The 57,671-nt window shown below is 71.6% G+C and carries 47 protein-coding genes, 10 tRNA genes and 1 other RNA gene (2 of these 58 only partly in view); 34 read left to right on the top strand and 24 right to left on the bottom strand.

What is annotated here, in order from left to right:
- A protein-coding gene (locus ACIA5F_RS01885; RefSeq protein WP_399348038.1) for a hypothetical protein crosses the window boundary here: on the bottom strand, nt 1-1,520 show its start. It extends 2,323 nt beyond the left edge of the window; the window shows 1,520 of its 3,843 coding nt (coding positions 1-1,520); its start codon is at nt 1,518-1,520; its stop codon lies beyond the left edge, outside the window.
- A gap of 137 nt (nt 1,521-1,657) precedes the next feature.
- Entirely contained in the window at nt 1,658-2,119 is a 462-nt protein-coding gene (locus ACIA5F_RS01890; RefSeq protein WP_399348040.1) for a hypothetical protein, read from the bottom strand.
- A gap of 347 nt (nt 2,120-2,466) precedes the next feature.
- On the opposite strand from ACIA5F_RS01890, the gene ACIA5F_RS01895 reads away from it, so the two are divergent.
- The 6 genes from ACIA5F_RS01895 (at nt 2,467) to ACIA5F_RS01920 (ending at nt 9,039) form a co-directional block, all read left to right on the top strand.
- Nucleotides 2,467-3,690: a helix-turn-helix domain-containing protein gene (locus tag ACIA5F_RS01895; RefSeq protein ID WP_399348168.1), complete on the top strand. Its 1,224-nt coding sequence runs from the start codon at nt 2,467-2,469 to the stop codon at nt 3,688-3,690.
- 212 nt (nt 3,691-3,902) lie between these two features.
- Nucleotides 3,903-4,703 carry a toll/interleukin-1 receptor domain-containing protein gene (locus ACIA5F_RS01900; RefSeq protein WP_399348042.1) on the top strand — a complete coding sequence of 267 codons (801 nt, stop codon included), beginning with the start codon at nt 3,903-3,905 and terminating at the stop codon, nt 4,701-4,703.
- Nucleotides 4,700-6,691: a hypothetical protein gene (locus ACIA5F_RS01905; RefSeq protein WP_399348044.1), complete on the top strand. Its 1,992-nt coding sequence runs from the start codon at nt 4,700-4,702 to the stop codon at nt 6,689-6,691. Before ACIA5F_RS01900 ends, ACIA5F_RS01905 begins: the two co-directional genes overlap by 4 nt.
- On the top strand, nt 6,688-8,001 hold the full coding sequence (locus ACIA5F_RS01910; RefSeq protein ID WP_399348046.1) for a hypothetical protein: 1,314 nt from the start codon (nt 6,688-6,690) through the stop codon (nt 7,999-8,001). Before ACIA5F_RS01905 ends, ACIA5F_RS01910 begins: the two co-directional genes overlap by 4 nt.
- Nucleotides 7,998-8,774, top strand: coding sequence for a hypothetical protein (locus ACIA5F_RS01915; RefSeq protein WP_399348047.1), 777 nt, complete (start codon nt 7,998-8,000; stop codon nt 8,772-8,774). Before ACIA5F_RS01910 ends, ACIA5F_RS01915 begins: the two co-directional genes overlap by 4 nt.
- The gene (locus ACIA5F_RS01920; protein WP_399348048.1) at nt 8,758-9,039 is read left to right on the top strand and encodes a hypothetical protein; all 282 of its coding nucleotides are present in this window, start codon (nt 8,758-8,760) and stop codon (nt 9,037-9,039) included. Before ACIA5F_RS01915 ends, ACIA5F_RS01920 begins: the two co-directional genes overlap by 17 nt.
- A 214-nt stretch (nt 9,040-9,253) precedes the next feature.
- On the opposite strand, the gene ACIA5F_RS01925 is transcribed toward ACIA5F_RS01920, so the two are convergent.
- Nucleotides 9,254-9,901 (bottom strand): hypothetical protein, encoded by a 648-nt coding sequence (locus ACIA5F_RS01925; protein WP_399348049.1) that lies wholly within the window; start codon nt 9,899-9,901, stop codon nt 9,254-9,256.
- Entirely contained in the window at nt 9,864-10,223 is a 360-nt protein-coding gene (locus ACIA5F_RS01930; RefSeq protein WP_399348174.1) for a hypothetical protein, read from the bottom strand. The genes ACIA5F_RS01925 and ACIA5F_RS01930 overlap by 38 nt, the downstream gene beginning before the upstream one ends.
- 304 nt (nt 10,224-10,527) lie before the next feature.
- Between ACIA5F_RS01930 and ACIA5F_RS01935 the strand changes: the two genes are divergently transcribed.
- Together ACIA5F_RS01935 and ACIA5F_RS01940 are read left to right on the top strand one after the other, a co-directional pair.
- On the top strand, nt 10,528-10,815 hold the full coding sequence (locus ACIA5F_RS01935) for a hypothetical protein (RefSeq protein ID WP_399348051.1): 288 nt from the start codon (nt 10,528-10,530) through the stop codon (nt 10,813-10,815).
- A complete protein-coding gene (locus ACIA5F_RS01940) occupies nt 10,812-11,240 on the top strand; it encodes a type II toxin-antitoxin system VapC family toxin (protein ID WP_399348053.1) in 429 nt (142 codons plus the stop codon). The genes ACIA5F_RS01935 and ACIA5F_RS01940 overlap by 4 nt, the downstream gene beginning before the upstream one ends.
- A gap of 203 nt (nt 11,241-11,443) precedes the next feature.
- Here ACIA5F_RS01940 and ACIA5F_RS01945 read toward each other — a convergent pair.
- Nucleotides 11,444-11,531, bottom strand: a tRNA-Ser gene (locus tag ACIA5F_RS01945).
- A gap of 108 nt (nt 11,532-11,639) precedes the next feature.
- Here ACIA5F_RS01945 and ffs point away from each other — a divergent pair.
- The 6 genes from ffs to ACIA5F_RS01975 all read left to right on the top strand — a co-directional run bounded on the left by ffs (nt 11,640) and on the right by ACIA5F_RS01975 (nt 20,417).
- An RNA gene (gene ffs / locus ACIA5F_RS01950) (signal recognition particle sRNA small type) lies at nt 11,640-11,738 on the top strand.
- A gap of 66 nt (nt 11,739-11,804) precedes the next feature.
- Nucleotides 11,805-13,943, top strand: coding sequence for a DNA polymerase III subunit gamma and tau (locus tag ACIA5F_RS01955; RefSeq protein ID WP_399348055.1), 2,139 nt, complete (start codon nt 11,805-11,807; stop codon nt 13,941-13,943).
- Between the two features lie 60 nt (nt 13,944-14,003).
- The gene (gene purD, locus ACIA5F_RS01960) at nt 14,004-15,260 is read left to right on the top strand and encodes a phosphoribosylamine--glycine ligase (protein ID WP_399348057.1); all 1,257 of its coding nucleotides are present in this window, start codon (nt 14,004-14,006) and stop codon (nt 15,258-15,260) included.
- A gap of 366 nt (nt 15,261-15,626) precedes the next feature.
- Complete coding sequence (locus tag ACIA5F_RS01965) at nt 15,627-17,420, top strand: hypothetical protein (protein WP_399348059.1); 1,794 nt, start codon at nt 15,627-15,629, stop codon at nt 17,418-17,420.
- A 414-nt stretch (nt 17,421-17,834) separates the two neighbouring features.
- Nucleotides 17,835-19,322 carry a N,N-dimethylformamidase beta subunit family domain-containing protein gene (locus ACIA5F_RS01970; protein WP_399348061.1) on the top strand — a complete coding sequence of 496 codons (1,488 nt, stop codon included), beginning with the start codon at nt 17,835-17,837 and terminating at the stop codon, nt 19,320-19,322.
- 180 nt (nt 19,323-19,502) lie between these two features.
- Nucleotides 19,503-20,417 carry a phosphoribosylaminoimidazolesuccinocarboxamide synthase gene (locus ACIA5F_RS01975; protein WP_399348063.1) on the top strand — a complete coding sequence of 305 codons (915 nt, stop codon included), beginning with the start codon at nt 19,503-19,505 and terminating at the stop codon, nt 20,415-20,417.
- A gap of 104 nt (nt 20,418-20,521) precedes the next feature.
- On the opposite strand, the gene ACIA5F_RS01980 is transcribed toward ACIA5F_RS01975, so the two are convergent.
- The 8 genes from ACIA5F_RS01980 to ACIA5F_RS02015 form a co-directional block, all read right to left on the bottom strand.
- Nucleotides 20,522-20,594: transfer RNA gene (locus tag ACIA5F_RS01980), tRNA-Gly, on the bottom strand.
- Between the two features lie 22 nt (nt 20,595-20,616).
- Nucleotides 20,617-21,228 carry a response regulator gene (locus tag ACIA5F_RS01985; RefSeq protein WP_399348065.1) on the bottom strand — a complete coding sequence of 204 codons (612 nt, stop codon included), beginning with the start codon at nt 21,226-21,228 and terminating at the stop codon, nt 20,617-20,619.
- Nucleotides 21,225-22,613, bottom strand: a complete 1,389-nt coding sequence (locus tag ACIA5F_RS01990; RefSeq protein ID WP_399348067.1) for a sensor histidine kinase — start codon at nt 22,611-22,613, stop codon at nt 21,225-21,227. Before ACIA5F_RS01990 ends, ACIA5F_RS01985 begins: the two co-directional genes overlap by 4 nt.
- Before the next feature lie 101 nt (nt 22,614-22,714).
- Nucleotides 22,715-23,494 carry an ABC transporter permease gene (locus tag ACIA5F_RS01995; RefSeq protein WP_399348068.1) on the bottom strand — a complete coding sequence of 260 codons (780 nt, stop codon included), beginning with the start codon at nt 23,492-23,494 and terminating at the stop codon, nt 22,715-22,717.
- The gene (locus tag ACIA5F_RS02000; protein ID WP_399348070.1) at nt 23,491-24,432 is read right to left on the bottom strand and encodes an ABC transporter ATP-binding protein; all 942 of its coding nucleotides are present in this window, start codon (nt 24,430-24,432) and stop codon (nt 23,491-23,493) included. The genes ACIA5F_RS01995 and ACIA5F_RS02000 overlap by 4 nt, the downstream gene beginning before the upstream one ends.
- A 149-nt stretch (nt 24,433-24,581) precedes the next feature.
- Nucleotides 24,582-24,654: transfer RNA gene (locus tag ACIA5F_RS02005), tRNA-Gly, on the bottom strand.
- Between the two features lie 92 nt (nt 24,655-24,746).
- Nucleotides 24,747-24,818 (bottom strand) — tRNA-Gly (locus ACIA5F_RS02010).
- Nucleotides 24,819-24,906: 88 nt separating this feature from the next.
- On the bottom strand, nt 24,907-25,224 hold the full coding sequence (locus ACIA5F_RS02015) for an Lsr2 family protein (RefSeq protein WP_399348072.1): 318 nt from the start codon (nt 25,222-25,224) through the stop codon (nt 24,907-24,909).
- A 321-nt stretch (nt 25,225-25,545) separates the two neighbouring features.
- On the opposite strand from ACIA5F_RS02015, the gene purS reads away from it, so the two are divergent.
- From purS to purM, 7 genes are all read left to right on the top strand, one after another.
- Complete coding sequence (gene purS, locus ACIA5F_RS02020; protein ID WP_399348074.1) at nt 25,546-25,797, top strand: phosphoribosylformylglycinamidine synthase subunit PurS; 252 nt, start codon at nt 25,546-25,548, stop codon at nt 25,795-25,797.
- 2 nt (nt 25,798-25,799) lie between these two features.
- Nucleotides 25,800-26,480 carry a phosphoribosylformylglycinamidine synthase subunit PurQ gene (gene purQ, locus ACIA5F_RS02025; RefSeq protein WP_399348076.1) on the top strand — a complete coding sequence of 227 codons (681 nt, stop codon included), beginning with the start codon at nt 25,800-25,802 and terminating at the stop codon, nt 26,478-26,480.
- 85 nt (nt 26,481-26,565) lie between these two features.
- Nucleotides 26,566-28,839, top strand: a complete 2,274-nt coding sequence (purL, locus tag ACIA5F_RS02030; RefSeq protein ID WP_399348078.1) for a phosphoribosylformylglycinamidine synthase subunit PurL — start codon at nt 26,566-26,568, stop codon at nt 28,837-28,839.
- 224 nt (nt 28,840-29,063) lie between these two features.
- Entirely contained in the window at nt 29,064-29,855 is a 792-nt protein-coding gene (locus ACIA5F_RS02035) for a sterol carrier family protein (protein ID WP_399348080.1), read from the top strand.
- An 85-nt stretch (nt 29,856-29,940) separates the two neighbouring features.
- Nucleotides 29,941-30,456: an META domain-containing protein gene (locus ACIA5F_RS02040; protein WP_399348082.1), complete on the top strand. Its 516-nt coding sequence runs from the start codon at nt 29,941-29,943 to the stop codon at nt 30,454-30,456.
- Between the two features lie 382 nt (nt 30,457-30,838).
- Nucleotides 30,839-32,356: an amidophosphoribosyltransferase gene (purF, locus tag ACIA5F_RS02045; protein ID WP_399348084.1), complete on the top strand. Its 1,518-nt coding sequence runs from the start codon at nt 30,839-30,841 to the stop codon at nt 32,354-32,356.
- A gap of 54 nt (nt 32,357-32,410) precedes the next feature.
- A complete protein-coding gene (gene purM / locus ACIA5F_RS02050; RefSeq protein ID WP_399348086.1) occupies nt 32,411-33,481 on the top strand; it encodes a phosphoribosylformylglycinamidine cyclo-ligase in 1,071 nt (356 codons plus the stop codon).
- An 84-nt stretch (nt 33,482-33,565) separates the two neighbouring features.
- Here the strand turns inward: purM and ACIA5F_RS02055 are convergent, their stop codons facing one another.
- Both ACIA5F_RS02055 and ACIA5F_RS02060 read right to left on the bottom strand, forming a co-directional pair.
- Entirely contained in the window at nt 33,566-33,829 is a 264-nt protein-coding gene (locus ACIA5F_RS02055) for a DUF3073 domain-containing protein (RefSeq protein WP_399348088.1), read from the bottom strand.
- A gap of 324 nt (nt 33,830-34,153) precedes the next feature.
- Complete coding sequence (locus ACIA5F_RS02060; RefSeq protein ID WP_399348090.1) at nt 34,154-35,263, bottom strand: Leu/Phe/Val dehydrogenase; 1,110 nt, start codon at nt 35,261-35,263, stop codon at nt 34,154-34,156.
- Between the two features lie 341 nt (nt 35,264-35,604).
- Between ACIA5F_RS02060 and ACIA5F_RS02065 the strand changes: the two genes are divergently transcribed.
- Both ACIA5F_RS02065 and bldC read left to right on the top strand, forming a co-directional pair.
- Nucleotides 35,605-36,459, top strand: coding sequence for a hypothetical protein (locus tag ACIA5F_RS02065; RefSeq protein ID WP_399348092.1), 855 nt, complete (start codon nt 35,605-35,607; stop codon nt 36,457-36,459).
- 610 nt (nt 36,460-37,069) lie between these two features.
- The gene (gene bldC / locus ACIA5F_RS02070) at nt 37,070-37,276 is read left to right on the top strand and encodes a developmental transcriptional regulator BldC (RefSeq protein ID WP_020869672.1); all 207 of its coding nucleotides are present in this window, start codon (nt 37,070-37,072) and stop codon (nt 37,274-37,276) included.
- Between the two features lie 614 nt (nt 37,277-37,890).
- Here bldC and ACIA5F_RS02075 read toward each other — a convergent pair.
- Nucleotides 37,891-37,964: transfer RNA gene (locus ACIA5F_RS02075), tRNA-Asp, on the bottom strand.
- Nucleotides 37,965-38,044: 80 nt separating this feature from the next.
- A complete protein-coding gene (gene hrpA / locus ACIA5F_RS02080; RefSeq protein ID WP_399348094.1) occupies nt 38,045-41,983 on the bottom strand; it encodes an ATP-dependent RNA helicase HrpA in 3,939 nt (1,312 codons plus the stop codon).
- 111 nt (nt 41,984-42,094) lie between these two features.
- On the opposite strand from hrpA, the gene ACIA5F_RS02085 reads away from it, so the two are divergent.
- Genes ACIA5F_RS02085 through ACIA5F_RS02095 form a run of 3 tightly spaced genes read left to right on the top strand, consistent with a single transcriptional unit; the run spans nt 42,095 to nt 44,217 of the window.
- A complete protein-coding gene (locus ACIA5F_RS02085) occupies nt 42,095-42,565 on the top strand; it encodes a hypothetical protein (RefSeq protein WP_399348096.1) in 471 nt (156 codons plus the stop codon).
- A 51-nt stretch (nt 42,566-42,616) separates the two neighbouring features.
- Complete coding sequence (locus ACIA5F_RS02090; protein ID WP_399348098.1) at nt 42,617-43,354, top strand: DsbA family protein; 738 nt, start codon at nt 42,617-42,619, stop codon at nt 43,352-43,354.
- Complete coding sequence (locus tag ACIA5F_RS02095; protein WP_399348100.1) at nt 43,351-44,217, top strand: cytochrome c biogenesis CcdA family protein; 867 nt, start codon at nt 43,351-43,353, stop codon at nt 44,215-44,217. Before ACIA5F_RS02090 ends, ACIA5F_RS02095 begins: the two co-directional genes overlap by 4 nt.
- An 80-nt stretch (nt 44,218-44,297) precedes the next feature.
- On the opposite strand, the gene ACIA5F_RS02100 is transcribed toward ACIA5F_RS02095, so the two are convergent.
- The 4 genes from ACIA5F_RS02100 to ACIA5F_RS02115 form a co-directional block, all read right to left on the bottom strand.
- Nucleotides 44,298-44,374: transfer RNA gene (locus tag ACIA5F_RS02100), tRNA-Phe, on the bottom strand.
- Nucleotides 44,375-44,396: 22 nt separating this feature from the next.
- Nucleotides 44,397-44,470: transfer RNA gene (locus ACIA5F_RS02105), tRNA-Asp, on the bottom strand.
- 40 nt (nt 44,471-44,510) lie between these two features.
- A tRNA-Glu gene (locus ACIA5F_RS02110) sits at nt 44,511-44,583 on the bottom strand.
- A 157-nt stretch (nt 44,584-44,740) separates the two neighbouring features.
- Nucleotides 44,741-45,091, bottom strand: coding sequence for a metallopeptidase family protein (locus tag ACIA5F_RS02115; protein WP_399348102.1), 351 nt, complete (start codon nt 45,089-45,091; stop codon nt 44,741-44,743).
- Between the two features lie 188 nt (nt 45,092-45,279).
- Here ACIA5F_RS02115 and ACIA5F_RS02120 point away from each other — a divergent pair, with 188 nt between their 5' ends.
- The 8 genes from ACIA5F_RS02120 to ACIA5F_RS02155 all read left to right on the top strand — a co-directional run bounded on the left by ACIA5F_RS02120 (nt 45,280) and on the right by ACIA5F_RS02155 (nt 53,693).
- A complete protein-coding gene (locus tag ACIA5F_RS02120; protein ID WP_399348103.1) occupies nt 45,280-45,816 on the top strand; it encodes a CrcB family protein in 537 nt (178 codons plus the stop codon).
- Nucleotides 45,813-46,187 (top strand): fluoride efflux transporter CrcB, encoded by a 375-nt coding sequence (crcB, locus tag ACIA5F_RS02125; RefSeq protein WP_399348105.1) that lies wholly within the window; start codon nt 45,813-45,815, stop codon nt 46,185-46,187. The genes ACIA5F_RS02120 and crcB overlap by 4 nt, the downstream gene beginning before the upstream one ends.
- A 133-nt stretch (nt 46,188-46,320) precedes the next feature.
- A complete protein-coding gene (locus ACIA5F_RS02130; RefSeq protein ID WP_399348107.1) occupies nt 46,321-46,848 on the top strand; it encodes a hypothetical protein in 528 nt (175 codons plus the stop codon).
- Between the two features lie 261 nt (nt 46,849-47,109).
- Nucleotides 47,110-49,569, top strand: coding sequence for a DEAD/DEAH box helicase (locus ACIA5F_RS02135; RefSeq protein WP_399348109.1), 2,460 nt, complete (start codon nt 47,110-47,112; stop codon nt 49,567-49,569).
- A 332-nt stretch (nt 49,570-49,901) separates the two neighbouring features.
- A tRNA-Lys gene (locus tag ACIA5F_RS02140) sits at nt 49,902-49,974 on the top strand.
- An 820-nt stretch (nt 49,975-50,794) separates the two neighbouring features.
- A tRNA-Met gene (locus tag ACIA5F_RS02145) sits at nt 50,795-50,868 on the top strand.
- Between the two features lie 171 nt (nt 50,869-51,039).
- Nucleotides 51,040-52,251, top strand: a complete 1,212-nt coding sequence (locus ACIA5F_RS02150) for a PP2C family protein-serine/threonine phosphatase (RefSeq protein WP_399348111.1) — start codon at nt 51,040-51,042, stop codon at nt 52,249-52,251.
- A gap of 377 nt (nt 52,252-52,628) precedes the next feature.
- Entirely contained in the window at nt 52,629-53,693 is a 1,065-nt protein-coding gene (locus ACIA5F_RS02155; RefSeq protein ID WP_399348113.1) for a M23 family metallopeptidase, read from the top strand.
- On the opposite strand, the gene ACIA5F_RS02160 is transcribed toward ACIA5F_RS02155, so the two are convergent.
- The 3 genes from ACIA5F_RS02160 to lhgO form a co-directional block, all read right to left on the bottom strand.
- Complete coding sequence (locus ACIA5F_RS02160; RefSeq protein WP_399348115.1) at nt 53,602-55,122, bottom strand: PrsW family intramembrane metalloprotease; 1,521 nt, start codon at nt 55,120-55,122, stop codon at nt 53,602-53,604. The genes ACIA5F_RS02155 and ACIA5F_RS02160 overlap by 92 nt on opposite strands.
- Before the next feature lie 173 nt (nt 55,123-55,295).
- Nucleotides 55,296-56,105, bottom strand: coding sequence for a tRNA (guanosine(46)-N7)-methyltransferase TrmB (gene trmB / locus ACIA5F_RS02165; protein WP_399348117.1), 810 nt, complete (start codon nt 56,103-56,105; stop codon nt 55,296-55,298).
- Nucleotides 56,106-56,496: 391 nt separating this feature from the next.
- Nucleotides 56,497-57,671, bottom strand: the 3' portion of a protein-coding gene (gene lhgO / locus ACIA5F_RS02170; protein ID WP_399348119.1) for an L-2-hydroxyglutarate oxidase. The gene runs 37 nt beyond the window's last position; only the last 1,175 of its 1,212 coding nucleotides appear in the window; its start codon lies beyond the right edge, outside the window — the gene reads right to left on this strand; its stop codon occupies nt 56,497-56,499.

Below are 57,671 nucleotides of genomic sequence, written 5' to 3' on the forward strand. Positions count from 1 at the left end.
CGCTGACGCCATGGTCCGTCGGCGTCCGAGTACGGCTCGACGAGTTCCAGCACACGCGCGGGACGATGAGCGGTGCACCATTCCAGTTGTGGGAAGGCCAGAGAAGCCAGTTGGGGAGTGACGAGCCACTGTTCCCACCTCCCGGTGTCGGCGGCATCGAACCACGCGGGCAGGGCCAGCAGGCCACGCAGCTTGCCTGCGGTGACCCCCTCGCCCCACGCGAGGGGCTCCAAGACAGCCCAGTCCACGCTCGTGGCATCGAGTTGTTCGAGTACGGCGAGGACGACGAACCGCAGATGAGGCCGGACCAGGTCCGACGTGAGCAGGCGGACTACCGTGCGTCTGAACTCCGCCCGGTCCGTGTCGCGCAGATGTTCCAGCACCTGTCGGGTCTGGGCCCGGCGGAACAGCGCCTGACCGCTCGTCGCGAGGAAGTCGTGGAGATCTTTACCTGACAGGACGAAGGTCCTGGCGAAGAGGTAGTCGAAGTACGTCTCGTGGAAGAATCCGATGCGGTCGTTGTCCGCATGGAGCAGGACCCCCGCCGAGACGAGTACGGCCAAGTCGGTCCTGGCGAAACGGTCCAGAAGCGCATACGGGACAGTGACGGTCTCGCGCCGGCTCATCTCATCGACCAGCTGGCCGGTGATGTCCGGCCACGCATCAGGGGGGAGAGACCGCTCGATCTCTCGTCGGGACTCGTCTGTGTACTGGGCGTAGAGCTCTTGCAGGCTCCGATACGACGTCGTCCGTGCCTTCTCCGAAAGTCTACTGAAGACCGCGAGATGCAGGGGGGTGCGGAGGAGGCCCAGGGTGTTCCTGTCGAGTGTCTGCGGAGATGTACCACCCGCTTCGAGGACGGTCCGTACAGCCTGATCGTCGAGAAGTCCCAGCCGGAACCGCTCGGCCGTTCCCTCCTGACCGACCAGGCTCGTCAGGCGTGGGTCCTTCTCGACGTCGATGGTCCGGGCTACCAGGACGACCCTGATGTTCGGCGAGGCGCCAAGCGCCTCCAGCATGTCGTCCACGGCCTCGAAGACATCAGGCATCCGGCCGCTGTAGCTGCTCGCGGCATCGAGCTGGTCCACGAGGAGCAGCGCAGGAGCACCGTTCGCCACCCGGGCGATCAGCATGGCGGGAGAAGCGGGGAGCCCCAGCCGCCGCCCCACAGCCTCGGCAGTCCGGTCGTCCGCCTCCACCTCGTCCATCCGGAAGGGGAGGACGGGCCACCCCCGGTCTTCCGCCATGGTGATGACCTCTCCCACCACCGTGGATTTCCCCATGCCCGCGGGCCCCTCACACACGATGGTCGTCGGACTGTCCACCGCGATCAGACGTTCGAACAACTCTTGCGCATGGGGGCGAACGGCCAGGCCGAACGGTGGCCGCACCCGGACTGCGCGCCGCAGGAAACGCCGTTGTGCCGCGTGAACGGCTCGCCGATCGGCGTCGGTGGTGTCCGGGCGGTGAGGAGTCTCCTCTCCGGGCTGATGCGGGCCGACGTACACGTACTGGGTCAAGGAGCCCACGGCAACGCTGTGGTCGGATGCCTGAGCGGTACCTGACAGGCCAGCTGCCGCAGTGCCTCCCGCGACGGAGGGAAGAACACCGTGATCGGCGTGATGAGTAGGGAGTGGGCCCGAACGCCCCGGTCCGCTCAGCCCTGTGGCGGAGCCGGGACGGAAGGGAAACCGACGTGTACGTCTCCGTTCACCATGCCTGCCGCGACCGAACTGCGGTCGGCCTGGATACGTACGTTCTGACCGGCGATGACGCTGGGGCCAGTGGTCGCTCCGGTGTTTCCGGTGGAGTGATCACGTATGAGACGCCGCAGGTGCGCTGCGGCCGGATCGCGCTCAGCGGTACCGAGCCGCTCCAGCCGGGCGATGAAGCGTTCCTGCCAGACCACCGCGTGGCGGGCGGCGACGGTCCGGGCTTCCGCGTCGCCGACCGCCCGCAGAGCAGCAGCGGTTTCCGTCAGGTGGGCCAGCTCCGACCGTTCGGCCTGCTCGCCGTCCCGGGCGAGCCAGGAAGCCACCTGCTGCCGAAAAGGCGGCCAGAGATCGGTGCCCGCCATATCCACGACGGCAACGCCCGCCTCTGCCGCGATCGTGCGCAAGGCTTCTGACAACACATGTCCCCCCTGGTCGGTTCGTGGCCACGATAGCCAGTCCGTTCGCTCGGGCGGGGGTATTTCGCGGGAATCGGCGGATGTGGAACGGTGCCCTGTCCTCCGGGAGTGCCGCTGCACCGTTGCGACCTCAACGGATTCCCACAGCCCGACGGCCGGTGCCCACAGACAACACGGACACGGACGCGTGCATCGGCTCGCACAGCTGTGAAGAAAGAGGAAACATGAAACTTCGATTTACCCGGCAGAACAACGCCTGGTCGTGCCAGAATCTTCGGCAGAGGCGGCCGTTGGGTGGTTTGGTGACCCATCAGGAGAGTGCGGAAAGGCAGGTTATGGACATCCCGTTACGTTTTGGTGCGGAGCTTCGTCGGCTGCGTGAGGGTGCGGGCATGACGCTTGAGCAGTTGGGTGAGGTCACGAGCTACAGCAGAGGGCATCTCTCGAAGATCGAGCGAGGGTCCAATCCCCCTACCATGATTCTTGTCCAGCGCTGCGATGCCTATTTCAATGCCGGTGGACGACTGCGGAAGACGTTCGCGTCCGAGGTGGAGTCCGCGGCGAAGAAGTCGAAGCCGGCGCGTCGGCAGGTGATTGCCACAGGGGTCGGCTCGTTGCTCGCTACTCGTCTTCCGGAGGGCGGGCGGCCCGACCATGTCAATGACAGGGAGTTGCCTCCGGGCGTTCTCTACCAGGACCAGCTGCACCAGATGAAGCAGTTGGGGCAGAGCCTGACACCCTCCGCGATACTGCCCGTTCTCCACTCGCAGGCATCTACCGTGATCACGCTGGCTTCTCGTGCCACCGGCCCTTTCCGGGCCGGTCTGCTCGTCACGGCGTCCCGGTTTGCCGAATACATCGGGTGGATGGCTCAGGAGGACGGTGACGAGGAGAGGGCGCTGAACGCCACCGCAGAGGCGGTCGAACTGGCCCGCGCCGGCGGTGACGAACACTTGGCGGACTACGCGCTGGTGCGTCGCGCGCTCGTCACGTACTACAACGGGGACGCGGCCCGGACCATTGTGCTCGCGCAACAGGCGCAGCGCAGTGGCGCACCTCCCCGGATCAGGGGTCTGGCAGCCCAGCGGGAGGCTCAGGGACATGCGCTCGCGGGCGACGAGAAGGCTTGCGGGCAAGCGCTGGACCGGGCACGTGATCTCCTGGCCGTGGAGGAGGACGAGCCGGGCAACCCGGTTCTCGGCACCACGCAGGTGGCGGACCCCGTCTCCATGGTGACGGGATGGTGTCTGTACGACCTGGGCCGCCCCGGGCAGGCAGCCGCCGTTCTGGAACGGGAATGCCGGCGCATCGCGCCGCACGCCCTGAACACCCGGACGCGGTACGGACTCCGGCATGCCTTGGCGCTGGCAGCCTCGGGCGAGGTCGAGAGATCCTGCGAAACCGCTCGGGAACTGCTGGCTTTCATGAGCGTCATGCACTCCGCGACTGTGCGAACGGACGCACGTCGGCTGGACCGTGAATGGTCACGGTTCCAGGGAAACCCTGCGGTGCGCAGACTTCGGCCCGCACTGGCTAATGTGCTGACCGCCGCCGGCTGACCGCCGCCGGTTGGCCGCTGACTCCCCAGCGATGTGAAGTCAGCTGAATATCGCACCATTTTTTTACGCCGGGCCGGGATCAATTCTCGCCCGGTGGTGATCCTTCATGCCTTCTGTAAGCGGAATGGCGACCGGCATTTCGATGCGGGAGGCAACGGCTCACGATGCACTGTTCACCTGGCCGAACGCGTCACACAGGACGGAATCCCTGCATGCCTTTGATTTTTGTTAATTACCGGACCAACGACGAAGAAGCAACCGCCACGCTCGTGGACAGGGAGCTTTCGCGAGTATTCGGTAACGAGAGCGTATTCCGGGCGAGCAAGTCCATTGGTCCGGGGAGCCGCTTTCCTCAGGAACTGCTCACCGCCGTCCGGCGCAGCAGCGTTCTGCTGGCCGTGATCGGTCCCCGATGGCTGGAGGCCGGGAGCTCCGGCGGGCAGAGCCCCCTGGAGGACGAGGAGGACTGGACCCGTCGGGAGATCTCCGAGGCGCTCGAAACCGGGGCAGTCGTCATCCCCCTGCTGGTCGGGGGAGCGAAGCGGCTTCGCCACGAGGACCTTCCCGCGGAGATTGGAGACCTCGCCGACTGCCAGTACCGCAGGCTCAGCCACCGCAACGCGGATGCCGACCTGATGGGGCTGGCCGACGACCTCGTAAAGCTGTTGCCCGAACTCGCCGCCGCCGCAAGGAGCAACGGGTACCGGTCCCCCTCGGTCCCGCCGGAGGAAGCCACGGACGGGGCCACAGGCGCGCGGGTGAGGGCCAATGTGATCAAGCACCGTCAGCGCGGGGGGATCGGCAACCTCAACGGTGACTTCTCCGGAACTTTCGTCAGCGAGCCCCAGGGACCGGTCCACACGGGGAGCGGTCCCCTCTACCAGGCGCGCGAACAGCACCTGGGCCCGCGTATCTCCAGCGACGGAGGCACCGTGAACTACGTGGCCGACAACCACGGGAGCCTGAACCAGGGTACGGACCGGAACGGACGGCCCGTGGACGGGAAGCGTTGACCGGTCCAGGCGGCACCTCGATCAGTGATCCACGGGGGCCCCTGCACAGCGGCGCCGGGGCTCAGTACAACTACAACCACAACTACAACTGGTCGATCGGTGTCGAAGAACAGCTGGTGAGGCGCGGCGCCGCGAGGCTGGAAATCGTACGGGAGCACCGGCTCCGGCTCACCAGATGCTTTATCCGGCCACGCGGCTACAGCCGAGCCGCCGACCGGCTGACGCAACCGGGCACCGTGGTGATCCTGGACGGGCTGCCGGGGTCGGGCCGACGCGCGGCGGCGACGATGCTGCTGGAGGAGACATCGGTACCCGGCGGCCGGATCGAGGAACTGCCGGTGAACCGGGAGGAAGGCGTCCCGGACCCGTCGCCCGACGACCGCTACCTGCTGGACCTCTCCCGTGTGGGCGACGGCGACTACCCGGCTGCGCAGCGGACCCTCATGCTGTACCGGTCGATCGTCGAGAAATGCGGTGCGCGCATGGTCGCCGTGGCTCCGGCCGGTCTGGAATGGATGCTCGACGCGGACCTCGCTCCGCTGGCCGTGGGCCTCGGACGACCACGTGGACGGGCCGTCCTCAGCAGGCATCTGCGGGTGCGGGGCGTGCGGTTCGCGTACGAGCACCTGGCCACCGATGAGCTGACCCACCTGTTCGCCGCGGCCCCGATGAGGGAGCTCGACCGCTTGGCGGAACTGGTGGTCCAGGCACGGGACAGTGCCCGGTACGGTACGGACTTCGCGGACTGGCGGAACGAGGCGGTGGCTGCTGCGACCAACTGGTCGCAGCAGGTCGCAGGGCAGCTGCGGGAGCACTCCGGGGGCCGGGAGCGTGCTCTGCTGCTCGCTGCCGCCATGACGCACGGCGCGGCGGCGGACACGGTTCTGGGCGCCGCGCACAGCCTCCTGGAAGTGCTGCGGTACCCGAAGGACGAGACGCCGAGATTGGTGCAGGAAGGACTCGGCGAACAGTTCGAGAAGCTCTCCCTGGTCCGGGAGGACGACGGCCGTGTGAGATTTGCCAGACTCGCTTATGACAGCGCGGTCAGAAGGCACTTCTGGGAGAACTTTCCCGAACTCCGCCGGGGTTTCCGGGACTGGGTCATGCAGTGCATGGCACTCCCCGAACTAGGCTCGGAGGACCGGGCGCGGCTCGCCGACCGATTCGCGGAGCAGGCGCTCTCGGTCGGCAGGGCGGATGACCTGTACCTGCTCATCGAGAAATGGACAGATCCTTCCGCAGGGGGGCGGCTGCGCGCCGAGGCCGCTGCGGTACTCGAACTGGGTCTCAGCCACGAGCAGTACGGTTCACGGTTCCGTTCCCGTGTCTACCAATGGGTGACAGCATCGCGGCTCCCACCGGATCTCGCCCGTGTGCTGACGGACGTCTGCCGCCATGTCATAGCGGTCACCCACCCCGAACAGGCCATGGTCAGACTCCGCCATCTCGCGCTGAGACGGGACAACCCCGAGGTCACCGCGCTGGCAGCCCGTACAGCTCTGCTGAAACTGGCCCGGGGCAACCGTCGGATGTACACACGGTTGGTGCACCCCCTCCTCCAGAAGGCGAGGTCGGACGAGCGGTGCATGGACGTACTTGTGGCTCTGCTGGACCCGTCCGGAATGGGCATCGCCCCTCCCTGGCAGGAGTTCGCGCTGGCCTGGCGGACCGTCATGGCAGGCCGGCCACCGGCCGTCTGGACCCCAGCCGTACGGAGATGGCTCACCTTGGTCGCGCGACGGCAGGCGAGTGACCAGGTTCTCACCGCGCTACTGCTCGCCGCTTCGGGCGACCGGGCTCTGCTGGACCAGCTCTATGTGACGACCTGCGACTGGTCCGACGAGCGGCCTGCCGAAGCCGGGCAGCAGACGCTGGGCGAGAGCGGGACGCACACGGCCGACAGGTTCTGCCGTGAAATCGACCTCGCACAAGGAATCGGGAGCGCCCCGTCCGGTCCGGGCGCACGAGTGACCAGGGATAGCACATGAATGTCCATCACCTCACACGCCTTGTGTCCGCCGTCATCATTGCCGCCGTGCTGATCGTGGGGGCTGTGCTCGACTGGCCGAACTGGTTGTGGTTCCTGCTGCCGACGCTCGGTGCCGGCGCTTTTCTGGCCGACATGGTCGTGCCGCGTTCGGGGGGTGCCCATGCCAGGCATGCTGCCGAGCCAGACGAAGCCGCACCGGAACCTCCGGCCGAGCTCCCCTACCAGGAGACATACGTGGTGGTGGTGCCGGTCGAGAGCACCGTGGCGGACTGCCCGTTTCTCTTCTCCGCGACGGTTTCGTGGCGGCTTGTCGAAGGGAGTACTGCTTCGACGCACGGGAACCCGGCCGCTCTGGCCGCGACATCCGTACTGCAGCGCGTGCGGAGAATGACATCGGCGGAACACCCCAGTCGGTGCGCCTTTCTGGAGCGTGAGCTGGAGGGTTTCCTGGGTGCACCGATGCCTGACTACGCGGGGCTGGTGTCCGCGTTCGCCACGGACATCAGACTCGTCCTGCGGCAGAGGGACCAGGAACATCTGGAGGAACTGGACGGACTACGCAAAGCCATGGATACGTGGGAGAGCCGCCGGCAGCACGAGCGGAGTCTCCGCGAGTACCTCGGCGAGGACGTCCTGCAGAGTCCCGGCAGCGCGGTGGTGTGGTGGATGGCCCGGCACGATGACCAGATCGAGCGCGCGGTGGAGATGATCGCCCCCCTCACGGTTCTGTCCGCCGCAGCCAACGACGAGGAGATCCCAGAGGCGTACCGCGATCTGTTCAGGGCGCGCGAGAGCATGGCCGGGGAGGAGCCTAGTGGCGGGTTCGACCACCCGGAGCCGATCGGCGAGGAGGCTCCGCCGCCCAGCTGGCCCGGCCAGGGGAGGGCGGGGCACCAGCCACCGATCGATACCCTCTCCGTCCTGCTGGACGAGATGGGGCTCGCCGAGGGAACGACCGAGCGTGCGGTGTTCCTGTACCGCCTCGCTGGGATCTCCGACGCGGCAGGCCGGCCGGAGGCCGCGGAGAACATCCGCATGAACCTGCGCGGGGCAGGCCAGGACGGCGGGCACACCTCTGCCGGTTCGTTCGAGGACAGCGGAGAGGAGCCGCCGCCGACTGCCGGTAGCGGTTACCCGCCACCTTCGGACACCGGCCACCGGTCCGACCGAGTGCAACCGCCGCGTACCGGTGGCTGGCAGGTCACGCCCGAGGGCCTGGTGTCCGAAGCCGGTGAGCCCACCTGGCCGGGTCCTGGGGGCGCGGTGCAGGACGGTCCCGGCCGGGATCGAGAAGGAGGCGAGTGGTGAGCGTGTCGCCTGCCTCCGATGTCTTCACCCGTATCTGTGCATCCGTCGAGGAGCAGTACGTCGGCACGGTGCGGGTGTGCGGGCCCGCAGGTGCGGGCACCGCGTCGTGCGGGAACGGAGAACTTCTTTCGCTGGACGACCTCAGGTCCCGGGCCTGTAGTGGCGAATCCGGTCATCCTGAACGAACTGCCGTTTGGCGTCACATCGCGTGCCACCTCCGTGAGGAGTCCTCGGCCGGGAACGAACGGAACTGGATGCTGATCGCCGTGTGGCTGCTCGCACCTCGATTGCGTGGAGCGGCGCACTCGATCGCCCGCCGGACGGGAGCCGAGCGGGCCGATGTCGGCTCCGCACTGCTGCAAGGAGCGCTGGAAGGCGCACGGGTCATCAAGGGAGATGCTGCGGCGGATGTCGAGCAGCACCTGATGGACGCGGCGTTCGTCGCCGGATGGCGGACCGGACGACGTGGTCCGAAGGAGACCCCGGTAGGGGAATGGGACATGGTGCGGGAAGAGGGCGTGCCCCAACCCATGACCAGGACACCCAGCGGCATCGTATCCGTTGACCTGATGTCCAGGACCCTCGCCCAACAGGCGCAGGGCGAACGCCTGGGCGCGCTGGCACATCGCCTGGGTCTTGTGGCGCATGTGCGACAGGTGCGGCGGACCAGCCGGTCCCGGCCACTACGGCCACGTGGCGGGGGCCATCGCGCGCTGAGCGAACAGCCCACCCTGTTCGAGATGTGGGGGCCTGCTCATGAAGCGTCATCGTGATGAGTCCGTGCCTTTCTCGGCAGTGTTCGGTCTCCCCGCGGAGGTCGGGCTGCGGACTGCTGCGGATGCGTTGGACCTGGGCCTGACCACTGCGTACAAACAAGCAAGACGCGGTGACTTCCCCTGCCCGCTGCGAAAGATCGGGCGGACGTACGTGGTGCGGATGCCGGATCTGATGCGTGCACTGGGCATCCAGGATGTGCGGGTGCACCATGACGACTTCGAGGCAGGGGCACGGTTCGCCGACGGGAAGACCGACACCTGACGTGTAAGAAAGGACGAGTCCCTGGAACGGGGCGGCTACAACACGCTCTCCACATGTTCGTACGGCCGTCCGGAGAGGGCCGTGTACATCCTGACCTGCGGTGGCGTGTTCGGTCCAGATCTGTCCGAACAGTCTCGGACTGAGGTGAACGAGACCAGGACCGAGAACAGCCAGTCCCGGCTGCCGGTGATCACTGCGAGACGATCGGAGCCGGTCAGGTGAGTGAGGACTCCCGGCTTTGGAGTGCTTGTCCCGCGAGGGCGGCGATGTGTCCGACATGCTCTCGCAGCCGGGCAAGCTCCGTGGTCTGCTGCCGGCCTGCCAGGATCTCTGACAGGGCGGTGGCGACGGTTTCCTGGTGGTCGCCGGTGCCCAGGACCTGGGCGGCCCGGCGGAGCAGATGGGCATCCACGCTGACCGAGACCGAGTGGCGCGACTCAGGCACGGACGGGGCGGTGGATTCAGGGGCCCGCCTGGCCTTGCGGTGGGGTGCGGATGGTGCCGGAACAGGTGTGGGTTCCGCAGCCGGCGGGGATTCGGGTGCAATGGTGTCGGGGCTGCCGAGCACCGTGACCACCGGCTTTCGATAGCAGAAGCTTCGGCCCGTCTTGGTCGTGTGGACGACGAGCTCGATGGTGAGGTCGCAGACGGCCGGGCCGTCGACCCGTTCCAGCGCGTCCGTCAGGTCGGAGAGCTGTACGGCCAGATGCCACGAGCCCGTCATGAAGCGGAACGTGCCGAGCATGGGTGCCGCTGCGATCCGGAAGGTGATGTCGGTGGACGGCGTCGGTCCGCGGCCATTCCTGGCCGCCAGCTTTCTGTCCTCAAGCAACGGAGGACAGCCGCAGGGCCGGCCCTTCATCCTCTGCCGGTGACAGGAACTCCACGCCGTCGCACTCGTGGATGATGCCCGTACTGCCCCGGAGGACCATATGGGCCGCCACCGCGTCAGGCCCGTCCAGGAGAACGCGTACGCTCTCGCGGCTCGTCAGCACTTCGTAGGCAAGGCCGGCTCCTCCTGTCCCTTCGTTCGGTCGAGGTTCGCCACCCAGGAAGCCGGCGACACGGGCAGCTGCATCGGCATCGTCGGTGGTGACACGCCAGGCATGCAAGGCCTGGGGCAGTCCCTCGGACAAACGCCCTGTGTGGAAGCGTCCGGCTAGGGCGGCTGTGCTCTGCGTCATTCGCTACCTTCGGTGGAGGGGACGACAGCTGGTCTTCGCCATGTCCCGATGACACGGTGTACGCGACCTGCTAAAAGACGGTGCTCCCCATGGTGCTCAGCCCGACAGCTTCGTTCAGCCGGTTCCAGCCCAAGGGGCATCGCTGTCGCCGGCAGAGGGTGGCTGCCGGACACAGCCGGCACCGACTCGGCGGACGGGTCCCGTCAAAGCTCGGATTCGGGTCGTTTACGACCCTCTCCCGGGCCGCCCGGCCTAGGGTGGTCTTCAGGCATGAGCCCGTGACCACAGCGTGGAGGAGCCGATCATGAGTACTGCCCCGAATCTGCCGCTCCCGCCGCGCAGACCCGAAGAGCCCCGTCCCCAACCCCATCCGCTACGGACGATCCGGGAGATCCGGGAGTCTCTGCCCGAGCATCAGCTCGGTCACTTCGATGCCGAGCTGGCCGATACCGACATCGATGCCTTGCCCGACATGCTCCACCGCTGGGCGACGCTGGGCAGCGACGGATTCCTTGAGCGGCTTACGGCGGTCCCGTTCGAGGGTCTGGAGTTCGGGCAGCGGCCCTACGACGATGCGGCGGACGGCGAGTGATCTATCTGCTCGACACCAATGTGGTCGCCGAGATCACCACCCGGCCGAAGCCCGCCCCGGCCGTCGTCGCATGGGCTCGATCGGTTCCGTCTCCTGCCCTCCACCTGAGCGTCATCACGGTTGCAGAGATCGAAGCCGGCATTGAGGGAACACCTGATCCGGTGCGGCGTACGGTTTTCGAGCGGGCGCTCATGGACATCCGCGATCAGTACCGTGACCGGATCGCCGCCGTCGGCGAGCGGGAGGCGCTCGCCTATCTCGCTCTTCACCGGAGGCTCAAGAGTGCCGGAACCAGCATCGATCCACCCGATGCGCTGATCGCTGCCACCGCCCTGGCGAACGGCTGGACGCTGGTGAGCCGCAACATCAAGCATCTGGCGCGATCAGGTGCGCTCCTGCTGAACCCTTGGGAGTACGAGGGATAGACCATCGAAGCCGGAACGTAGGGAAATATCTGATTGTGGGGCAAATGGGCGAGACTCGGGCGGGGGCCACGGAACGCAGAAGACTCCGGCCGGTTTCCCGGTCGGGGCCTTCAGGTACCCGGAGTGTCCCGGCCGTGCCGGGCAACGCGAAGAGCCCCACCGCAAGCGGTGGGGCTCTTCAACGTATTGCCCGGTGAGAGCAATGGCGGAGGATACGAGATTCGAACTCGTGAGGGGTTGCCCCCAACACGCTTTCCAAGCGTGCGCCCTAGGCCACTAGGCGAATCCTCCGCCGCAAACAATACAAGACGTTGAGGGGTGCTCGCGAACGTGATCGTCCTCCGGTGCTCCGGGCGGGGTCCGGCTCGATTCCCGGGGGGTACATCCGCTAGGGTGGGGCCCAGCCCCTCACGTGGCGCTATCTCACCCAACTCCCCCAGGGCCGGAAGGCAGCAAGGGTAAGTGGGCTCTGGCGGGTGCGTGGGGGGCGCTTTGCGTTCCGGGGCGGGTCCGGTCGCGGCCGATGGGCCGCTGTTGTCGGTGGGCCCGGATAACCTCGTATACGTGTCGTCCCTTGCGCTGTACCGCCGCTACCGCCCCGAGTCGTTCGCCGAGGTCATCGGTCAGGAGCATGTCACTGCACCGCTGATGCAGGCCCTGCGGAACAACCGGGTCAATCACGCGTACCTGTTCAGCGGGCCGCGAGGGTGCGGCAAGACCACCAGCGCGCGGATCCTCGCCCGCTGCCTGAACTGCGAACAGGGACCCACCCCGACCCCCTGCGGGGAGTGCCAGTCCTGCCGGGACCTGGCGCGCAACGGTCCCGGGTCCATCGACGTCATCGAGATCGACGCCGCCTCGCACGGTGGTGTGGACGACGCCCGTGACCTGCGGGAGAAGGCGTTCTTCGGCCCGGCCGCCAGCCGCTACAAGATCTACATCATCGACGAGGCCCACATGGTCACCTCGGCGGGCTTCAACGCCCTGCTGAAGGTGGTCGAGGAGCCGCCGGAGCACCTCAAGTTCATCTTCGCCACGACCGAACCGGAGAAGGTGATCGGGACCATCCGGTCCCGGACGCACCACTACCCCTTCCGTCTGGTGCCGCCCGGGACCCTGCGGGAGTACCTGGGCGAGGTCTGCGGCCGGGAGGGCGCCCTGGTCGAGGACGGCGTGCTGCCGCTCGTCGTCCGCGCGGGCGCCGGTTCCGTGCGCGACTCGATGTCCGTCATGGACCAGCTGCTCGCCGGCGCCGCCGACGACGGTGTGACGTACGCCATGGCCACCTCGCTGCTCGGGTACACGGACGGGTCGCTGCTCGACTCGGTGGTCGACGCCTTCGCCGCCGGGGACGGGGCCGCCGCGTTCGAGGTCGTGGACCGGGTGGTGGAGGGCGGGAACGACCCGCGCCGGTTCGTCGCCGACCTGCTGGAGCGGCTGCGCGACCTGGTGATCCTGGCCGCCGTGCCCGATGCCGGGGAGAAGGGGCTGATCGACGCCCCCGCCGATCTCGTGGAGCGGATGCAGGCCCAGGCGTCGGTGTTCGGGGCCGCCGAGCTGTCGCGCGCCGCCGACCTGGTCAACACCGGGCTCACCGAGATGCGGGGCGCGACCTCGCCCCGGCTCCAGCTGGAGCTGATCTGTGCCCGCGTGCTGCTGCCCGCCGCCTTCGACGACGAGCGGTCCTTCCAGGCCCGGCTCGACCGGCTGGAGCGGAGCGGGCCGCCCGTGTTCCCCTCCGGGCCGGGCGCCGCGCCCGCGATGGGGTACGTGGCCGGGCCCGAGGCCCATGCCATGGCCCCCGCCGGTCCCGGTGGCGGAGCCGTCGCCGCGCGTGCCGCCGTACGTCCTCCCGAGCCCGTGCGTCCTCCCGAGCCCGTACGGGCCCCTGTGCCGGAGCCGGAGGCCGTGGGCGCGCCGCCCGCACCGGCGCCCGTCCCCGCACCGGCGCCGACTCCCACCCCCGCACCCGTGGCCCCACAGGCCCCGGCGGCGGCTCCCGCGCCCGGTGCCTGGCCCGGGGCCGCGCAGCCCGGGGCCTGGCCCAGCGCGGTCGCGCCCGGACAGGGCGCTCCGGCCGCCGCCCCGGCGCCCGCCGCCCCGGCCCCTCAGGCCCCCGCACCCGCCGCACCGCCCGTCGCCTCACCCGGCATGGCCGCCGGGGCCGGGCAGGTCCAGGCGATGTGGCCCGGCGTCCTGGAGGCCGTCAAGAACCGCCGCCGCTTCACCTGGATCCTGCTCAGCCAGAACGCCCAGGTCGCCGGTTTCGACGGAACCACCCTCCAGCTCGGCTTCCCCAACGCCGGAGCCCGCGACAACTTCGCGAGCAGCGGCAGCGAGGAGGTGCTCAAGGCGGTCCTGGCCGAGCAGTTCCAGGTCAACTGGAAGATCGACGCCGTCGTGGGCGGCGCGGGCCCCACGCCCGTGACGAGCGCGTACGCGGCCCCGTCGGCCGCCCCCGCCTACAGCCCGTCCCCGGCCGCCCCGGCCCCCGCCCGGCAGCAGCCGGACCGTCCCCGGCAGGCCGCTCCCGCGCCGCAGCCCTCCGTACCGCAGGCACCCCCGCAGCCGCCGCCCGTCGCCCCCGAGGACGACGTGCCGGAGGCGGACGATCCGGACCTGGTGGACAGCGCCCTGACCGGACACGAGCTCATCGTGCGCGAGCTGGGAGCGACCGTTGTGGAGGAATATACGAATGAGTAGCCCCGCCTGATTGGGTGGCCGCACGAAGCGGCCTTGGCGTCGCGGGCTACGCTGAGCGGCGTGAAGGTCCTCGTCATCGGCGGCGGCGCCCGCGAACATGCCCTGTGCCGCTCTCTGTCCCTCGACCCCGACGTCTCCGCGCTCTACTGCGCTCCCGGCAACGCCGGCATCGCCGAGGTGGCGGAGGTGCGGCCCGTCGACGCCCTCGACGGCGACGCCGTCGCCCGTCTCGCCACCGAACTCGGTGTCGGCCTCGTCGTCGTCGGCCCGGAGGCGCCCCTGGTCGCCGGGGTCGCCGACCGCGTCCGCGCCGCCGGCGTCCCCGTCTTCGGCCCGTCCGCCGAGGCGGCCCGGCTGGAGGGCTCCAAGGCGTTCGCCAAGGAAGTCATGGCCGCCGCCGGGGTACCGACCGCGCGCAGCTACGTGTGCACCACCCCGGAAGAGGTCGACGCGGCCCTCGACGCCTTCCACGGCGCCCCCTACGTCGTCAAGGACGACGGCCTCGCGGCCGGCAAGGGCGTCGTGGTCACCGAGGACCGGGACGCCGCCCGCGCGCACGCGCTCGGCTGCGACCGCGTCGTCATCGAGGAGTACCTCGACGGCCCGGAGGTCTCCCTCTTCGCCATCACCGACGGCGTCACCGTGCTGCCGCTCCAGCCCGCGCAGGACTTCAAGCGCGCCCTCGACGGCGACGAGGGCCCCAACACCGGCGGCATGGGCGCTTACTCCCCGCTGCCCTGGGCCGCCCCGAAACTGGTCGACGAGGTCATGGAGAGCGTGCTCCAGCCCACCGTCGACGAGCTGCGCCACCGCGGCACCCCCTTCTCCGGGCTGCTCTACGCGGGCCTGGCCCTCACCGGCCGCGGGGTCCGGGTCATCGAGTTCAACGCCCGCTTCGGCGACCCCGAGACCCAGGTGGTCCTGGCGCGCCTGCGCACCCCGCTCGCGAGCGTGCTGCTGAACGCCGCCAACGGCACCCTGGCCGCCGAGCCCCCGCTGAACTGGCACGAGGACGCGGCCGTCACCGTCGTCATCGCCTCGCACAACTACCCGGGGGACCCGCGCACCGGCGACCCGATCGAGGGCCTGGCCGAGGTGGCCGCCGAGGACGGCCCCGACACGTACGTCCTGCACGCCGGGACCCGGCGCGAGGGCGACGCGGTCGTCAGCGCGGGCGGACGGGTGCTGTCCGTGACGGCGACCGGTTCCGATCTGGCACAGGCCCGGGAGAAGGCGTATAAGGCGGTCGCGCGGATTCGGCTGGACGGCGCGCAGCACCGCACGGACATCGCCGCCGAGGCCGCCGCGCACCGCTGACCGGGCCCCCGCCCGCCCCGCCCTCCCCGGCCGTCCCCACGGTCCCCGCCCGGTCCGTCCCCCTCCGCTCCCCCGCCCCGCCCGGCCGACCTGCCGGGCGGGGCGGCCACGGGCCCGGTGCGCACGATGCGCGCACGGGTCCGCGCGTGCGAGTGCATCCGGCCGTGTTCGAACGCACCCACCTTTGCCCAAAGCCATTCCATCGGGTGATCGTCGGTTGGTATGCCTGACGTTCGGGCACGCCCCAACTAGGGTGCGGCGCAAGCGTTCCGGCACTTGGCCCACCGGCATTGCGATGTCGGTGACGGGTGTCACAGTGGGGGAGTGAGCAACGCCGCCGCAGGGCAGAGGGGGTGAGGTCCGGCCGTGTCCGGAACCGGTTCGACCGTGGAAGTGGGCGCGCCGTCCGCGCGTTCCCGGGCCCTGGCCGTGCTGCGCGTGCGCAGTACCGCCCTGGCGCTCGTCCTGACACCCGCCGCCCTGGCGGTGGTGCTGGTGGCCGCCCGGACGACGGGCCGGCTGGCCGGTGAGCCCTGGCGGGCCGTGATCCTCGTGGTCTGCGCGGCCGCCGGGCTGGTGCTGCTGGCCGGCGGAGTCCTCGCCGCCGTGGTGCTGCGGGCCAGACCCGCCGTGACGCCGACGGTGGCGCTCTCCGAGGCCGCCGCCCCCGACCTCTACCGGCTGGTGCGGGACCTGGCGGACCGCATGGACGTGCCGCCGCCCTCCGCGATAGCCCTGACGCCCGACTGCGACAGCTGGCTGGAGGACCGGACCCACCCGGCACACCGCCGGGCCGCCGTCTCCCCCGGCCCGGAGTCCCGGCCGGGGGCCGCCCCCGTCCTGGTGATCGGCTCGCCGTTCCTGTGGTGGATGCGGGTCGCGGAGCTCCGCGCGGTCCTCGCGCCGGTCGTCGCCGGCACGGGCCCCTCCGCACACCCGGACATAGCCGACGCGCGCCGCTTCGTCCGGGGGCTGGACGCCGCCGTCGACGTGGGCGCCGGGCCCGGCCTCGGCTGGATCGCCCGCCCCGCGCGGCTGCTGCTGCGGCTGTGCCGGGTGGACGCCGCCGAGATGGAGCGCGGGGTCGCCGCCGCCGCCTCGGAGCGTGCACAGGGTGTGGACTACGGGCTGCGCATCGTCGCCCAGGAACAGGTCGGCCTCGCCTACGCGGGCTGGGACCGGCTGCTGACCCGGGTCGCGCTGCCCGCCTGGCGGATGGGCCGCTGGCCCGCGCACCTCGACGCGGGGGTGGTCTCCGCGCTGACCGAGCTGTCCCGGCGGGACCGGCTGGCCGAGGGGTTCGCCTCCCGGCTGGGCGAACGCCCCGCCTGTGACCTGCTGGAACAGCCCGGAGCGGTGGACGAGGCCGCCTCGCTGCTGGCCGCGCGGCTCTTCCACGGAGGCCCGGCCGAGTGCGGGCCGGACTGGTCCCCGGTGGAGTGGGCGGCCTACCCGGAGGAGGTCGTGGACCGCAAGTGGCGTACGGAGGCGGCCCGCCTGCACGCGGCGCTGGACGCCCTGGCCGTACCGGCGGCGCCGGCGCCCGGTCCCGCAGCGGGCACCGCACCGCCCGGAGCCACCGGAGCCACCGCGCAGGCCGGACGGACCGTGCCGGTCAGGGCCGGCGGACCGGACGCGGGGGCCGGGCCCCCGCCCGAGCGGGACCCCGGGCGGAGCCCGCACGGGCGCCCGCCCCCCGTACCGGCGCCCGCGGCGGACGGCTTCGCCGGGCCCACCCTGGAGCGGGTGCTGGCGCACCTCACGGACCCCACCGGTGAGGGCGCGGCCGGGGAGGCGCTGGCCGGGCGGCTCAGCGGGGACCTGGCCCGCGAGGAGCGGACGGCCTTCCCCGCCGCCGGGTCCGGGAAGGCGCGCGGCGCGGACGCGGTACCGCTCTTCCCGCTCCAGCCGCCGCGCAGCGCGCGGGACCTGCTGGCCGACCACGTGACGGCGATGGTGTGCTGCGCGGCCGTGGACTCGGCCGGGGCCGCGCCCGGACTGGACTGGCTCGACGGCCCGGTCCTGCTGGTCGGTGGCGCCCGCCGGTCGGATCTGGCGGCGCGCGTGCTCTGCCTGGTGGAGGACGGGGACCCCGAGCCCCTGCGGGACTGGCTCGCGGAGCTCGGCGTACGCCCGGAGAAGCCGGTCCGCCTGGTCTGACGGGCCCCGGCCCACCCGGCACGACGCCCCTGGCCGGGGTCCGGCCGGGGGCGGCCCCCGGCCGGGGGCGGCCCGGGCCCCGGCCTCCCCCTGCCCTGCCCGGCTGCTCCGCCTTGCTCTGCCCCCCGGACCACAAGGGCCCCACCTGCCCCACCTGCCCCACCCGGACCCCGCACCATCCCCCCACACTGTCCCCTCGCGCCGTCCCCCTACGGCGCACCCCGCCCCCCGGCCCGGAAGCACGGACGCCCCGGACCAGGGGAGTGGGGTTCCGGTCACGCCAATTCGCGACGAACGGTGACGGAGTGCGTGCGTTATGTGATGTGCTGGGACCGGTCGCGGCTGGATGTCCTGAAACAGCGCGCGAACCGGCGTGAAACAGGCGCGCTCGGGGGAGTGAGGGAGGGGAGCGGTATGGGTACGGACCAGATCCGTCGCTGGGAGTCAGGTGCGCTCGCGCACGCGGTGAACGACCCCTTCGGGCAGGGCCCCCTGCCCTGGTTCCGGGGCAGTGAGCTGTACTTCGACGACACCGGCCACGTCGTCCCCTGGTACGTGGACCCGGCCAGCGCCGCCGCGGGCACCGGCCGCGTTCCCCGCGCCCGCGGCACCGGCGGCCCCCGCACCGCCGACGACGTGCACCGCCAGATCAAGGGCTTCGCCTCCACCGACGCCGTGGCCCCCGGCGAGGCCATCGACTTCCACATCACCGTCGACCCGCCCCAGCAGTTCTCCGTCGACATCTACCGGATCGGCCACTACGGCGGCGACGGGGCCTCCAAGATCATCACCAGCCCCCGGCTCTCCGGCATCGTCCAGCCGCCCCCCCTCACCGCCGACCGCACCGTCTCGTGCCACCACTGGTGGCTCTCCTGGCGGCTCCAGGTCCCCTCGTACTGGAACCTCGGGGCGTACGTCGCCGTCCTCACCACCGTCGACGGCTACCGCTCCCACATCCCCTTCACGGTCCGCGACGACCAGCCCGCCGACCTGCTGCTCCTCCTCCCCGACGTCACCTGGCAGGCGTACAACCTCTACCCGGAGGACGGCCGGACCGGCGCCAGCCTCTACCACGCCTGGGACGAGCGGGGCCGGCTGCTGGGCGAGGAGGACGCGGCCGTCACCGTCTCCTTCGACCGCCCCTACGCCGGTGCGGGCCTGCCCCTGCACGTCGGCCACGCCTACGACTTCATCCGCTGGGCCGAGCGCTACGGCTACGACCTCGCCTACGCCGACACCCGCGACCTGCACGCCGGCCGCGTCGACCCCACCCGCTACCGGGGCCTGGTCTTCCCCGGCCACGACGAGTACTGGTCGGCCCCCATGCGCCGCACCGTCGAGCGCGCCCGGGAGCACGGCACCTCGCTCGTCTTCCTCTCCGCGAACACCATGTACTGGCAGGTGGAGCTGGCCCCCTCCGCCTCCGGGGTCGAGGACCGCCTCCTCACCTGCCGAAAACGCCGGGGCCCCGGCCGCTCCAGCCTGTGGCGCGAGGTCGACCGCCCCGAGCAGCAACTGCTCGGCATCCAGTACGCGGGCCAGGTCCCGGAGCCCGCGCCCCTGGTCGTGCGCAACGCCACGCACTGGCTCTGGGAGTCGACCGGCGCCGCCGAGAACGACGAACTGCCCGGCCTGGTCGCGGGCGAGGCCGACCGGTACTTCCCGCGCACCCAGCTCCCCGCGCACCAGGACCGCATCCTGCTCGCCCACTCGCCCTACCTCGACCCCGGGGGCCACCGCCGCCACCAGGAGACCTCGCTCTACCGGGCCCCCAGCGGCGCCCTGGTCTTCGCCTCGGGCACCTTCGCCTGGTCCCCGGCGCTCGACCGACCCGGCCACGTCGACGAACGGGTCCAGCGGGCCACGGCCAACCTCCTCGACCGGATCTGCAAGAGGGACTGACCTGCGGGACCGAGCTACGGGGCCGACCCGAGGGGCCGGGCGGCGGGGCACCGGGCGGTGCGCGTGGACCGGCGGGCCGGGCCGGACGCCCCCCATCGAGGAGACGACCCCCTGCCGGGGAGGCGGGGCCCGGTGCGCGAGAATCGGGGTGCGCCTCATACAGAACCACAGGGAGACCCCGTGTCCGGATTCGTCGAAAAGCCCGAGCCGGTGCAGGTGCCGGGCCTCGTCCACCTCCACACCGGCAAGGTGCGCGACCTCTACCGGGACCAGGACGGCAACCTCGTCATGGTCGCCAGCGACCGCATCTCCGCCTTCGACTGGGTCCTCCCCACCGGAATCCCGGACAAGGGCCGCGTCCTCACCCAGCTCTCCCTCTGGTGGTTCGACCAGCTCGCGGACCTCGTCCCGAACCACGTCCTCTCCACCGGGCTGCCCGCCGGAGCCCCCGCCGACTGGGCCGGCCGCACCCTGATCTGCCGCGGCCTCGACATGGTCCCGGTGGAGTGCGTGGCCCGCGGCTACCTCACCGGCTCCGGCCTCGCCGAGTACGAGCAGACCCGTACGGTCTGCGGGCTCGCGCTCCCCGAGGGGCTCGTCGACGGCTCCGAGCTGCCCGCGCCGATCTTCACCCCGGCCGCCAAGGCCGCGGTCGGCGAGCACGACGAGAACGTCTCCTACGAAGAGGTCGCGCGCACCACCGGCGCCGAGACCGCCGCGCTGCTGCGCCGGACCACGCTGGCCGTCTACGGCCGCGCCCGGGACATCGCCCGCGAGCGCGGGATCATCCTGGCGGACACCAAGTTCGAGTTCGGCTTCGACGCCCAGGACGGCACGCTGGTCGCCGCCGACGAGGTGCTGACCCCGGACTCCTCCCGCTTCTGGCCCGCGGACCGGTGGGAGCCGGGCCACGCCCAGCCCTCCTTCGACAAGCAGTTCGTCCGCGACTGGCTGACCTCGCCCGCCTCCGGCTGGGACCGCAAGGGCGAACTCCCGCCCCCCGCCCTGCCGCAGGAGATCGTCGACCGGACCCGCGCCAAGTACATCGAGGCGTACGAGCGGATCACCGGCCAGACCTGGAAGAGCTGGTCCTGACCCCCTGCCCCGGGCCCGGCCCCTGACCCCCGGCCACGGGCCTCCCGGCGCCGGGCCCGCACGACGAAGGCCCCGGTCCAGTGGACCGGGGCCTTCGCGCTCTGAGCGGACGACGAGACTCGAACTCGCGACATCCACCTTGGCAAGGTGGTGCTCTACCAACTGAGCTACGTCCGCATGCGCCGTGGCGCGGAGACCACTATACCCAACCCCGTTCCCGCGCGAGACGGACCGCGGTGTGCCGGTTCTCGGCCCCCAGCTTCGACGCCGCCGAGGACAAATAGTTCCGTACGGTCCCCTGGGACAGGGCGGCGCGCTCCGCGATCTCGGCGATGGGCGCTCCGTCCCCGGCGAGTTCCAGCACCTCCGCCTCGCGGGCGGTGAGCGGCGAGTCACCCGCGCTGATCGCGTCGGCCGCCAACTCCGGGTCCACGTAGCGGCCTCCGGCGTGCACGGTCCGGATCAGCTCGGCCAGCCGTTGCGCCGACACCGTCTTCGGCGCGAAGGCCCGTACCCCTGCCGCCAGGGCCCGTTTCAGGTGTCCGGGACGGCCGTGGCTCGTCACGATCATGGTTCTGCACTCCGGGAGTTCGGCCCGCAGGGATGTGGCCACGCTCACACCGTCCGCCCCCGGCATCTGGAGGTCCAGCACGGCCACGTCCGGCCGGTGCGCCCGGGCCATCGCGAGGGCCTCCGGGCCCGAGGCCGCCTCCGCGACGACCAGCAGGTCGTCCTCCAGGGCCAGCAGCGCGGCGAGCGCGCCCCGGATCAGGTGCTCGTCATCGGCCAGCAGTACACGTACGGGGCTCACGCCCGCACCTCCTTCACATCCGCCATGTCCACGGCCTTCCCGTTCGTGTTCCCGCCCGCACCGCCGCCCGCACCGCCGCCCGCACCGCCGTGCGCGTTCCCGTACGGCGCGGTGTCCGCCGCGTCCCGCTCCCCGGGGTCCGGGCTCTCGCGGAGCCGGTCCGCGGGGATCGCGGCCCGCACCCGGAACAGTCCGCCGGCCGCCGGTCCGGCCTCCAGGGTGCCGTCCAGGGCGGCCAGCCGCTCGCGCAGCCCGGCCAGCCCGGAGCCCGGCTTCCCGTCCCCCGCGGCGGGTGTCGCGGGTACCCCGTCGTTCTCCACCGTCAGGACCAGGCCGCCGCCGTCCCCGCCCCCGTCCGCCGCCAGCCGGATCACGCAGCGGCCCGGCTCCCCGTGCCGCAGCACGTTCGTGGTCGCCTCCCGTACGACCCAGCCGAGCGCCGACTGCACCGCCGGGGGCAGCGGGCGCCGTTCCCGCAGCTCCACCCGGCAGTCGATCCCGGCGGCGCTCAGCACCCCCCGCGCGCCCGCCAGCTCCACCGTGAGGTCCGCTTCCCGGTAGCCGCGCACCACGTCCCGCACCTCCCGCTGGGACTCCCGGGCGATCCGCTGGACCTCGATCATCTGGTCCACCGCCTCCGGGCGTTCGCGCCGGGCCAGCTGGACCGCCAGCTCGCTCTTGAGCGCGATCACCGCGAGGTTGCGGCCCATCACGTCGTGCAGGTCCCGGCCGAACCGCAGCCGTTCCTGGGCCACCGCCAGCTGGGCCTGGAGCTCGCGGGAGCGGTCCAGCTCCCGCACCGTGTTCAGCAGCCACGCCGAGAACCCGCAGGCCGCGCTGATGAACACGCTGGTCATCAGTACCCCGACCGCGTACCCGAGGGCTGTGCCGGTCGGCAGGTCCACGGCGAGCGCCGCCACCCCCGTGCCGCCCGCCGCGCTCAGGACGACGTACTGCATGTGCCGGACCCGCTTCAGGCAGAGCACCAGGGAGCCGACGGTGAAGCAGAGCATGCCCACGACCAGGGTGGGGGCCACCTCCGCGGTGCCCGTCGCCTCGGCCCGGTCCAGTACGAGGACGGTCAGACAGGCCGCGGCCGTCAGGACGGCCGTCGCCCCCGCGAGGCGTACCGGCCGCGCGCGCCGCGCCACCACCCAGTCCAGCGCCCGGGAGGAGAGCACCCCGACGAGAACGGAGTGCGCGCACACCATCAGCAGCAGGGAGAGCGGGACCAGCAGGGAGGAGCCGTCGGCCGCACTGGCCACTGCGGCCAGCCCGACCGAGAAGATCTCGATGACCACGAAGAAGTGGAACGACCAGCGGGTGTACAGCTCGACCTTCTCCGCGCTGCTGCGGTTCTTCCACCACCCGGTCAGCTTCGACATGGTTCCGTCCCCTGGATCGGCACTGCGTTGACGACAAGTCGATACATGATCCCGGGTCCCGCCGTCACCCCGGGCCGGGCCGGTCGGGGTTCCTGGAGACGTTACCGGCGCGGTTCCCAGCGGAACCACCGGCGGACGGCCCACACGGTGAGCGCGATCCAGGCCAGGGTGACGAGTGCGGGCGCCAGCAGGCTCCCGGCCTCCGCGCCGCCGAGCCAGCCGGCCCGCACCAGGGTCATCACACCGCTCAGCGGCAGCAGCTCGCACGCCCGGGCCAGGGGGCCGGGCAGGGCGTTGCCCGGCAGGAACAGTTCGGAGCCGAACGCGGTCAGCAGGAACAGCGGCATCGTGGTGAGCCCGGCGCTCTCCACATTGCGGGTGAAGGAGCTGGTCAGGGCCGACAGACCGGCCAGCAGCACGATCCCCGCGAGGACGGCGGCCACCAGCAGCGCCGGGTTGGCCGGCGCCTTCGCGTCCAGGGCGGCGGCCCCGGCCATCACGAGCACGGCGATCTGGCCGAGCGCGAGGACGGCGGAGGGCAGCGCGGCCCCGGCCAGGATCTCCAGGTCGTTCGCCTCGCCGGTGCGCAGCCGCTTGAGGACGAGTTCCTCGCGCCGGGCCACGTAGGCGGAGACCAGGTTCATGTACACGACGAGGATCAGCACCATCCCGATCCCGCCGGTCAGGGTGGCTTCGCCGATGCCCATCGCGTGCGGTCCCGCGCCCAGGGTCTCCGGGTCCAGGGTGGAGCGCAGGGTCATGACCATCAGCAGCGGCATCAGCAGGGCGATGCTCAGCGCGGCCCGGTTGCGGACCAGCAGGGTCAGTTCGGAGCGGCCCAGTGCGGCGAGCCGGCCGGGGTTCAGGGTCAGCGTGTTCATCGGGTGCCCGCCGTCTCGTCGGTGCGGTCCGCGCTGTGGCGGCGGTCCCGCGCTATGTCCAGGAACGCCTCTTCCAGGGAGGCGGAGCGGGCGTCGAGCCCGGTCAGAGGGGTGCCGGACTCCTCGGCCCAGCGGAGCAGCGCCGCCAGGTCGGCCTGGAGCCGTTCGGTACGGATCTCCACCCGCTGTCCGTCGGCCGCCGCGTGCAGGGCCAGCGGCAGCCGGCCGGCGGGGACCCCGGCCGGCAGGGTGAAGCGGATGCGCGAGGGCCGGGTGGCGGTCACCTCGGCCGGGGTGCCCGACAGGACGAGCTGTCCTTCGTGCAGGATCGCCAGCCGGTCGGCGAGTTCCTCGGCCTCCTCCAGGTAGTGCGTGGTCAGCAGCACCGTGGTGCCCTGGTCCCGCAGTTCCCGTACCAACGCCCAGGTGTCCCGGCGGCCTTCGGGGTCCATCCCGGTCGTCGGCTCGTCCAGGAACAGCACCTCGGGCCGTCCCAGCAGGGCCAGGGCCAGGTCCAGTCGGCGCCGTTCGCCGCCGGAGAGCTGCTTGACGCGGACGCCGGACCGCGCGGCCAGACCGACCAGGCCGAGCACCTCCGCCGCCGGGCGGGCCCCGGTGGTGACCCCGCTCCACATCCGTACGGTCTCGGTGACGGACAGGTCGGAGGGGAAGCCGCCCTCCTGGAGCATGACCCCGGTGCGCGGGCGGACCTCGGCCCGCCGCGTGTACGGGTCGAGGCCCAGGACGCGGACCTCGCCGCCGCTCGGCGCGGCCAGGCCCTCCAGCAGCTCGACGGTGGAGGTCTTGCCCGCGCCGTTGGTCCCGAGCAGGGCGAAGATCTCGCCCCGGGCCACGGAGAAGGAGACGCCGCGTACGGCCTCGAAGCCGCCCGAGTAGCTCCGTCGCAGGCCCTCGGCCCCGATCACTGTGTCAGTCATGGCTCAAGCCTCGGCCCGGTCCGGGCGGTCGGGCAGTGCGCGCTGTCATGAGCGCCGATGACATTTGTCATCGGGGAATCCCGTGTCACGGGGGAATGCGGGGAAACGACGAAGGCCCCGGTCCATTGGACCGGGGCCTTCGCACTCTGAGCGGACGACGAGACTCGAACTCGCGACATCCACCTTGGCAAGGTGGTGCTCTACCAACTGAGCTACGTCCGCAGACTCGCAACGGCGTGATCTCCAGAAGAGACCGCCGGGCGATGCGAGCATCACTCTACCTGATCCATCTCGATGGTCGGTAAAGCGTGCAGAGCGGGTGACAGGGATCGCACACTGCGCCTTCCCCCTGGAAGGAGGATGTTCTGCTACTGAACTACACCCGCACGACCTTCAGGGTTTCGGCTTTCGGCCTGGCCCCTCGGCGTGATCCACACACTAGCCGACACAGGGGGGTGGATGGCAAATCGACTGTCAGTGGGCCGCGTTGTACGCCTCGTAGATCCTCTTGGGGATGCGTCCGCGGGGCGGTACGTCGTGCTGGTTGGACCGGGCCCAGGCCCTGACGACCGCCGGGTCGGGGGCGATGGACGTGTGCTTGAAGGCCTTCCCCGAGCGGGACTGGCGGCGGCCGGCGGCCACGAACGGGGCCAGGCCCTTCCGGAGGTTCTTAGCGTTGGCCGCATTGAGGTCGATCTCGTACGACTTGCCGTCCAGGGAGAACACGACCGTTTCCGTCGCTTCTCCGCCATCGATGTCGTCGGAGAGCGTGACTACTACGCGCTGCGCCACGGATATCGGTCCCTTCGTGCGACACCGTCACAAGGTGACGTGCGGCGATGTCGACTGTGTGGATGTTCTCGGAGCAATGCATCTTTCCGCCGGAATCCCGGATGATTCCTTTGTACCGCGAATCTCATTGCATTGCGAAGCCCAGTTAATTGTCTCAGCGTGTCCCGCCGCAATCCCGGACGCGGATTTTTCTGCCGGATTTTGCGAAGGGTTGGTGCGGCGGAAACGGCCGGGCGATCGTGGGCCCACTGTATCTACCCGCGTAGAAATTTTCGCCGGGTACGCTGAGGGAACCGCCTTCGCACCAACCATCCAACGGGAGTGCCAGTGGCACGCGTCGTAGTCGACGTCATGCTCAAGCCGGAGATCCTCGACCCTCAGGGCCAGGCGGTGCAGCGTGCACTGCCGCGCCTGGGCTTCGAGGGGATCGCCGACGTCCGCCAGGGGAAGCGTTTCGAACTGGATGTGGAGGGACCGGTCGACGAGGCCGCCCTCGACCGCATCCACCAGATGGCCGAAACGTTCCTCGCCAACACCGTCATCGAGGACTTCACCGTGAAGGTCGAGGCCTGACGGTGACCACTCGCATCGGAGTCGTCACCTTCCCCGGGACGCTCGACGACCGTGACTCGCTGCGCGCCGTCCGCCTCGTGGGGGCCGAGCCGGTCTCGTTGTGGCACCGCGACAAGGACCTGCACCAGGTCGACGCGGTCGTCCTCGCGGGCGGTTTCTCCTACGGGGACTACCTGCGCGCCGGGGCCATCTCCCGCTTCTCGCCGGTGATGGAGACCGTCATCGAGCAGGCCAGGGCCGGTATGCCGGTCCTCGGCATCTGCAACGGCTTCCAGGTCCTCACCGAGGCCCACCTGCTGCCCGGGGCGATGCTCCGCAACAACCACCTGCACTTCGTCTGCCGCGACCAGAAGCTGCGGGTGGAGAACGCGGAGACCGCGTGGACCGGCGACTACACCGCCGGCCAGGAGATCTCCGTCCCGCTCAAGAACATGGACGGCCGGTACACCGCCGACGAGCGCACGCTCGACGAGCTGGAGGCCGAGGGCCGGGTGGCCTTCCGCTACCTGGACGGCAACCCGAACGGCTCGCTCCGTGACATCGCGGGCATCACCAACGCGGCGGGCAACGTCGTCGGTCTGATGCCCCACCCCGAGCACGCGGTGGAGCCGCTGATCGGGACGGGCCGCACCGACGGCCTCCCGTTCTTCACCTCGGTCCTGAAGAAGCTGGTCTCCGCATGAGTCCCTGTACCGGAACAGCCGAGGGAGCGACTGAGCGCCCCGCCCCGCGACTTCAGAACCACTGCGCGCGAAGGAGCGACCGAGCGTGACCCTCGACACCGTCAAGCACGCCACCGACACCCCGGACGCGGCGCAGCCCTGGAAGGAACTCGGCCTCAAGGAGGACGAGTACGCCCGTGTCCGGGAGATCCTCGGCCGCCGTCCCACCGGTGCCGAGCTCGCCATGTACTCGGTCATGTGGTCCGAGCACTGCTCGTACAAGAGCAGCAAGGTCCACCTGCGGCAGTTCGGCGAGAAGGCCCCCGAGAACGACGCGATGCTCGTCGGCATCGGCGAGAACGCGGGCGTCGTCGACGTCGGCCAGGGTTACGCGGTCACCTTCAAGGTCGAGTCGCACAACCACCCCTCGTACATCGAGCCCTACCAGGGCGCGGCCACCGGCATCGGCGGCATCGTCCGCGACATCCTGGCCATGGGCGCCCGCCCGGTCGCCGTCGTGGACCCGCTGCGCTTCGGCGCGGCCGACCACCCCGACACCAAGCGCGTGCTCCCCGGAGTCGTCGCGGGCATCGGCGGCTACGGCAACTGCCTGGGCCTGCCCAACATCGGCGGCGAGGTCGTCTTCGACGCCTGCTACCAGGGCAACCCGCTGGTCAACGCGGGCTGCATCGGTGTGATGAAGCACGAGGACATCCACCTCGCCCAGGCTTCCGGCCCCGGCAACAAGGTCGTCCTCTACGGGGCCCGCACCGGCGGCGACGGCATCGGCGGCGTCTCGGTCCTCGCCTCCGAGACCTTCGACGCCGCGTCCGACAGTGCCTCCGGCACGGGCAAGCCCAAGAAGCGCCCCGCGGTCCAGGTCGGCGACCCCTTCCAGGAGAAGCTCCTCATCGAGTGCACCCTGGAGATCTTCAAGGAGAAGCTGGTCGCGGGCATCCAGGACCTCGGCGGCGCCGGGCTCTCCTGCGCCACGAGCGAGCTGGCCTCCGCCGGTTCCGGCGGCATGCGGGTCGACCTCGACACCGTCCCGCTGCGCGACGCGACCCTCTCGCCCGAGGAGATCCTCATGAGCGAGTCGCAGGAGCGCATGTGCGCGATCGTGGAGCCGCAGCACATCGCGCGGTTCATGGAGATCTGCGAGAAGTGGGACGTCATCGCCACCGTCATCGGTGAGGTGACCGAGGGCGAGCGGCTGGAGATCTTCTGGCACGGCGAGCAGATCGTGGACGTGCCGCCGGGCACCGTCGCCCACGAGGGCCCGGTCTACGAGCGCCCGTACGCCCGCCCCGAGTGGCAGGACGCGCTCCAGGCCGACGACGCCAACAAGCTCCCGCGCCCGGCCACTTCGGCCGAGCTGCGCGCGCAGGTCCTCGCCCTGGTCTCCTCCCCGAACCAGGCGTCGAAGGCGTGGGTGACCGACCAGTACGACCGCTTCGTGCAGGGCAACACCGTGCTGTCGCAGCCGGAGGACGCGGGCATGGTCCGCATCGACGAGGAGACCAACCTCGGCGTCGCCATGGCCACCGACGGCAACGGCCGCTTCGCCAAGCTCGACCCGTACACGGGCGCGCAGCTCGCCCTGGCCGAGGCGTACCGCAACGTCGCCGCGACCGGGGCCAAGCCGCTGGCCGTCTCCGACTGCCTGAACTTCGGCTCGCCCGAGGACCCGGGCGTCATGTGGCAGTTCGCCGAGGCGTGCCGGGGGCTCGCGGACGGCTGTCTGGAGCTGGGCACCCCGGTGACCGGCGGCAACGTCTCGCTCTACAACCAGACCGGTGACACCGCGATCCACCCGACCCCGGTCGTGGCCGTCCTCGGTGTGATCGACGACGTGAACCGCCGGACGCCGATGGCGTTCGCGGAGGCCGGCCAGCTGCTGTACCTGCTGGGCGACACCGCCGAGGAGTTCGGCGGTTCGGCCTGGTCCCAGGTGGTCCACGACCACCTGGGCGGGCTGCCGCCCCGGGTGGACCTGGGCCGCGAGAAGCTGCTCGGCGAGATCCTGATCTCGGCGTCGCGCGACGGCATGATCGACGCCGCGCACGACCTGTCGGACGGCGGCCTGATCCAGGCGCTCACCGAGTCCTGCCTGCGCGGCGGGAACGGTGCCCGGATCGTGGTCCCCGAGGCGCTGGACGCCTTCACGTTCCTGTTCTCCGAGTCCGCGGGCCGGGCCGTCGTGGCCGTCCCGCGCAGCGAGGAGCTCCGGTTCACCGACATGTGCGGCGCGCGGGGCCTGCCCGCCACCCGCATCGGTGTGGTGGACGGCGAGGAGATCGAGATCCAGGGCGAGTTCACCCTCCCGCTGGCCGAGCTGCGCACGGCCCACGAGACGACGATCCCGGCCCTGCTGGCCTGATCACCGCTCCGGCCTGATCGCCGTTCCGGCCCGGTCATCGGGTCGGCCCGATCGCCGCTGTGCTCCGAGCCCCCGTCCGGTCCTCCGGGCGGGGGCCGGTGCGCTCGCGGGCCCGGTGACCGGTGGTCCGGTGGTCCGCGCGGTCGGGCCCGGCGCCGGACTCCCGTGCGGCGGCGCGGTGTTCACCGCCGGGGCTCCGCTCCGGGCGCGAGTAGGGTCGGGGCATGCCGTCCGTGAAGAGGAAACCGCGTACCTACGACCCCGCCAGGACGCGCGCTGCCGTCACCGCGCAGTTCGGGCACATCGCCGCGGCCGTGCCGGGGCTGACCCCCGGGCAGCTCGGCCGCAGCGCCGGGCTCGGGGAGTGGACCGTGGCCGATCTGGCCGCCCACATCGCGTGGGTCGCGGACTCCCTGGCCGGTGGCCTCGCCCGGCCGCCCGCCCCCGCCGCCACGCTCACGGCCGTCCAGTGGCCCTTCGTCACCGCCCCCCTCGCCGGGAGGATCGACGCCGCCGCCCGTGAGAGCCTGGGCGGCGCGCCGCTGCCCGAGCTGTACGAGCGGGCCGGTGCCCGGATGGCCGCCGCGCTGGCCGAGCACCCCGACGACCGGGTGCTGGACCTGTGGATCGGGCCGATGACCCTCGCCGACTTCCTGGTCACCCGGACCGTCGAACTGGTGGTCCACACCGACGACCTGAACCGGGCCGCCGGCCTGGACATCCCCGTGGAGCGGCAGGCGCTGGCCGCGTGCACCCGGCTGCTCGCCGACGCCCTGGCGCTCAAGGCGCCCGGTGGCGCGGTCGAGGTGCGCGTCCCGCCCTTCGCGGTGGTCCAGTGCGTCGAGGGCCCCCGCCACACCCGGGGCACCCCGCCGAACGTGGTCGAGACCGACCCGCTGACGTGGCTGCGGCTCGCGACGGGCCGTACGGGCTGGGCCGAGGCGGTGGCGGAGGCCCGGGTCAGGGCCAGTGGCGACCGGGCCGACCTGTCGTCGCTGCTCCCCGTGATGAGCTGAGGCCCCGCGGCCGGGCCGTCCGGCGCGCGGTCCGGACGGAACGGTCCGGACGGAACCGATTCCGGACCCGGTCCGTCCCAGGGACATGTCCACGCCTTCGCACCCCCGCCCCACGCCGGAGTTCGTCGCGGGCATCGCCCTCGCCCTCCTCGCCGCCCTCGTCGCCTGTGGTGTGCCGGCTCCGCGGCCCGCCACGCCCGGCCCGGGGACCACCGCGTCCCCGACCCCGGACCCGGACGCTCCGCTCGTCGTCACCTGGTGGAACGTCACGGCCCTGACCACCGGGGCCGCCGGGCCCTCCGTACCCGCCGAGGGCACCCGCGCGGCCCGGTTCACCCTCGCCGCCGACGGAGCCGCGAGCGGCACCCTCGGCTGCAACCGGTTCAACGCCAGGGCCACCGTGGACGGTTCCTCGGTCACCTTCGGGCCGCTGACCACCACCCGGATGGCCTGTCCGGGCCCGGCGGGCGAGGCCGAGCGGGCGCTGACCGGGCTGTTCGGCGCGGGCCCGCTCACCTGGGGCGTCCGGGGCCGGACCTTGACCCTCACCGCGCCCGACGGCACGGGCCTGAGCGCCGAGGCGTCCTCGTCGGTGGAATGACCCGCCCCGCCCCGCCCCGCCCCGGCCGGAGCGGAACAGCGGGCAGCGCGCACGGCACGAAAGGGCAGGTTCGTGCTTAAAGGTCTTAAAGCAGGAAATCAGAGATAAAGGAGGAAAAGCGCGTGTCGACGCGGAACGGCGACAGACGGCGCTCGTGACACGGGCCAGGTCCACGCGCCGGCGCGCGGCGAGGATGACGGCGTGGTCACCGACGGGCCGCCCGGTGCGGAAGCCTGTACGAATCCCCAGTCGGCTGTCAACCAGGGCATTCCGGATATCGAGGCGGTCACCCTCCGCAGGTGTTACCGGACTGTCCGCACTGTGACTTTTCCGCGACGTCCCCAATTCGGACCGGTGGTCGATCTCGCCTACACTCGGTGCCGTGCCTCGTGGTGATGGACGACTCAACCACGACCTGCTCCCCGGAGAGAAAGGCCCCCAGGACGCTTGCGGCGTCTTCGGTGTCTGGGCTCCGGGTGAAGAGGTCGCCAAGCTCACCTACTTCGGACTGTATGCACTGCAGCACCGCGGACAAGAGTCCGCGGGAATCGCTGTGAGCAACGGTTCCCAGATCCTCGTCTTCAAGGACATGGGCCTCGTTTCCCAGGTCTTCGACGAAACCTCTCTCGGCTCGCTCCAAGGTCATATCGCGGTCGGTCACGCCCGCTACTCGACCACCGGGGCCTCCGTCTGGGAGAACGCGCAACCCACTTTCCGCGCGACCGCCCACGGCTCGATCGCCCTGGGCCACAACGGCAACCTGGTGAACACCGCCGAGCTCGCCGAGATGGTCGCCGACCTCCCCCGTCAGGACGGTCGGGCCACGCAGGTGGCCGCCACCAACGACACCGACCTGGTCACGGCCCTGCTGGCCGGCCAGACGGACGACGACGGCAAACCCCTGACCATCGAGGAGTCGGCCGCCAAGGTCCTCCCCCAGGTCAAGGGAGCCTTCTCCCTGGTCTTCATGGACGAGGGAACCCTCTACACCGCCCGTGACCCGCAGGGCATCCGCCCGCTGGTCCTCGGCCGCCTGGAACGCGGCTGGGTGGTCGCGAGCGAGACCGCCGCCCTCGACATCTGCGGGGCCAGCTTCGTCCGCGAGGTCGAGCCGGGCGAGCTCATCGCGATCGACGAGAACGGCCTCCGCACCTCCCGGTTCGCGGAAGCAAAGCCCAAGGGCTGTGTCTTCGAGTACGTCTACCTGGCGCGCCCGGACACCGACATCGCCGGCCGGAACGTCTACCTCTCGCGTGTCGAGATGGGCAGGCGCCTGGCGAAGGAAGCCCCGGCCGAGGCCGATCTGGTGATAGCGACACCGGAGTCCGGCACGCCCGCCGCCGTCGGGTACGCCGAGGCCAGCGGGATTCCGTACGGCTCCGGCCTGGTCAAGAACGCCTATGTCGGCCGGACCTTCATCCAGCCCTCGCAGACGATCCGCCAGCTCGGCATCCGCCTGAAGCTCAACCCCCTCAAGGAAGTCATCCGGGGCAAGCGACTGGTCGTCGTGGACGACTCGATCGTTCGCGGCAACACCCAGCGCGCCCTGGTCAAAATGCTCCGCGAGGCCGGCGCGGCGGAGGTCCACATCCGGATCTCCTCACCGCCGGTGAAGTGGCCGTGCTTCTTCGGCATCGACTTCGCCACCCGGGCCGAGCTGATCGCCAACGGCATGACGGTCGACGAGATCGCCACCTCCCTGGGCGCGGACTCGCTCTCGTACATCTCGCTCGACTCGATGATCGAGGCGACCACCATCCAGAAGCCCGACCTCTGCCGTGCCTGCTTCGACGGCGAGTACCCGATGGAGCTGCCCGACCCGCAGCTCCTCGGCAAGCAGCTCCTGGAGACCGAGCTGGCCGGCGGCACGGACGCCGCCGACGCGCTCCGCCGCCCGTAACCCTGCGCTGTATCCGCAGCGACCGCAGTAACGACACGAAAGCTCTCTCCTGTCATGACAGAGAAGACCACCGGTGCCAGCTACGCAGCCGCGGGCGTCGACATCGAAGCGGGAGACCGCGCCGTCGAGCTGATGAAGGAGTGGGTGAAGAGGACACAGCGCCCCGAGGTCCTCGGTGGCCTCGGCGGTTTCGCCGGCCTCTTCGACGCCTCCGCCCTCAAGCGCTACGAGCGTCCGCTCCTCGCCTCGGCCACCGACGGGGTCGGCACCAAGGTGGACATCGCCCGCCGCCTGGGCGTCTACGACACCATCGGCCACGACCTGGTCGCGATGGTCATGGACGACATCGTCGTCTGCGGGGCCGAACCGCTCTTCATGACCGACTACATCTGCGTCGGCAAGGTTCACCCGGAGCGGGTCGCCGCCATCGTCAAGGGCATCGCCGAGGGCTGTGTCCTCGCCGGCTGCGCCCTGGTCGGCGGAGAGACGGCGGAGCACCCGGGCCTGCTGGGCCCGGACGACTTCGACGTGGCGGGCGCCGGGACCGGTGTGGTCGAGTACGACCGGCTGCTCGGCCCCGATCGCATCCGTACGGGTGATGCCATCATCGCGATGGCGTCGTCGGGCCTTCACTCGAACGGGTACTCGCTGGTCCGGCACGTGCTCTTCGACCGGGCCGCGATGGCCCTGGAGGACCACGTGGAGGAGCTCGGCCGGACCCTCGGGGAGGAACTCCTGGAGCCCACCAAGATCTACTCGCTGGACTGCCTGGCCCTCACCCGTACCACCGAGGTCCACGCCTTCTCGCACATCACCGGCGGCGGCTTGGCGGCCAACCTGGCCCGGGTGATCCCGGACCACCTGCACGCCACGGTCGACCGTTCGACCTGGGCCCCCGGCCCGGTCTTCGACCTGATCGGCAAGGCCGGTCAGGTGGAGCGGCTGGAGCTGGAGAAGACCCTGAACATGGGCGTCGGCATGATGGCCGTCGTTCCCGCCGGATCGGTGGACGCGGCCCTGACCACGCTCGCCGACCGGGGTCTGGACGCCTGGGTCGCCGGTGAGGTCACCGACCGCGGCGCACACACCGAGGGCGCGACCCTGACCGGCTCCTACGCGAGCTGAGCAGCACGGAAACCCGGCCCGGGGCAATGCCCTGGACCGGGTTTCTCGTTCTCGACGTGTGGTGCGTGCCGACGTTGTACGACGTCAAGCGCCGCGGCGCTGTGCCGACGGACCGGACTCTTCGTCCTCGTCGTCGTCATCGCCGTTGTACAGAGCCGCGTACTTGGCGTACGGGTCGTCGTCGTCATCCTGATCGTCATCGACCTCGACCGGCTCGCTGACAGGCAGCGGCTCCGTCGGCGATGCGCCCAGCTCATTGGCCAGACGCGAGAGGTCAGTCCCGCCGCTGTTGTACTTCAGCTGGCGGGCGACCTTTGTCTGCTTGGCCTTGGCCCGGCCGCGCCCCATGGCTCGACCCCCTCGGTGACGGGGCTCGACGGCCCCAGAGTCTGACACGCGTTCATGGTTCGGAGCGGGCTCTCCGTGGAGAGACCGTCCGTAGGGGTTTAACGGTACCTGCTTCCGCGGCCGTACGGTACGCCGCCCGCATGACGCGCCCCGGTGCAGTACCAGCGAAGCGCCCCGTCCTCGCTGGTCAGCTGCGATTTTAACCCTTTCCTGGCGGGCGACCCGCCGAAGCGCAGTGAGTTCCGTCTCGCTGCGTCCCCGACGGGCGCGCCCGGGGCACCCGAAGGCGCCCGGGACATGACCTGGACCGGCCTTGGACCGGCCCTAGACCGCGCGTGCGGCGCGGGCGTCCGCCATCCGCTGCTCGGCGATCCGGTCGGCCGCCGCGGCCGGCGGAATCCCGTCCGCCTTCGCACGTGCGAATATCGCCAGGGTGGTGTCGAAGATCTTCGCGGCCTTCGCCTTGCACCGGTCGAAGTCGAAGCCGCGCAGTTCGTCGGCGACCTGGATCACGCCGCCCGCGTTCACCACGTAGTCCGGCGCGTAGAGGATGCCGCGGTCCGCGAGGTCCTTCTCCACGCCCTGGTGGGCGAGCTGGTTGTTGGCGGCGCCGCACACGACCGTGGCGGTCAGGGCGGGCACGGTGGCGTCGTTCAGGGCCCCGCCGAGGGCGCAGGGGGCGTAGACGTCCAGGCCGGGGACGCGGATCAGGGCGTCGGTGTCGGCGACCGCCGTCACCTTGCCCGGGTGCCGGTCCAGGACGCGGCGTACGGACTCCTCCCGGACGTCCGTGATCACGACCTGGGCGCCGTCCTCCAGCAGGTGCTCGACCAGGTGGTGACCGACCTTGCCGACGCCCGCCACGGCGACCTTGCGGCCCCGTAGCGTCGGGTCGCCCCACAGGTGCTGGGCGCTGGCGCGCATGCCCTGGAAGACGCCGAAGGCGGTGAGCACCGAGGAGTCGCCCGCGCCGCCGTTCTCGGGGGAGCGGCCGGTCGCCCAGCGGGTCTCGCGGGCCACGACGTCCATGTCCGCGACGTAGGTGCCGACGTCGCAGGCGGTGACGTAGCGACCGCCGAGGGACTCCACGAACCGGCCGTAGGCCAGCAGCAGTTCCTCGCTCTTGAGGCCGCCCTGCTCCCTGTCGGCGGGGTCGCCGATGATGACGGCCTTGCCGCCGCCGAGGTCGAGCCCGGCGAGGGCGTTCTTGTACGACATGCCGCGCGCGAGGTTCAGCGCGTCGAGGACGGCCTCCTCGTCGGAGGCGTAGGCGTGGAAGCGCGTGCCGCCCAGGGCGGGGCCCAGGGCGGTCGAGTGGATCGCGATGACGGCCTTCAGGCCGGTGGCACGGTCCTGGCACAGCACGACCTGCTCATGGCCTCCCTGTTCCGTACGGAACAGGGTGCGCAGGACGCCGTCGGTCATTTCGGTCACGGTGGTGACTCCCATGGGAGAGATGCGGCGGAATGACGCCCGCCCTGCGGGTGGGGGAGGGCGTGCTGGGAGCAGCGTAAGACCTGTGGGGCGCCCGGCCACCCCCTGTCCGGGGATCGAAACACTCCCGTGTCACGGCCCCCTCCCACCACCCGCCCCACCCCGAACGAACCGAAGCCGCACCCCCGTTCCTCCCCCGCCCTGCCCGGCCCTCGGGCGAGTGAACCGAAGGGGCGCGCCTGGGGAAGGGGGACGAGCGTTCTGAGCACGTACGGCCCCCTGAGTCAGGCTGCGAGCGCCCCGGAGGTGAACCGGGCCCTCCAGAGGGGGAGTACCTGGGCGTGAATGAATTCCGTGATTCCCGGCTTCCCCCGGCGCGTTCGGTGCCGGTCGTTCCGTACGCCTCCTACCTGCGGGTCTACGAGCCTCTGGCCGCCTTCGCGGAGCCTGAGCGCGCGTACTGGGCGGAGTACGCCCGGCGCGGGGCGGCGCCGACCGCGCAGGACGAACTGCGCCGGTCGCTGGCGGATCTGGTGCGGGTGCCCGTGGTGGTGGTGCCGGCCCGGGAGAGCGCGGACGCGTTCACGGCGGAGGTCGACGGGGCGCTGCTGGTCTGCCCGTGGCGGACCAGGCTCCGTGGCTGGCTGGCCCTTGAGGAGCTGGTGGAGTGGTTTCCGCTCCCGGTGCTGGACGCGGCGCTCCCGCCGGTGACGCGCCGCCGGGCGGCCGAGGAGTACGAGCGCTGGCGCGAGCGGAACCCGGACGCGCGCCCGTGGATTCGTACCGGCGTGTGGCAGGTCCCGCTGCGCTGGTTCGTGCTGGTGGCCGACGAGGAGCGGGAGTACCTGCCGGGTGAGCGGCTGCGTTACCGGACCCCGATGGTCCAGGCCCGTCGGCGCCTGGCGCGCGGCGTGCGGACCCTGCGCGAGGCGGAGGGGTACGGGATGCTCGCGGAGGGGCTGGCGGAGGTCGGGAGCTGGCTGGAGGAGTTCCATCCGCGCTCGATGGTCGAGCTGGACTACGGAGGGCTGCTCCACGCGCTCCCGGCGGACCGGCTGGCGGCCGATCACTCGGCCCGTGACCTGGCGGCGGGCATCGCGGCGTTGCGGGCCGGGGAGACCGGGAGGGCGACCGAGGTCTACGAGGAGCTGGCGGACCGTTGGAGGATGGTCCGAGAGAAGCTCTTCGCGAACTAGTGCGGCACCAGTCGGCCGGATGCTCCGTTCGGGGGACTGGTGGAGGGCGCCGGGCCGGGTGGGGCGGTGCGGGGCGGTCCCGGCCGAATGTACCGCCGTGTTCTTGTCCGATCGGCCATAAAGGGCTGATCAGGTGCTTGATCACCACATTTGGGACGTAGTGCCAGGACCTACGTCCCGATACGGGCCATTGGCCCAAGGGTGACGGACCGCACTAACTACACCCTTGCGCCCTTCCCCTACCCTCATGCCAAAATAGGACAAGGAGTCCGGGGAGGGTTCCTTCCGCCCAACTAAGTGCGGAATGCTCGGTATTGCGCTCTACGGGGGGTCTGACGACTCCTGATCGCTCTGTGACTGATCGTCACAGTGAGGTGACTGTCCGCTATGGGACGGTCCATCGGCTTCCGCCGCTGATGAACACCTCGGAGGGCAATTCCATCGGTTTGGCCGTCGAGGCTGGACGGATGGTGTAGTTGTAGTGCCGAGGACAAGCCGTTCGTCCTATAACCGACTCGGCCCGCGTATGTCCATTTCGGGCAACGCGGGCCAAGGTGCAGAATTTAGAGGAAAGAACCGAGATGGTTCGGTTCTCCCGAGGAGGCCGCTCATGACCGCTCGCACCCCTGATGCCGAGCCGCTGCTGACCCCGGCTGAGGTTGCCACGATGTTCCGCGTGGACCCGAAGACGGTCACCCGCTGGGCCAAGGCTGGCAAGCTCACGTCCATCCGCACCCTGGGTGGACACCGCCGTTACCGCGAGGCCGAGGTTCGCGCACTGCTCGCGGGAATTCCGCAGCAGCGCAGCGAGGGCTGAGACCCCGCAGCACCCCATTTTTGACGGGTCTATATCGGGTCCCCCAATCCGATGAAACCCACATAGCTTCATACGACCGGACCCGCCCCAACGGGTTCCTCAGTCGTGAGATCGCGCTGGACTCCGCCGGGTCCAGCGCGATTTTTTATGCCCTGGACGGGGTGGTGGCAGGCCGGCCGAGGGGTGCCGTCACGATGGGTGCCATTGCACATATTAAATCGAGCAAGCGTATGAGTGCGATAAAAGAGCAGGTCCCGAAAACTCGTCCGGTGACTCCTGTCACAGCTGATCCCTCTTGTCGATGCGGCAATGCACCCCGTAAAGGGACGTGCGGGACGTGTCTCGCAGAGCGCCCCACACGAGCGGACGCGGGCCGGGCGGACGCGGGCCGGGCGGACCCGGACCGTGCGGGCCCGGTGACCGCACCGGGTGGCTGTGGCCGCAGCCGGTGGCCAGGGCGGTGACGAAGGCGGGCGGCGAAGGCGGCGACGGCGTGTGCCCCGCAGGAAAGACGAGGCGGCCGGGGCGTTGCCGGGCCCGTACCCGCCCCGGACCCGCCTCGGCAACGCGTCAGGGCCCGCATCCCTTGCGGGATGCGGGCCCTGACGTTTCTGCGAACCTGACGGGACTTGAACCCGCGACCTCCACCTTGACAGGGTGGCGAGCTAACCAACTGCTCCACAGGTCCTTGATCGGCAGCCGATGACCTGGCTGCGAATCAGACTGTACAACAGCTCAGGGGGTGCAGTCGAACCCGATCACCCCCGGTCACGGGGCCGCGGCGTCCACCGCCTTCACGATCCGTTTGTCGGACACCGGGTACGCCGTCCCGAGAGCGTGGGCGAAGTAGCTGACCCGCAGCTCCTCGATCATCCAGCGGATCTCCGTCACCGCGGCCGGGACCGGCCGCCCCTTCGGGAGCTGTTCCAGCAGCCAGGCGTACTCGTCCCGCATCTCGTGGACCTTCTCCATGCGCGTCGTGTCGCGCTGGACGCCCGTGGGCATCTGCTGGAGCCGCCGGTCCACCGCCACCAGGTAGCGCATCAGGTCCGGCAGCCTGCGCAGCCCCGTCAGCGTCACGAACCCGGCCGGCACGAGCGCCGCGAGCTGCGTCCTGACGTCCTGGACGTTGGCCGCCAGCGCGAGACTGCCGGTGGTCTTCAGGCGGCGCTCGCACGCCTGCCAGGCGGCCAGGATCTGCTGGACCTGGCCCACCGTCCGCACGGTCGTGTCCACCAGGTCGGCCCGGACCGCCTCGTAGAGCGTGCGGAAGCCCGCCTCGTCCCAGGCGGGGCCGCCGTGGTCCGCGATCAGCCGGTCGGCCGCCGCGGTCGCGCAGTCGTCGAACAGGGCTTGGACGGAGCCGTGCGGGTTGCGCGAGAGGGCGAGCTTCTGCTGGTTGCCCAGATGGTCCGAGGCGAACTTCGCCGGGTTCACCGGGATGTTCAGCAGGACGAGCCGCCGGGTGCCCAGCCGCATCGCCTGCTGCTGCTCGGCCTCGGTGTCGAAGAGCCGTACGGAGACGCTCGTCCCCTCGTCCACCAGCGCCGGGTACGCCTTCACGGGCTGCCCCGCCCTCCGGGTCTCGAAGACCCGGGCCAGCGTGCCGATGGTCCAGTCGGTCAGCCCGGTCCGCTCCACCGACTCCCCGCCCGCCCGCTCGGCGGTGGCCGCCGCGGCCTGGGAGAGGGCCTGGCGGGCCTTGGGCCGCAGCCGCAGCCGCAGGGCCTCCAGGTCCTTGTCCTCGGCGAGGTTGCGGCGGCGCTCGTCGACGATCCGGAAGGTGATCTTCAGATGGTCCGGGACGCGGGTGAGGTCGAAGTCCTCGGCCGAGACCGGGACCCCGACCATCCGCTGGAGCTCCCGGGCCAGGGTCACCGGCAGCGGCTCCTGGAGGGGCACCGCCCGGTCCAGGAAGCGGCCGGCGAAGTTCGGCGCGGGCACGTAGTGGCGCCGGATCGGCTTCGGGAGGGACCGGATCAGCTCGGTGACGACCTCCTCGCGCAGACCGGGGATCTGCCAGTCGAACCCCTCGTCGGTGACCTGGTTGAGGACGTGGAGCGGAACGTGCACGGTCACACCGTCGGCGTCCGCGCCCGGCTCGAACTGGTAGGTCACCCGGAACTTCAGCTGCCCCTGCCGCCAGGAGTCCGGGTAGTCGGCCTTGGTGACCCCGGCCGCCTTCTCGGTCAGCAGCATCTCCCGCTCGAAGTCGAGCAGCTCGGGCTCGTCGCGCTTCTTCTGCTTCCACCAGGAGTCGAAGTGCGCCCCGGAGACCACGTCCGCGGGGATCTTCTGGTCGTAGAAGTCGAAGAGGGTCTCGTCGTCGACCACGATGTCGCGGCGCCGGGCCCGGTTCTCCAGCTCCTCCACCTCGGTGAGGAGCCTGCGGTTGTCGGCGAAGAACTTGTGGTGCGTGCGCCAGTCGCCCTCGACCAGCGCGTTGCGGATGAACAGCTCGCGCGAGACCTCGGGGTCGATCCGGCCGTAGTTGATCTTCCGTTGGGCCACGATCGGCACCCCGTACAGGGTGACCTTCTCGTAGGCCATCACCGCCGCCTGGTCCTTCTCCCAGTGCGGCTCGCTGTAGGTGTGCTTGACCAGGTGCTGGGCCAGCGGCTCCACCCACTCCGGCTCCACCTTGGCGTTGACCCGGGCCCACAGCCGCGAGGTCTCCACCAGCTCCGCCGACATCAGGAACTTCGGCTGCTTCTTGAAGAGCGCCGAGCCCGGGAAGACCGCGAACTTGGCGGACCGGGCCCCCAGGTACTCGTTCTTGTCCGTGTCCTTCAGCCCGATGTGCGACAGCAGACCGGCCAGCAGCGAGACGTGCACGCTGTGCTCGGGCGCGTCGGTCTCGTTGACGTGGATGCCCAGCGTCCTGGCGACCGTACGCAGCTGCGCGTAGATGTCCTGCCACTCCCGGATGCGCAGGAAGTTCAGGTACTCCTGCTTGCACATCCGGCGGAAGGAGGAGGAACCGCGTTCCTTCTGCTGCTCGCGGACGTAGCGCCACATGTTCAGGAAGGCCAGGAAGTCGCTGGTCTCGTCCTTGAAGCGGGCGTGGTTCTGGTCGGCCTGGGTCTGCTTGTCCGACGGCCGCTCGCGCGGGTCCTGGATGGACAGGGCCGCCGCGATGACCATGACCTCGCGGACGCAGTTGTTCTTGTCCGCCTCGACCACCATGCGGGCCAGGCGCGGGTCCACGGGGAGCTGGGAGAGCTGGCGGCCCATCGGGGTCAGCCGCTTCTGGTGGTCCTTCTCGGCCGGGTCGAGCGCCCCGAGCTCCTGGAGGAGCTGGACGCCGTCACGGATGTTGCGGTGGTCCGGCGGGTCGATGAACGGGAACTTCTCGATCTCGCCGAGCCCGGCCGCGGTCATCTGGAGGATGACGGAGGCGAGGTTGGTGCGCAGGATCTCGGCGTCCGTGAACTCCGGCCGGGAGAGGAAGTCGTCCTCGGAGTAGAGCCGGACGCAGATGCCGTCGCTGGTCCGGCCGCAGCGGCCCTTGCGCTGGTTGGCGCTGGCCTGCGAGATCCGCTCGATGGGCAGCCGCTGCACCTTGGTGCGGTGGCTGTAGCGGGAGATCCGGGCGGTGCCCGGGTCGATCACGTACTTGATGCCCGGGACGGTCAGCGAGGTCTCGGCGACGTTGGTGGCCAGCACGATCCGGCGCCCGCCCGCTTGTTTGTGGGGGGTCTGCTGGAAGACCCGGTGCTGCTCGGCGTGCGAGAGGCGGGCGTAGAGCGGGAGCACTTCGGTGAGGCGCAGATTCCGCTTGTTCAGGGCGTCGGCGGTGTCGCGGATCTCGCGCTCGCCGGAGAGGAAGACCAGGACGTCACCCGGCCCCTCGGCCTGGAGCTCGTCCACGGCCTCGCAGATCGCGGTGATCTGGTCGCGGTCGCTGTCCTCGGAATCTTCCTCCAGCAGCGGCCGGTAGCGGACCTCCACCGGATAGGTCCGGCCGCTGACCTCGACGACCGGGGCGTCCCCGAAGTGGCGCGAGAAGCGCGTGGGGTCGATCGTCGCCGAGGTGATGATCACCTTGAGGTCGGGGCGCCGGGGCAGCAGGGTGGCCAGGTAGCCGAGCAGGAAGTCGATGTTCAGGGACCGCTCGTGGGCCTCGTCGATGATGATCGTGTCGTAGGCGCGCAGCTCGCGGTCGGTCTGGATCTCGGCGAGCAGGATGCCGTCCGTCATCAGCTTCACGAAGGTCTCGTCCTGGTCCACCTGGTCGGTGAAACGGACCTTCCAGCCGACCGTGCGGCCCAGCTCGGACCCCAGCTCCTCGGCGATCCGCTCCGCGACCGTGCGGGCGGCGATCCGGCGGGGCTGGGTGTGACCGATCATGCCCCGGACACCACGGCCCAGCTCCATGCAGATCTTGGGGATCTGCGTGGTCTTGCCGGAGCCGGTCTCGCCCGCGACGATCACGACCTGGTGGTCGCGTATCGCCTCGGCGATCTCGTCCTTTTTCTGGCTGACGGGCAGGTTCTCGGGATATGTGACCTCCGGCATCCGCGAGGCACGGCCGGACAGCCGCCGGGCGGCCTTCTCGGCCTCCGCGGCGATCTCGTCCAGCACGGCCTGCTTGGCCTCGGGTTTGCGGATACGGCGGGCGCCTTCGAGGCGGCGGCCGAGGCGGTGCGCGTCACGGAGGGAGATCTCACCGAGAAGCGTCTGCAGGGCGGCGAAGGAAGTAGACATACCTGATCGAGGATCTCACCTGTCCCCTCCGGGTGGCGAACGCATTTGCCGGGCCGACCCGTACCATTCCGGGACGAGTCCCCCGACTGCCCCGATGAGAGGCCGCACACCATGTCCCGCGTCCGCCGTGCCCGGTGCCTGCCGGGGGTCGTGCCGACGGCGGTGGCAGCGGTGATCGCCGTGCTGATGGCCGTGGTGGTCCCGGTCCTGGCGGCCCTGGCCGCGCCGGCCGGAGCACCCCCGACGGCCACGGGTACGGGTACGGCCGCAGTCGCGTTCACCGTCCGGCCCGCTGCTCCGGACGCGCCGGTGGCCGTGGCCGCGTCCCCGACCGCCCCCCTGGCCGCTCCCGTGGCGGAGGCGGGCGGGCGCGGTCCCGTCTGTGACCCCGGCGCCCCGCGGCCCGGCGGCGCCCCGGCGGTGCCCCCGCGCACCGGGGGCGAGCACGCGCAGCTCCCGGGGGCCCGGCAGGCCCCGCCCGGCTGGGACCGGCCGCCCGTGACGACGGCGGTACGGGTCCTCGTGCGCGGCCCCGAGGAGCGGACGCCCGGTCCGGTGGAGCTCTCCGTGCTGCGGGTGTAGCGGACCGACCCCTTCCGGTTCCCTGTTCCGCCGCCCTCCTGGAGTACCCGCGTGTCCGCTGCCCCCTCGTCCCCCCGCAAGCCCCTGCTGATCGCCGCCGGGGTCGCCCTGGCCGCCGTCACCCTCGGCCTCGTCTCCTGGCAGGCCACCGCCCCCGACACCGGGGACACCGGCCGCTCCGGGGCCGTCTCCGCCGTGGAGCCGCCCACCGAGGCCCAGACCGCGCTGATGAAGCTCGCCCGCCGCGACGCCGGCGACCGGCTCGCCGTCGGCCGCGCCGACGCGCCCGTCGTGCTCATCGAGTACTCCGACTTCAAGTGCGGCTACTGCGCCAAGTTCGCCCGCGACACCGAGCCCGAGCTGGTGAGGAAGTTCGTCCAGGACGGCACCCTGCGCATCGAGTGGCGCAACTTCCCGATCTTCGGCGCCGACTCCGAGGCCGCCGCCAAGGCCGCCTGGGCCGCGGGCCGCCAGGACCGGTTCGCGCAGTTCCACGCCGCCGCGTACGCGGAGGGCGCCAAGGAGAAGGGCTTCGGCCCGGACCGGCTCGCCGAGCTGGCCCGCGAGGCGGGCGTCCCCGACCTGGAGCGGTTCCGGCAGGACATGGCCGGCGAGGAGGCCGCCGCCGCCCTGAAGAGGGACCAGGACGAGGGCTACGGCATCGGCGTCAGCTCCACCCCGTCCTTCCTGATCAACGGCAAGCCGATCGCGGGCGCCCAGCCGCTCTCCGTCTTCCGGGCCGCCGTCATCGAGGCCAGGGCCGCCGCCGGGGCGGCGGCGCGGCCGTGACGGACATCGGCTACCTGGCCGCCCTGCTGGGCGGTCTCCTCGCGCTCCTCAGCCCGTGCAGCGCCCTGCTGCTGCCGGCCTTCTTCGCCTACTCCATCGACTCCACCTCGCGGCTGCTGGCGCGGACCGGGATCTTCTACGCGGGCCTCGCGAGCACCCTCGTCCCGCTCGGGGCGGCCGGCTCGTACGCCGGGCGGTTCTTCCACGGCAACCGGGACGCGCTGGTCCTGGCCGGGGGCTGGCTGATCATCGTGCTCGGGCTGGCGCAGATCCTGGGCCTGGGCTTCGCCCCGAGACGCCTCTCGGAACTGTCCGGCAGGATCCGGCCGACCACCGCCCTGTCCGTGTACGCCCTCGGCGCGGTCTACGGGCTGGCCGGGTTCTGCGCCGGGCCGATCCTGGGCAGCGTCCTGACGGTGGCGGCGGTCAGCGCCAGCCCGGTCCACGGCGGCCTGCTGCTGGCGGTCTACGCGCTGGGCATGGCCGTACCGCTCTTCGTCCTGGCCCTGCTCTGGGAACGGTTCGACCTGGGCCGGCGGCGCTGGCTGCGCGGGCGGACCGTGTCGGCGGGCCGCTTCGAGCTGCACACCACCTCGCTGCTGTCCGGGCTCTTCTTCATCGTCCTGGGCACGCTCTTCCTCGCCTACGACGGGGCGAGCGCCCTGCCCGGCCTGCTGGACGTGGACGACTCGTACGCGGTGGAGGAGCGGGTCCGGTCCCTGGCCGACGCGGTCCCGGACTGGGCACTGCTCGGCCTGCTCGCCGTGGGGGCCCCGGCCGTCGCGCTGGCCCGGTGGCGCCGCACGGCGCGGGCGGAACGCACGGAGCGGGCGGAGGCGGAACGGTCCGGGGAGCCGGGATGACGGCCTGAGGGGCCTGAAGGGTCTGAGGGGGCCTGAGGGCACAACGCGGAAGGCCCCGTCCGATGGACGGGGCCTTCCTGTGGTGGCTGGGGCCGGGGTCGAACCGGCGACCTATCGCTTTTCAGGCGATCGCTCGTACCAACTGAGCTACCCAGCCACGAAGCCCTTGCGAGCTTCAGCGAACCTGACGGGACTTGAACCCGCGACCTCCACCTTGACAGGGTGGCGAGCTAACCAACTGCTCCACAGGTCCTTGCAGTGTGCGAGACGTGAGTCCTGCACACGGTAACGCGTACCCCCAACGGGATTCGAACCCGTGCTACCGCCTTGAAAGGGCGGCGTCCTGGGCCACTAGACGATGAGGGCTAAAGGCCCGCCTGGGCGCTTTCCAGCGCGTCGGGGACGTGAGAAGCATATGGGATGCGGGGAGCTATCGCCAAAACGGTTTCCCTCAACGGTTTCCCTCCCCGGGGACGGCGGCCCCGCCGCGCCGGTGTCCCCGGGGAGGGCGGACCACCGGGGGTCAGCCCCAGCCCAGTTCGTGGAGCCGGTCGTCGTCGATGCCGAAGTGGTGGGCGATCTCGTGGACCACGGTCACGGCGACCTCGTGGACCACGTCCTCGGCCGTCTCGCAGTAGCGGAGCGTCGGACCCATGTAGATCGAGATCCGGTCCGGCAGCACCCCGGCGTACCACTCGCCGCGTTCGGTGAGCGGAGTCCCCTCGTAGAGCCCCAGCAGCTCGGGGTCGTCGGCCGGTGGCTCGTCCTCCACGAACACCGCCACGTTGTCCATGACCCGGGTCAGCTCGGGCGGGATCGAGTCCAGGGCTTCGCCCACCAGCTCTTCGAAGGCGTCTCGCGTCATCTCCAGCACACGGCCATTCTCCGTGATGACCCTCACTCCCGAAGGGGCCGGACGCGGAGGAGTTGCGGCAGGGCCGTACGGGGAGCACCGCGCGCGGGGTGGCCGAGGCGCGCGAGAATGGCTCCCGTGGCGACACGCGACCCTTCCCCGGTGACACGCGGCCCTTCCCCGCCCCTGCGGGCCGGGCCGGGGCGCGGATGACCCGGCCGGTTCCCGGGGCCGAGGCGGTCGACCCGGACGTCGATCTCCATGTGGCGGCCCAGCGCGCCGAGCCGCAGGGCCGGGTGCTCGCCGCGATGGCGGTGGGCGGCGCGCTCGGTGGCTCGGCGCGGTACGGGATCTCCCTGCTGTGGCCGGCCGGGCCCGGGGCCTTCCCGTGGGCGACCCTCTGGATCAATGTGGCCGGCTGCGCGCTGATCGGGGTCCTGATGGTGCTGATCGGCGAGGGCGGCCGGTCGGCGCACCCGCTGGTGCGGCCCTTCGCCGGGGTCGGCGTGCTCGGCGGCTTCACCACGTTCTCCACCTACGCGGCGGACTTCTCGCGCCTGCTGGACGAGGGGCGGGCGGGTGCCGGGGCGGCGTACGCCGGACTCACGGTGGCCGGGGCGCTGGGCGCGGTGTGGGCGGCGGCCTCGCTGACCCGGCTGGCGGTCCGGGGCGGCGCACGGGGCCGGGTCCGGCCCCGCGAGGCGGGCCGGGGCGGGTTCCGGGCCAGGTTCCGGGGTCGCCGGTGAACTGGCTGCTCGTGGTCGTGGGCGCGGCGGCCGGGGCGCCGCTGCGCTACCTGGCGGACCGTGCCGTGCAGGCGCGGCACGACTCGCTCTTCCCCTGGGGCACCTTCGCGGTCAACACGGCCGCCTGCCTGGTGATGGGCGTCCTGGCCGGGGCCGCGCTGGCGGGGGCCGCCTCCTCGCGGCTGAGCCTGCTGCTGGGCACCGGGCTCTGCGGGGCGCTGAGCACGTACTCGACCTTCTCGTACGAGACGCTGCGGCTGGCCGAGCGCGGCCGGGGCTTCCTGGCGGCGGCGAACGTGGTGGCGTCGGTGCTGGTCGGACTGGGCGCGGTGCGTCTGGGGACCCAGGTGGCGCGGCAACTGCTCGCCTGAACCCGCCGGGAGGGGCGGGTTGTTCGCGGACAGAAGATGCCCGCAGGGGCGTGTCTCTTACGGGTCACAGGGAGTTGGGCACATTGACCCGTTCACCCGCGGGCCGCTCACCCCCTGTCCCGGAGGTGCCCCTGTGCGCCAGTTGTCCGCTTCCCTGCGCCTGGCCGTCACCGCGCTCGCGGTCGCGGCGACGGCGGGCTGCATGAGCGTCGGCGAGGAGGCGGCCAAGCCCGGCCCCTCCTCGTCGGCGGACCGCCAGGGCACCGCCGGTTCGGGCACGGGCGTCTCCTCCGGGCGGGGCTCCGGGGGCCACGGCAACGGCCACGGCGGCAAGGACGGTACGGGGAGCCAGGACGGCAGGCCCAAGGAGGACGGCAAGGCGTCCGGCGCGACCGGGGCCTCGCCCAGCCCGGGTGCGCCCGCCGGGAAGCCCGGGGCTCCCTCGCCGTCACCCGGGCCGGGGGGCGGGGCCGGCGGCCAGGGTCCTCAGCAGCCTCCCGCGGGCAGCTCCGGCGGCGGGGGTCCCGTCGCCAGCCACCCGCCGACCGGCCCGGCCTCCCCGCCGCCCTCTCCGGAACCTCCTGTGACACAACCCACACCGACTCCCGAGCCCCCGCAGCCGGAGCCGACCCTCGCTCCCGGCCCCGTCCCGCAGGTCTAGATCTCCCGCGTCTCCCTTGGGGCCTGCCGATGGCTTCTGGCATCTTCGCAGGTCAGAGGCGGTCGCCGGGGGGTGATTTGCCAGACCCGGGGGAGGGTGCGTATGGTTATAGATCGTTTGATCCCATTGCCCGGCGCCGAATCCGAAGAGCGCCGTGTGGCGCGTACTCTCCCTAGCCGTGGCTGACCGCATTGAGGCGGTCGATTTGCGATTCACGGAGTTTGGGCGCGTGCCGAGACTCCGGAAGGTTTCGCATTTCGCATGTCCATTTCCAGCTCTGACCGTGCCGTCATGCCCGAGAACAACTCCCACGAGATCGTCGACGCGGTGGACACCGCCGTCGAGACCCTCGTGGTCGACGAGGCCATCGAGGCCATCGAGGCGGACGAACTCATCGAGTCCCTTGAGGCCGATGTGACCACCGACCACTCCGACGACGCCGCCGCCGCTGACGCCGACGACGAGTTCCTTGAGGACTCCGTCGACTCCGCCGACCTCGACGAGGCCGAGGCTGACGCCGACGCCGACGCCGAGCCCACGATCACCTTCGGCGCCCTCGGTCTGCCCGAGGGCATCGTCCGCAAGCTCGCGCAGAACGGTGTCACCTCCCCCTTCCCGATCCAGGCCGCGACCATCCCGGACGCCCTGGCCGGCAAGGACATCCTCGGCCGTGGCCGCACCGGCTCCGGCAAGACCCTCTCCTTCGGTCTGCCGACCCTGGCCTCGCTGGCCGGCGGCCACACCGAGAAGAAGAAGCCCCGCGCGATCATCCTCACGCCGACCCGTGAGCTGGCGATGCAGGTGGCGGACGCCCTCCAGCCCTACGGCGACGTGCTCGGCCTGAAGATGAAGGTCGTCTGCGGCGGTACCTCCATGAGCAACCAGATCTACGCCCTGGAGCGCGGTGTCGACGTCCTCGTCGCCACCCCGGGCCGCCTGCGCGACATCATCAACCGTGGCGCCTGCTCCCTGGAGAACGTCAAGATCGCCGTCCTCGACGAGGCCGACCAGATGGCCGACCTGGGCTTCCTGCCCGAGGTCACCGAGCTGCTCGACCAGATCCCCGGCGGCGGCCAGCGCATGCTCTTCTCCGCCACCATGGAGAACGAGATCGGCACCCTGGTCAAGCGCTACCTGACCAACCCCGTCACGCACGAGGTCGACAGCGCCCAGGGCAACGTCACGACCATGACGCACCACGTCCTCGTCGTGAAGCCGAAGGACAAGGCGCCGGTCACGGCCGCCATCGCCGCCCGCAAGGGCCGCACCATCATCTTCGTCCGCACCCAGCTGGGCGCCGACCGCATCGCCGAGCAGCTCGTCGAGGCCGGTGTGAAGGCCGACGCGCTGCACGGCGGCATGACGCAGGGCGCCCGTACCCGCGTCCTCGCCGACTTCAAGGACGGCTACGTCAACGCGCTCGTCGCCACCGACGTCGCCGCCCGCGGCATCCACGTCGACGGCATCGACCTGGTCCTGAACGTGGACCCGGCCGGTGACCACAAGGACTACCTGCACCGCTCGGGCCGTACCGCCCGCGCCGGCAAGTCCGGTGTCGTCGTCTCGCTGGCGCTGCCGCACCAGCGTCGCCAGATCTTCCGCCTGATGGAGGACGCGGGCGTCGACGCCTCGCGCCACATCGTCCAGGGCGCGGGCGCCTTCGAGCCCGAGGTCGCCGAGATCACCGGTGCCCGGTCGCTGACCGAGGTCCAGGCCGACTCCGCGAACAACGCCGCCAAGCAGGCCGAGCGCGAGGTCGCCGAGCTGACCAAGCAGCTGGAGCGACTGACCCGTCGTGCCGGCGAGCTGCGCGAGGAGGCCGACCGTCTGGTCGCCCGCTCCGCGCGTGAGCGTGGCGAGGACCCGGAGGCCGCTGTCGCCGAGGTGGCCGAGGCCGCCGAGGCCGAGGTCGCGGCGGCTGCCGCCGCCGTCGCCGCCGAGCTGGCCGCGCAGGAGCGCCGTGAGGAGCGGGCCAACCGCGACGACCGGGGCAACTTCGAGCGCCGCGACAACCGCGGTGACCGCGGCGGTGACCGTGGCGGTGACCGTGGTGGCTTCCGCCGTGACGACCGCGGTGACCGCGGTGACCGCGGTGGCGACCGTGGCGGTTTCCGTCGTGACGACCGCGGCGGCGACCGTGGCGGCCGTCCGACCGGTGGTTTCAACCGTGACGACCGTGGCGGCGACCGTGGTGGTTTCCGTGGCGGCGAGCGTCCGTCCGGTGGCTTCCGCTCCGGTGGCGACCGTCCGACCGGCGGCGGCTTCCGCCGTGACGACCGCCCCTCGGGTGGTTTCAACCGTGACGACCGCGGTGGCGACCGTGGTGGTTTCCGTCGTGACGACCGTCCGACCGGCGGCTTTCGCTCCGGCGGTGACCGTCCGACCGGCGGCTTCAACCGCGACGACCGTGGTGGCGACCGTCCGACCGGTGGCTTCCGCTCCGGTGGCGACCGTCCGACCGGCGGCGGCTTCAACCGCGACGACCGCCCCTCCGGTGGCTTCCGCTCCGGTGGTGGCGACCGTCCGTTCAACCGTGACCGTCGTGACGACCGTCCGTCCGGTGGCTTTCGCTCCGGCGGCGCCGGCGACCGTCCGTACGGCCGTCGTGACGACCACCGCCCCTCCGGTTCCGGTTCTACCGGTTCTACCGGTTCTACCGGTTCGACCGGCTCCTTCGGCGGCCGTCGTGACGACAAGCCGCGCTGGAAGCGCAACGGCTGACGCGAACGCCCGTGTACGGCCCGGCGCCTGACGGTCGACGTCCGACGCCCACTCGGCCCCCACAGCACTCCGGTGCGGTGGGGGCCGAGCCCGTTCCGGGGCGCCGGTGCCGGTGCCGGGACGGGCCGGGTTGCGCCACGGCCCCGGGGTGCGGCCCCGAACAGCTCTGCGGAGGCGGTTTCCCGCCCCGCGGTCCCCGAGGCCGGGAACCCGCCTCCGCAGCCCGTCCGCAGCCCCGTACGGGGTCCGACGGCAAACCGCCGACCTCCTACCGGTGATACCCGATCGGCCACGGGCCCGGCTGCGGCTATGCTCTGGGGTGAGCACGTGGAGGGCCATTAGCTCAATTGGCAGAGCAGCGGACTTTTAATCCGTTGGTTGTCGGTTCGAGTCCGACATGGCCTACCGGTCTCGGCAGTGTGCACACCGCCCTGACCAGCGAGTTCCTCGGCCCGACCGGACAACTCCGGTCGGGCCGAACTCGTTTTGACCGCTTTGCGGCCCACGTGAGTGCTCGAAGAGTGCTCCAACCGCGCCGACGGGTTCTGGGGGCGCCTTGGGGCGCGCGGAACGAGATCGGCCGCGTCGATCCCGAAGGGTGATCGGCGGCAGGTACGTGCCGGCGAGGATGCGCCGGAACGCGTCGCTGACCGTTCCAGGGTGAAGCCCTGCCCTCGGGAAGGAACACGACGAACTCACGGGCACCGTGGACCACGCGCGCCAACCCCGGTCGGCCGCCGCCGCTCGACACGGCTTCGGCCGGTTCGCCGCCGCCGTCGACGATCCGGTCGCGCTCCGCGTGGTACCGCACCAGCCGGTCAACCGGCCCGTTGGTCCAGAGCCGGACGTCGGTGTCCTTCCTCGGCGCCGCGAGCAACTCGTCCCGCAGGCTGTCGGACGCCGTGTCCTCGACCCTTCCGTGAAGGCGTTCCTGGACCCCGGGTCCGGTGGGTGCGTCAGCGGTCTTCTCCTTGGACTCCGGACAGGTGTCTGCCCTCTCGGCGAAGAACGGGTGCCGGTACGCGATCACCTGGTGCTCCGGGACGCCGCGGCCCGGCGAAGGCCGAGCAGCATCGCGCCGTGCAGGCCCGGCCGGGGCTTCCGGCCGGGCTGCCTCGCAGTCGGGTTTTACGGCTCTGACCTGTGGTGATGTCGATCTGGAGGGGGGTGGGGAGGGTAATTGGCGTGGGTCTCCTCCCGGGTGACGTAGAGTTGGGTTTACCGACGCGGGGTGGAGCAGCTCGGTAGCTCGCTGGGCTCATAACCCAGAGGTCGTAGGTTCAAATCCTGCCCCCGCTACTCAGTACGAAGGCCCGGTCCCCTCAGGGGGGCCGGGCCTTCGTCGTGTCGTCGCCGCACCGGGCCGTGAGGCTGCCGCAGGCCGTCACCCGATCGGCCCGGCCGGGTCGCCGCGGGGCCGCCCCTGCCGCCAGCCTTGAGGGGCGAGGGACCGGGCGGCAGGAGAGCAGCGTGGTGGGGCTGGGCCAGCAGGGCGGCGGCAGGCGCGCGGACGGTACCGGCAGCGGACGCGGTGCGGGAAGCCGTGCGGCCCGGCGTGCGGTCCGGGTGCTGCCGGCCCTGCTGATCGCGGTCGGAGCCGCCTTCGACCTGCTGACCCCGCCCAGTTTCACCGGCTCCCCCTTCTTCTCCGCCGCCCCGCTGATCGCCGCCCCGTTCTTCAGCCTCCGGACCACGCTCCTGACCGGTGTCGTGGCCTCGCTCGTGGTGATCCTGCTGCACTTCGTCAACGGCACCACCGGGAGGGCCGAGGCGGTGACCGAGCTGGCCACCGTCCTGACGGTCTCCGCGCTCGCCGTCCTGACCAACCGGGTGGTGCGGCGCAGCGGCAGAGAGCTGGCCTCGGCGCGCGAGATCGCCGAGGCCGCGCAGCGGGCGGTGCTGCCGACGCCCGCAGAGCGGATCGGGGGTCTCCACGTCTGCGCCCGGTACGAGGCCGCCCAGGCCGACGCCTTCATCGGCGGGGACCTGTACGCCGTCCAGGACACGCCGTACGGGGTGCGGCTGGCGGTGGGGGACGTCCGGGGCAAGGGGCTGGGGGCGGTGGAAGCCGTCGCGGTGGTTCTCGGGGCCTTCCGGGAGGCGGCGGAGACCGAGCCGACGCTGGAGGCGGTCGCTCGGCGGCTGGACCGGGCACTGGCCCGCGAGGGCACCCGGCGCGACAGCCTGGACGCGGTGGAGGGGTTCACGACCTGTGTGCTCGGTGAGATCCCGCTGGACGGATGGGTGCTCAGGCTGCTCAACCGGGGCCATCCGCCGCCGCTGCTGCTGTACGGGGACGGGGACGTGGCGGCCCTCGCCCCGGCGGAGCCGGCCCTGCCGCTCGGGATGGGCGAGCTGGGCGGCCGGCCGGACCGGGCGCAGGAGTGGGCGTTCCCGGCCGGGGCGATCCTGCTGCTCTACACGGACGGACTGAGTGAGGCCCGGGACGCGGCGGGCGAGTTCTACGACCCGGCGGACCGGCTGCGCGGCCGGATCTTCCCCGGCCCCGAGGAGCTGCTCGGCATGGTCACCGGCGATGTGCACCGGCACACGGGCGGCGGCGGGACGACGGATGACATGGCCCTGCTCGCGGTGGGCCGCCCGGCGGAGCGGAAGCCGGAGGAGCGGCGGCTGGCCGTACCAGTGGTGCGCAGGGCGGTGCGCCGCGGCGGGAAACGGTGAGAGGGGACGAGGAGAGAAGGCCGGGGGAGGGCGGGGAGGGTACGGAGGAGGGGCGGGTGGGGAGGAAAGGCGAGGAGAGGGCGTGACGGTGCGTAGGGCGGGGGCCGCTCTCCGCGAGATGGCTGAGGCGTGTCGATTTCCTTGAGTGGCTGGATCTTTTCGACTGGTGGGTGGGATTTGTCCCGCTTGATCCGATCAAAAGATGACAAGCGTGAGTCAAAGTCGGTCAGTGGATGGCTGATTGATCGGAATAACTGACCGCAACAGCTTGGAATCACTCCCCCGCGTCTATTACCGTTCGATAACGCAACGCGGTTGTCCCAGCCGTCGCAAGAGGCGGCACCGTGCGCGTGCGCGTCCTTGAGGAGTGTGCCCCGGTGGCCTCCAACGTGCCTGCCCCTGAAGGCGTCCAGATCCACGAGCCGCCCACCGCGGGAGCCTGGGGCGAGTGGAATCCCACCGAGGACTCCGTCCGTCCGGTCCGTGGCAAGCACCGGGTGGCCCGGCAGCACGGCGGCCTCGCCCGCAGTTCCACCGTCCTCGGTGTCGGCCTCTTCGCGGCGGTCGGAGCGGGCGGAATCGCCACGGCGCAGGACCGGCCCCAGGTCGCGATATCCCTGCCCGATCTGGGCAGCCTGCCCACCCTCCTCTCCGGCGGGGACACGGGCACCGCCTCCGCCGTACGCGACGCGGCCGCCGCCGGTACGGCCGGGCGGACCGGGATCATCCCCCAGCAGGACGACCAGCGCGCCGACCCGGGCGAGGCGCTGCGCAACCGCATCCTCCAGCAGGCCGAGACCCAGCAGGACGCGGCCGTGGCCCAGGCCGTGGCCCAGAGCGCGCGGGAGGCCCAGGAGGCCGCGGGACAGGAGGCCAAGGCCAAGCGGGAGGAAGCGCTGCGCCAGGCCGAGGAGGTCAAGACGAAGGCGGAGGCCAAGGCGGCGCAGGAAGCGAAGGCGGCCCAGGAGGCACAGGCCGCCGAGGCGGAGAAGGCCAAGGCCGGCCAGGAGCAGGCCGCCCCGGAACAGGGGACGGCCCCGACGTCCGGCAAGTACTCCCTGCCCACCTCCGCCTACACCCTCACCTCGCACTACGGCGTCTCCGGGTCCATGTGGTCCTCCGGGCGCCACACCGGCCTCGACTTCGCCGCCCCCTCCGGCACCCCGGTCAAGGCCGTGGGCACCGGGAAGGTCATCTCGGCGGGCTGGTCCGGCGCGTACGGCTACCGGATCGTGCTCCAGCTCGAAGACGGCACGGAGATCTGGTACTGCCACCTGTCCTCGATGTCGGTGACCTCCGGCTCCGTCGGCGCGGGGGAGACCATCGGCCGCGTCGGCGCCACCGGCAACGTCACCGGCTCCCATCTCCACCTGGAAGTACGCAAGGGCGGCTCGACGGTGAACCCGCTGACGTGGCTGACGTCCAAGGGCCTGAACGTCTGACATCCGCGCGGCCGGCATCCGCGCGGCCGGCATCCGCGCGGCCGGCATCCGCGCGGCCGACACCCGTCTGTCCGGTCCGTCCGGCATCCGCCGGTCCGGCGTCCGGGCCCCCGGGGTCCGCACGGCTCCGGTCCGCGTGCCGGGGAGCCGGTACGGGTACGGCGTCCGGTGACGGCACGGCCGACAGCGCGGCGGCGGGTACGGGGACTGCCGGCGGCGACGGGCCGAAGGGGGGCCCGGGCCGGGGCCCCAGCGGGTCGAACCACGGCGGGAGCAGCTCCTCCATGACCGCGGCCCGTGCCAGTGCGGGCCCCGCCGTCGCCCGGCGCAGCCAGAGCCGGTGCAGCAGTTCCCGCTCGCGCCCGGCGAAATCCGGCTCCCGGGCGGGCCCGCCGCGCCGGGCCCGGTAGCGGAGCAGTGCCAGGGCCGTCGCGTCCGCCTCGTACTGGGCGACCGCCCGCCCGGCGGCCCGGCCTCCGGTGCGCCGGGCCAGGGCGCGGGCCAGCGACCGGGCCGGCAGCGAGGCCAGGGCCGGGACCTCGGCCCGCCCGATCCAGCCCGCGGCGGCGTACACGGCCAGCTCCGTGGCGACGGCCCGCAGGCGCAGCCGCCGTATCCGCACGGCCGCCCCCGCGAGCAGCCCGAACACCGGGACCATCACGCAGCCGTAGACCACGTAGAACCCGTACTCCCCGAACCGCGAGGAACTGTTCCAGAGCGCGTGCAGGCCCATCGCCGAGACCAGGCCGAGCAGGGGCAGGATGATCCGGCGGGAACGCCGGGCGGTGAGCGCCGCCGCGCCGAAGCCGAGTCCGGTGAGGACCGTGAAGAGCGGGTGCGCGAACGGCGACATCACTATCCGCACGAAGAACGTCGCCGCCGTGACGGAGTCCAGCACGCCGGTGCCCTCGGTCAGGTCCTCGTCGAAGGCGTTGCCGAGGTAGAGGATGTTCTCGGTGAAGGCGAAGCCGGTCGCGGTGAAGCCGGCCACCACGAAGCCGTCGGCGGGGCCGGTGAAGTGGCGTCTTCGGAAGACGAACACCAGCAGCAGGGCCGCGGCCTTGGCGCTCTCCTCGACCACCGGGGCGATCGCCACCGAGCCGAGCTGGTCGGCGTCGGAGGGGTCGGCGGTGGCCGCGGCGATCCACTGGGTGGCGAAGCTGTTGGCCAGTATGGCCATCAGGGCCGCGGTGCAGGCCCCCCAGCCGAAGCAGAACATGAGCTGCCGCCAGGGGCTGGGCGCGGCCCGGCCGAGCCATCGGAAGGCCGCCATGAGCGGTGGGACCGGCAGCAGGGCCAGGCCGAGGCCGACGAAGAACCCGGGGGTGCCGGTCTGTTCCCGGACGAGTTCGAGGATCGCGGTCCCGGTGGCGGCGAGCAGGACGACGAGCACGCACGTACGGACCGCGCCCGACGGACGTGCGAGCACACGGGCGAGTGCTCGGACCACGTCATGACCCTACCGAGCCGGTCTGACACGCGCGGTGACGTTGCCGGTTCTCCGGGCACCCGTTCTCCGCGCACCGATTCTCCGGACACCGGTTGCCCGGCGGGCCGGGCCCGCGTCCGGCAGGGTCCCCGTCCGGCCGCGTCCCCGTACGGTCAGGCGCCCGCGCGGCGGAAGAGCAGGTCGTGCACGAGGTGGCCCTTGTCGAGGCCCTGGCCCTCGAAGCGGGTGAGCGGCCGGAAGCCGGGGCGCGGGGAGTAGCCGCCGTCCGGCCGGGTGTTCTCGAAGTCCGGGTGCGCGGTGAGGACTTCGAGCATCTGCTCGGCGTACGGTTCCCAGTCGGTCGCGCAGTGCAGCACGGCCCCGGGGGCCAGGCGGGTGGCGGCCAGGGTGAGGAACTCGGGCTGGATCAGGCGCCGCTTGTGGTGGCGGGCCTTGGGCCACGGGTCCGGGAAGTACACGCGGATGCCGGCCAGGGAGTCGGGCGGGAGCATCTCGCGGAGCAGGATGATGGCGTCGCCGTTGGCCACGCGGACGTTGGTGAGACCGCCCCGCTCGGCGAGGGCGAGGAGATTGCCCTGGCCGGGGGTGTGCACGTCGGCGGCGAGGATTCCGGTGGCGGGGTCGGCGGCGGCCATCCGGGCCGTGGCCTCACCCATGCCGAAGCCGATCTCCAGGACGACGGGGAGGCCGTCGAAGAGGGCGCCGAGGTCGAGGACCTCGTTGCCGTCGATGTCCAGGCCCCAGGTGCTCCAGAGCCGCTTCAGGGCCTCGCCCTGGCCGGTGGTGACCCGGCTGCGGCGGGGCTGGAAGCTCCGGATGCGCCGCTCGTGGTGCGAGCCTGCCGGGTCGGGCGCGGGGCCGTCGGGGAAACGGGGCTCGGTCCGCCACTTGGGGGGGACGTACGAGGTCGCCTCCGGCGCGGTTTCCGGGAGGCTGGGCTGGGGGCTTCGGGACTCAGACACAGTGACGTGATTCTACGACGCCGGGCGGCCGGGGCGGCCGCCCGGAGCGGTGGGACCGGGCGCGGGTGGCGGGGTGGCGGTGCGGGGGCCGGGGCGGTCGGGCGGGGCGATGGGGCCGGTGCCGGGGCGGGGTGCCGGCCGGGACTCATGATTTATGGCGCCCTGGCCCAGGCGGGAAGGCGGGTGCGGTGGTACGCGCCAACACATCACGTTCTACGTCCCGGCCGGCACCCCACCCCGTCCCCGGCTTGGCTCACCCCCCGTCTCCGTCCCTGTCCCCTGTACCGTCTCCGTCCCTGTCCCGGTTCGTGCGTAACCGTTCCGGTCGTGCGTAACCGTTCCGGCCGTTCCCGGCCGTCCCCAGTGGGGGTGGTGGGGGAGTGGGCTGGGGTCAGGGGGAGGAGTGGAGGGTGGCGAGGGCGCGGGTGGCGATCTCGTGGCCGATGGGGAGGGAGGCCGTCGCCGCCGGGGAAGGGGCGTTCAGGACGTGGATCGTCCGGGGAGCCTCCTGGATCAGGAAGTCGTCCACCAGGGTGCCGTCGCGCAGGACGGCCTGGGCGCGGACACCGGCCGTGGCGGGGCGCAGGTCCGAGGGGACGACGGCCGGCAGGAGGCGGCGCACCGCCTCGGTGAAGGCGCGCTTCGACAGGGAGCGGTGGATCTCGCCCGCCCCGTAGCGCCAGTGCCGCGCGGCCATCCGCCAGGCTCCCGGCCAGGCCAGCTCGTCGGCGAGGTCGCGCGGGCGGACCGTGCCCCAGCCGTAGCCCTCGCGGGCCAGGGCCGGTACCGCGTTGGGGCCGACGTGGACGCCGCCGCCGATGGAGCGGGTCAGGTGGACGCCGAGGAAGGGGAAGGCCGGGTCGGGCACCGGGTAGACCAGCCCCCGGACCAGGTCGGGCCGGGCCAGATCGTAGTACTCCCCGCGGAAGGGGACGATCCGCACGCCGGGTTCGTCCCCGGCCAGCCGGGCGATCCGGTCGCACTGGAGCCCCGCGCAGTTCACGAGCGCCCGGGCCTTGACCACGGTGCCCGCGGTGGTCCGGACGGCCACGCCCGAGGCGCGCCGCGCGATCAGGTCCACCGCGCCGCCGTAGACGATCTCGGCCCCCGAGGATTCCGCCAGCCGCTGCGTCACCTGCCCGTAGTCCACGATCCCGGTCGTCCCGACGTGGATCGCGGCCAGGCCGCGCACCTGCGGCTCGTACTCCGTGATCTGGGACGGGCCCAGTTCGCGCACCGGGATGCCGTTCTCCCGGCCCCGCTGGACCAGGGAGTGGAGCCGGGGCAGTTCGTCCCGCCCGGTGGCGACGATCAGCTTGCCCGTCACCTCGTGCGCGATGCCCTGTTCCGCGCAGAACTTGACCATCTGGGCCGCCCCGCGCACCGCGAAGCGGGCCTTCAGCGAACCCGGGCGGTAGTAGATCCCGCTGTGGATGACTCCGCTGTTGCGGCCCGTCTGGTGCCGGGCCGGGCCGCTCTCCTTCTCCAGGACGACCACCCGGGTCCCCGGGGCCAGGCGCGACAAGGCGTACGCCGTCGACATGCCGACGATGCCACCACCGATCA

Source organism: Streptomyces sp. NPDC051567, assembly GCF_044454165.1.
In the GTDB taxonomy this organism is placed as follows: domain Bacteria; phylum Actinomycetota; class Actinomycetes; order Streptomycetales; family Streptomycetaceae; genus Streptomyces.

Bases quoted from the DNA above. Each gene is read 5' to 3' on its own strand.
- hrpA (WP_399348094.1), bottom strand. From the start codon at position 41,983: ATGTCTACTTCCTTCGCCGCCCTGCAGACGCTTCTCGGTGAGATCTCC.
- ACIA5F_RS01895 (WP_399348168.1), top strand. From the start codon at position 2,467: ATGGACATCCCGTTACGTTTTGGTGCGGAGCTTCGTCGGCTGCGTGAG.
- ACIA5F_RS02040 (WP_399348082.1), top strand. From the start codon at position 29,941: ATGTCCACGCCTTCGCACCCCCGCCCCACGCCGGAGTTCGTCGCGGGC.
- ACIA5F_RS01930 (WP_399348174.1), bottom strand. From the start codon at position 10,223: ATGACGCAGAGCACAGCCGCCCTAGCCGGACGCTTCCACACAGGGCGT.
- ACIA5F_RS01995 (WP_399348068.1), bottom strand. From the start codon at position 23,494: ATGAACACGCTGACCCTGAACCCCGGCCGGCTCGCCGCACTGGGCCGC.
- ACIA5F_RS02035 (WP_399348080.1), top strand. From the start codon at position 29,064: ATGCCGTCCGTGAAGAGGAAACCGCGTACCTACGACCCCGCCAGGACG.
- ACIA5F_RS01970 (WP_399348061.1), top strand. From the start codon at position 17,835: ATGGGTACGGACCAGATCCGTCGCTGGGAGTCAGGTGCGCTCGCGCAC.
- ACIA5F_RS02085 (WP_399348096.1), top strand. From the start codon at position 42,095: ATGTCCCGCGTCCGCCGTGCCCGGTGCCTGCCGGGGGTCGTGCCGACG.
- purM (WP_399348086.1), top strand. From the start codon at position 32,411: ATGACAGAGAAGACCACCGGTGCCAGCTACGCAGCCGCGGGCGTCGAC.
- ACIA5F_RS01920 (WP_399348048.1), top strand. From the start codon at position 8,758: ATGAAGCGTCATCGTGATGAGTCCGTGCCTTTCTCGGCAGTGTTCGGT.
- ACIA5F_RS02120 (WP_399348103.1), top strand. From the start codon at position 45,280: ATGACCCGGCCGGTTCCCGGGGCCGAGGCGGTCGACCCGGACGTCGAT.
- ACIA5F_RS01935 (WP_399348051.1), top strand. From the start codon at position 10,528: ATGAGTACTGCCCCGAATCTGCCGCTCCCGCCGCGCAGACCCGAAGAG.
- ACIA5F_RS01910 (WP_399348046.1), top strand. From the start codon at position 6,688: ATGAATGTCCATCACCTCACACGCCTTGTGTCCGCCGTCATCATTGCC.
- ACIA5F_RS01900 (WP_399348042.1), top strand. From the start codon at position 3,903: ATGCCTTTGATTTTTGTTAATTACCGGACCAACGACGAAGAAGCAACC.
- ACIA5F_RS01925 (WP_399348049.1), bottom strand. From the start codon at position 9,901: ATGAAGGGCCGGCCCTGCGGCTGTCCTCCGTTGCTTGAGGACAGAAAG.
- ACIA5F_RS02055 (WP_399348088.1), bottom strand. From the start codon at position 33,829: ATGGGGCGCGGCCGGGCCAAGGCCAAGCAGACAAAGGTCGCCCGCCAG.
- ACIA5F_RS01990 (WP_399348067.1), bottom strand. From the start codon at position 22,613: ATGTCGAAGCTGACCGGGTGGTGGAAGAACCGCAGCAGCGCGGAGAAG.
- ACIA5F_RS02135 (WP_399348109.1), top strand. From the start codon at position 47,110: ATGTCCATTTCCAGCTCTGACCGTGCCGTCATGCCCGAGAACAACTCC.
- ACIA5F_RS02000 (WP_399348070.1), bottom strand. From the start codon at position 24,432: ATGACTGACACAGTGATCGGGGCCGAGGGCCTGCGACGGAGCTACTCG.
- bldC (WP_020869672.1), top strand. From the start codon at position 37,070: ATGACCGCTCGCACCCCTGATGCCGAGCCGCTGCTGACCCCGGCTGAG.